Annotated in this window: 51 protein-coding genes and 1 pseudogene (1 of these 52 running past the window's edge); 33 read left to right on the top strand and 19 right to left on the bottom strand. The window is 63.2% G+C overall.

What is annotated here, in order from left to right; all coding sequences use genetic code 11:
• Positions 1 to 513: the final stretch of a LysR family transcriptional regulator gene (locus ASD00_RS31815; protein WP_025427807.1), read on the top strand. 684 nt of this gene lie to the left of the window's left edge; 513 of the gene's 1,197 nt are visible here — the last part of the coding sequence; its start codon lies beyond the left edge, outside the window; the stop codon is at positions 511 to 513.
• 232 nt (positions 514 to 745) lie between these two features.
• On the opposite strand, the gene ASD00_RS31810 is transcribed toward ASD00_RS31815, so the two are convergent.
• Positions 746 to 1,783, bottom strand: coding sequence for a GlxA family transcriptional regulator (locus ASD00_RS31810; protein WP_025427808.1), 1,038 nt, complete (start codon positions 1,781 to 1,783; stop codon positions 746 to 748).
• Positions 1,784 to 1,891: 108 nt separating this feature from the next.
• Here ASD00_RS31810 and ASD00_RS31805 point away from each other — a divergent pair, with 108 nt between their 5' ends.
• The 9 genes from ASD00_RS31805 to ASD00_RS31765 all read left to right on the top strand — a co-directional run bounded on the left by ASD00_RS31805 (position 1,892) and on the right by ASD00_RS31765 (position 14,332).
• Positions 1,892 to 2,794, top strand: a complete 903-nt coding sequence (locus tag ASD00_RS31805; RefSeq protein ID WP_025427809.1) for a 3-keto-5-aminohexanoate cleavage protein — start codon at positions 1,892 to 1,894, stop codon at positions 2,792 to 2,794.
• Between the two features lie 11 nt (positions 2,795 to 2,805).
• Positions 2,806 to 4,296, top strand: coding sequence for a carnitine 3-dehydrogenase (locus ASD00_RS31800; RefSeq protein WP_025427810.1), 1,491 nt, complete (start codon positions 2,806 to 2,808; stop codon positions 4,294 to 4,296).
• Positions 4,297 to 4,573: 277 nt separating this feature from the next.
• Positions 4,574 to 5,734 carry an acyl-CoA dehydrogenase family protein gene (locus ASD00_RS31795; RefSeq protein ID WP_025427811.1) on the top strand — a complete coding sequence of 387 codons (1,161 nt, stop codon included), beginning with the start codon at positions 4,574 to 4,576 and terminating at the stop codon, positions 5,732 to 5,734.
• 230 nt (positions 5,735 to 5,964) lie between these two features.
• Complete coding sequence (locus ASD00_RS31790; protein ID WP_025427812.1) at positions 5,965 to 8,031, top strand: acetate--CoA ligase family protein; 2,067 nt, start codon at positions 5,965 to 5,967, stop codon at positions 8,029 to 8,031.
• Between the two features lie 4 nt (positions 8,032 to 8,035).
• Positions 8,036 to 8,818 carry a carnitinyl-CoA dehydratase gene (locus ASD00_RS31785; protein ID WP_025427813.1) on the top strand — a complete coding sequence of 261 codons (783 nt, stop codon included), beginning with the start codon at positions 8,036 to 8,038 and terminating at the stop codon, positions 8,816 to 8,818.
• Positions 8,819 to 9,158: 340 nt separating this feature from the next.
• The gene (locus tag ASD00_RS31780; protein WP_057211097.1) at positions 9,159 to 10,748 is read left to right on the top strand and encodes an ABC transporter substrate-binding protein; all 1,590 of its coding nucleotides are present in this window, start codon (positions 9,159 to 9,161) and stop codon (positions 10,746 to 10,748) included.
• Positions 10,748 to 11,863 (top strand): ABC transporter permease, encoded by a 1,116-nt coding sequence (locus tag ASD00_RS31775; protein WP_025427815.1) that lies wholly within the window; start codon positions 10,748 to 10,750, stop codon positions 11,861 to 11,863. Before ASD00_RS31780 ends, ASD00_RS31775 begins: the two co-directional genes overlap by 1 nt.
• Positions 11,860 to 12,687 (top strand): ABC transporter permease, encoded by an 828-nt coding sequence (locus ASD00_RS31770; protein ID WP_025427816.1) that lies wholly within the window; start codon positions 11,860 to 11,862, stop codon positions 12,685 to 12,687. The genes ASD00_RS31775 and ASD00_RS31770 overlap by 4 nt, the downstream gene beginning before the upstream one ends.
• A complete protein-coding gene (locus ASD00_RS31765) occupies positions 12,680 to 14,332 on the top strand; it encodes an ABC transporter ATP-binding protein (RefSeq protein ID WP_025427817.1) in 1,653 nt (550 codons plus the stop codon). Before ASD00_RS31770 ends, ASD00_RS31765 begins: the two co-directional genes overlap by 8 nt.
• Positions 14,333 to 14,413: 81 nt before the next feature.
• On the opposite strand, the gene ASD00_RS31760 is transcribed toward ASD00_RS31765, so the two are convergent.
• Positions 14,414 to 14,755 carry a PAAR domain-containing protein gene (locus ASD00_RS31760; protein WP_057211096.1) on the bottom strand — a complete coding sequence of 114 codons (342 nt, stop codon included), beginning with the start codon at positions 14,753 to 14,755 and terminating at the stop codon, positions 14,414 to 14,416.
• Between the two features lie 173 nt (positions 14,756 to 14,928).
• Complete coding sequence (locus ASD00_RS31755; protein WP_057211094.1) at positions 14,929 to 15,723, bottom strand: helix-turn-helix transcriptional regulator; 795 nt, start codon at positions 15,721 to 15,723, stop codon at positions 14,929 to 14,931.
• 128 nt (positions 15,724 to 15,851) lie between these two features.
• Between ASD00_RS31755 and ASD00_RS31750 the strand changes: the two genes are divergently transcribed.
• From ASD00_RS31750 to ASD00_RS31720, 7 genes and pseudogenes are all read left to right on the top strand, one after another.
• Complete coding sequence (locus ASD00_RS31750; RefSeq protein ID WP_025427820.1) at positions 15,852 to 17,441, top strand: ABC transporter substrate-binding protein; 1,590 nt, start codon at positions 15,852 to 15,854, stop codon at positions 17,439 to 17,441.
• Positions 17,442 to 17,563: 122 nt separating this feature from the next.
• Positions 17,564 to 19,558, top strand: coding sequence for a CocE/NonD family hydrolase (locus ASD00_RS31745; protein WP_057211091.1), 1,995 nt, complete (start codon positions 17,564 to 17,566; stop codon positions 19,556 to 19,558).
• Positions 19,559 to 19,624: 66 nt separating this feature from the next.
• On the top strand, positions 19,625 to 20,119 hold the full coding sequence (locus ASD00_RS31740) for an HPP family protein (protein WP_057211088.1): 495 nt from the start codon (positions 19,625 to 19,627) through the stop codon (positions 20,117 to 20,119).
• Positions 20,116 to 20,681 (top strand): annotated as a pseudogene (locus ASD00_RS31735) (TetR/AcrR family transcriptional regulator). The gene ASD00_RS31740 and the pseudogene ASD00_RS31735 overlap by 4 nt, the downstream one beginning before the upstream one ends.
• Positions 20,682 to 20,820: 139 nt before the next feature.
• Positions 20,821 to 21,282 (top strand): SRPBCC domain-containing protein, encoded by a 462-nt coding sequence (locus ASD00_RS31730; RefSeq protein ID WP_025427823.1) that lies wholly within the window; start codon positions 20,821 to 20,823, stop codon positions 21,280 to 21,282.
• Positions 21,275 to 22,870 (top strand): MFS transporter, encoded by a 1,596-nt coding sequence (locus ASD00_RS31725; RefSeq protein WP_234907748.1) that lies wholly within the window; start codon positions 21,275 to 21,277, stop codon positions 22,868 to 22,870. The genes ASD00_RS31730 and ASD00_RS31725 overlap by 8 nt, the downstream gene beginning before the upstream one ends.
• 124 nt (positions 22,871 to 22,994) lie before the next feature.
• The gene (locus ASD00_RS31720; protein WP_025427825.1) at positions 22,995 to 23,414 is read left to right on the top strand and encodes a GFA family protein; all 420 of its coding nucleotides are present in this window, start codon (positions 22,995 to 22,997) and stop codon (positions 23,412 to 23,414) included.
• A 12-nt stretch (positions 23,415 to 23,426) separates the two neighbouring features.
• Here the strand turns inward: ASD00_RS31720 and ASD00_RS31715 are convergent, their stop codons facing one another.
• Positions 23,427 to 23,828 carry an ACT domain-containing protein gene (locus ASD00_RS31715; protein ID WP_025427826.1) on the bottom strand — a complete coding sequence of 134 codons (402 nt, stop codon included), beginning with the start codon at positions 23,826 to 23,828 and terminating at the stop codon, positions 23,427 to 23,429.
• Between the two features lie 232 nt (positions 23,829 to 24,060).
• Here ASD00_RS31715 and msrA point away from each other — a divergent pair, with 232 nt between their 5' ends.
• Positions 24,061 to 24,738: a peptide-methionine (S)-S-oxide reductase MsrA gene (gene msrA, locus ASD00_RS31710; RefSeq protein ID WP_038577286.1), complete on the top strand. Its 678-nt coding sequence runs from the start codon at positions 24,061 to 24,063 to the stop codon at positions 24,736 to 24,738.
• Between the two features lie 43 nt (positions 24,739 to 24,781).
• Here msrA and ASD00_RS31705 read toward each other — a convergent pair whose 3' ends face one another.
• Positions 24,782 to 25,705 (bottom strand): alpha/beta hydrolase, encoded by a 924-nt coding sequence (locus ASD00_RS31705; RefSeq protein WP_082523796.1) that lies wholly within the window; start codon positions 25,703 to 25,705, stop codon positions 24,782 to 24,784.
• A 160-nt stretch (positions 25,706 to 25,865) separates the two neighbouring features.
• Between ASD00_RS31705 and ASD00_RS31700 the strand changes: the two genes are divergently transcribed.
• The 10 genes from ASD00_RS31700 (at position 25,866) to ASD00_RS31655 (ending at position 35,965) form a co-directional block, all read left to right on the top strand.
• Entirely contained in the window at positions 25,866 to 26,774 is a 909-nt protein-coding gene (locus ASD00_RS31700) for a LysR family transcriptional regulator (RefSeq protein ID WP_025427829.1), read from the top strand.
• Between the two features lie 205 nt (positions 26,775 to 26,979).
• Positions 26,980 to 28,140, top strand: coding sequence for an ABC transporter substrate-binding protein (locus tag ASD00_RS31695; protein ID WP_025427830.1), 1,161 nt, complete (start codon positions 26,980 to 26,982; stop codon positions 28,138 to 28,140).
• Between the two features lie 190 nt (positions 28,141 to 28,330).
• Entirely contained in the window at positions 28,331 to 29,329 is a 999-nt protein-coding gene (locus ASD00_RS31690) for an ABC transporter ATP-binding protein (protein WP_025427831.1), read from the top strand.
• A complete protein-coding gene (locus ASD00_RS31685; RefSeq protein WP_025427832.1) occupies positions 29,326 to 30,276 on the top strand; it encodes an ABC transporter permease in 951 nt (316 codons plus the stop codon). Before ASD00_RS31690 ends, ASD00_RS31685 begins: the two co-directional genes overlap by 4 nt.
• Complete coding sequence (locus ASD00_RS31680; protein ID WP_025427833.1) at positions 30,266 to 31,081, top strand: ABC transporter permease; 816 nt, start codon at positions 30,266 to 30,268, stop codon at positions 31,079 to 31,081. Before ASD00_RS31685 ends, ASD00_RS31680 begins: the two co-directional genes overlap by 11 nt.
• A gap of 25 nt (positions 31,082 to 31,106) precedes the next feature.
• On the top strand, positions 31,107 to 32,534 hold the full coding sequence (locus ASD00_RS31675) for a gamma-aminobutyraldehyde dehydrogenase (protein ID WP_025427834.1): 1,428 nt from the start codon (positions 31,107 to 31,109) through the stop codon (positions 32,532 to 32,534).
• A 67-nt stretch (positions 32,535 to 32,601) separates the two neighbouring features.
• Positions 32,602 to 33,093, top strand: coding sequence for an ester cyclase (locus tag ASD00_RS31670; protein ID WP_025427835.1), 492 nt, complete (start codon positions 32,602 to 32,604; stop codon positions 33,091 to 33,093).
• Between the two features lie 289 nt (positions 33,094 to 33,382).
• On the top strand, positions 33,383 to 34,135 hold the full coding sequence (gene fhuF / locus ASD00_RS31665) for a siderophore-iron reductase FhuF (protein ID WP_025427836.1): 753 nt from the start codon (positions 33,383 to 33,385) through the stop codon (positions 34,133 to 34,135).
• Positions 34,136 to 34,137: 2 nt separating this feature from the next.
• Complete coding sequence (locus tag ASD00_RS31660; RefSeq protein WP_025427837.1) at positions 34,138 to 35,283, top strand: ABC transporter substrate-binding protein; 1,146 nt, start codon at positions 34,138 to 34,140, stop codon at positions 35,281 to 35,283.
• Between the two features lie 160 nt (positions 35,284 to 35,443).
• Complete coding sequence (locus ASD00_RS31655) at positions 35,444 to 35,965, top strand: hypothetical protein (RefSeq protein WP_025427838.1); 522 nt, start codon at positions 35,444 to 35,446, stop codon at positions 35,963 to 35,965.
• 24 nt (positions 35,966 to 35,989) lie between these two features.
• Here the strand turns inward: ASD00_RS31655 and ASD00_RS31650 are convergent, their stop codons facing one another.
• A complete protein-coding gene (locus ASD00_RS31650; protein WP_025427839.1) occupies positions 35,990 to 36,574 on the bottom strand; it encodes a cysteine hydrolase family protein in 585 nt (194 codons plus the stop codon).
• Positions 36,575 to 36,688: 114 nt separating this feature from the next.
• Here ASD00_RS31650 and ASD00_RS31645 point away from each other — a divergent pair, with 114 nt between their 5' ends.
• A complete protein-coding gene (locus tag ASD00_RS31645; RefSeq protein WP_225906328.1) occupies positions 36,689 to 37,132 on the top strand; it encodes an Lrp/AsnC family transcriptional regulator in 444 nt (147 codons plus the stop codon).
• Positions 37,133 to 37,296: 164 nt separating this feature from the next.
• Here ASD00_RS31645 and ASD00_RS31640 read toward each other — a convergent pair whose 3' ends face one another.
• The 3 genes from ASD00_RS31640 to ASD00_RS31630 form a co-directional block, all read right to left on the bottom strand.
• Entirely contained in the window at positions 37,297 to 38,583 is a 1,287-nt protein-coding gene (locus tag ASD00_RS31640) for an aromatic ring-hydroxylating dioxygenase subunit alpha (protein ID WP_025427841.1), read from the bottom strand.
• A gap of 250 nt (positions 38,584 to 38,833) precedes the next feature.
• Positions 38,834 to 41,281, bottom strand: coding sequence for an FAD-dependent oxidoreductase (locus ASD00_RS31635; protein WP_057211084.1), 2,448 nt, complete (start codon positions 41,279 to 41,281; stop codon positions 38,834 to 38,836).
• Positions 41,278 to 43,725 (bottom strand): FAD-dependent oxidoreductase, encoded by a 2,448-nt coding sequence (locus ASD00_RS31630; protein ID WP_057211082.1) that lies wholly within the window; start codon positions 43,723 to 43,725, stop codon positions 41,278 to 41,280. Before ASD00_RS31630 ends, ASD00_RS31635 begins: the two co-directional genes overlap by 4 nt.
• Positions 43,726 to 43,853: 128 nt before the next feature.
• Between ASD00_RS31630 and ASD00_RS31625 the strand changes: the two genes are divergently transcribed.
• Entirely contained in the window at positions 43,854 to 44,720 is an 867-nt protein-coding gene (locus ASD00_RS31625) for a LysR family transcriptional regulator (RefSeq protein WP_025427844.1), read from the top strand.
• A 6-nt stretch (positions 44,721 to 44,726) separates the two neighbouring features.
• On the opposite strand, the gene ASD00_RS31620 is transcribed toward ASD00_RS31625, so the two are convergent.
• From ASD00_RS31620 to ASD00_RS31605, 4 genes are all read right to left on the bottom strand, one after another.
• Entirely contained in the window at positions 44,727 to 45,398 is a 672-nt protein-coding gene (locus tag ASD00_RS31620; protein ID WP_025427845.1) for an amino acid ABC transporter permease, read from the bottom strand.
• Between the two features lie 22 nt (positions 45,399 to 45,420).
• Positions 45,421 to 46,236 carry a transporter substrate-binding domain-containing protein gene (locus tag ASD00_RS31615; protein ID WP_025427846.1) on the bottom strand — a complete coding sequence of 272 codons (816 nt, stop codon included), beginning with the start codon at positions 46,234 to 46,236 and terminating at the stop codon, positions 45,421 to 45,423.
• 11 nt (positions 46,237 to 46,247) lie between these two features.
• Complete coding sequence (locus ASD00_RS31610) at positions 46,248 to 46,550, bottom strand: GYD domain-containing protein (protein ID WP_038576291.1); 303 nt, start codon at positions 46,548 to 46,550, stop codon at positions 46,248 to 46,250.
• 61 nt (positions 46,551 to 46,611) lie between these two features.
• Positions 46,612 to 47,277, bottom strand: coding sequence for an isochorismatase family cysteine hydrolase (locus ASD00_RS31605; protein ID WP_025427847.1), 666 nt, complete (start codon positions 47,275 to 47,277; stop codon positions 46,612 to 46,614).
• 147 nt (positions 47,278 to 47,424) lie between these two features.
• On the opposite strand from ASD00_RS31605, the gene ASD00_RS31600 reads away from it, so the two are divergent.
• On the top strand, positions 47,425 to 48,315 hold the full coding sequence (locus ASD00_RS31600; protein ID WP_025427848.1) for a LysR substrate-binding domain-containing protein: 891 nt from the start codon (positions 47,425 to 47,427) through the stop codon (positions 48,313 to 48,315).
• A 15-nt stretch (positions 48,316 to 48,330) separates the two neighbouring features.
• Here the strand turns inward: ASD00_RS31600 and ASD00_RS31595 are convergent, their stop codons facing one another.
• The 4 genes from ASD00_RS31595 to ASD00_RS31580 all read right to left on the bottom strand — a co-directional run bounded on the left by ASD00_RS31595 (position 48,331) and on the right by ASD00_RS31580 (position 53,154).
• Positions 48,331 to 50,022 carry an alpha/beta-hydrolase family protein gene (locus ASD00_RS31595; protein ID WP_025427849.1) on the bottom strand — a complete coding sequence of 564 codons (1,692 nt, stop codon included), beginning with the start codon at positions 50,020 to 50,022 and terminating at the stop codon, positions 48,331 to 48,333.
• A gap of 179 nt (positions 50,023 to 50,201) precedes the next feature.
• A complete protein-coding gene (locus tag ASD00_RS31590; RefSeq protein ID WP_025427850.1) occupies positions 50,202 to 50,834 on the bottom strand; it encodes a LysE family translocator in 633 nt (210 codons plus the stop codon).
• A gap of 313 nt (positions 50,835 to 51,147) precedes the next feature.
• Positions 51,148 to 52,437 (bottom strand): mechanosensitive ion channel domain-containing protein, encoded by a 1,290-nt coding sequence (locus tag ASD00_RS31585; protein WP_057211081.1) that lies wholly within the window; start codon positions 52,435 to 52,437, stop codon positions 51,148 to 51,150.
• Between the two features lie 258 nt (positions 52,438 to 52,695).
• Complete coding sequence (locus tag ASD00_RS31580) at positions 52,696 to 53,154, bottom strand: Lrp/AsnC family transcriptional regulator (RefSeq protein WP_025427852.1); 459 nt, start codon at positions 53,152 to 53,154, stop codon at positions 52,696 to 52,698.
• A gap of 124 nt (positions 53,155 to 53,278) precedes the next feature.
• On the opposite strand from ASD00_RS31580, the gene ASD00_RS31575 reads away from it, so the two are divergent.
• The gene (locus ASD00_RS31575) at positions 53,279 to 54,562 is read left to right on the top strand and encodes a cystathionine gamma-synthase family protein (RefSeq protein WP_025427853.1); all 1,284 of its coding nucleotides are present in this window, start codon (positions 53,279 to 53,281) and stop codon (positions 54,560 to 54,562) included.
• Between the two features lie 55 nt (positions 54,563 to 54,617).
• Here the strand turns inward: ASD00_RS31575 and ASD00_RS31570 are convergent, their stop codons facing one another.
• Both ASD00_RS31570 and ASD00_RS31565 read right to left on the bottom strand, forming a co-directional pair.
• Complete coding sequence (locus ASD00_RS31570) at positions 54,618 to 54,968, bottom strand: VOC family protein (RefSeq protein ID WP_025428215.1); 351 nt, start codon at positions 54,966 to 54,968, stop codon at positions 54,618 to 54,620.
• Positions 54,969 to 55,036: 68 nt separating this feature from the next.
• Complete coding sequence (locus ASD00_RS31565; protein WP_051509174.1) at positions 55,037 to 55,969, bottom strand: LysR family transcriptional regulator; 933 nt, start codon at positions 55,967 to 55,969, stop codon at positions 55,037 to 55,039.
• A 396-nt stretch (positions 55,970 to 56,365) separates the two neighbouring features.
• Between ASD00_RS31565 and ASD00_RS31560 the strand changes: the two genes are divergently transcribed.
• Positions 56,366 to 57,433, top strand: a complete 1,068-nt coding sequence (locus ASD00_RS31560) for an IS110 family transposase (protein WP_057211167.1) — start codon at positions 56,366 to 56,368, stop codon at positions 57,431 to 57,433.
• Positions 57,434 to 57,671 lie beyond the last annotated feature (238 nt).

The raw sequence follows: 57,671 nt of genomic DNA, 5'->3' as shown, positions 1-57,671 counted from the left end.
CTTCTCGCCGGTCTCAAGAGCCGGCGCTTCGACGCCGCCCTGCTCGATATCGCCGGCATTCCACCAGATTTCGACGGCCGTCTCGTGTCCGAAACCGCACTGGTGCTCGCCGGTCCGGCACCGGCCCTTTCGGAAATGGGCGGCGATCTCCCCCGGCTGCTCGCCACCTGCCCGATCGCCGTTCCGAGCGTGCGAAGCGGCCTGCGCCGGGAGGTCACCCGCTTTCTCGATGACACGCTCACGGAGCATGAGCACCGCCGCGTGACACTGGTCGAGGTCGATTCCATCCCCGTCATCATCAACCTGGTCAGCCACCATGGCTATCTCTCGGTGCTGCCGGAAACCTCGCTGTCGCGGGTCCAGCGCCCACCCGCCATGATCCGGCTAGGGCCGCTCTACCGCCAGTCGCTGACGCTCATCTGGCCGCGCGGCGCCTTTTCCAGCGAGGTCGGCGACCTGATGATCGGCATGATGAAGACGGGTCCGCAGGCAGCGACAGCCTCGCCAGCGTAATCGGGATCGCCGGAATCAGTTCTTCACGATCTGCCGTCAAACAGCTGAAACGACTCAGGAATACCGCACCGTTGAATCAGCTCATGAGGTGCATCGTCGCCTCAAAGCCGGTGTCTCCACCTGAGCAGCTAAAGCGCGTCGCGATCTTTCGGATTCGCTTGCTGCGCTTTAAGCTCTTGTTTTTTCGCATGTCGTCATCGCAAAACCGCTGAACACTTTTGCGCGACGTGCCTTAGGGATGTCCAGTCGCCTTGGCCTTGCCGATCGCACCCTCCGGCGAACGGCCGCGATCCTCGGCTCCATGGCCAAGCTTCAGCCGACGACGCGTCTCGCTCGGGCTCTCGCGGTAATGGGCGCGGTAGCTGCGCGAGAAGGATGATGACGAATTGAAGCCGGTGATCGCGGCGATGTCGGCAAATTCCATGCGCGTCTCGATCACCTTACGCCGCGCCGCATTAAGGCGCAGCGCCAGGTAATGTTCGTGCGGCCCCACCCCCATCGTGTCGCGAAACAGGTCCCGCAGGTGCCGGGCACCGACGCCGATGCGGCGGGCGAGCCGCGCGAGCGTCAAAGGCGCCTCAACCGTTTCCTCCATCAGCTTGACCGCGGCGCCGACACGGGGGTCGAGGATGCGCATGTTGCCGATCGCCGGCATCTGCAGGAGGTCGCCGCGGGTGCGCTCCTGTTCGTAGATGAACAGGCGCGACACTTCGAGCGCCAGCGAATAGCCGTGCGCCCGGCGGATCAGCTCCAGCATCAGGTCGAGCGTCGGCAGGGAGCCGCCGGTGGTGATGCGCTTGCCGTCGATGACGAACCGTTCGCGCACCATCGTCACCTGCGGATAGGTGGCGGTAAAATCCTCGAAATCCTCCCAGTGGGTGGTGGCTTTGGAATTGTCGAGCAAGCTGGTTTCGGCAAGCAGCCAGGAGCCGGATTCGATGCCCGCCATCAGCTCGCGATGGCGCGCCGTCTGCGACAGCATCATCTTCAGCTGCGAGGTGGCGCTCCGCTGCCAATTGTAGCTCGACAGGATGAAGAGCGGCGCCGTTTCGCGCTGTGGTCGGAAAGCGCCTGCAACCGGAATGGGGATGCCGCTCTTGGTTTCGATCGGCTCGCCGTCAGGGCTGTAGAGCGTCCAGCTGTAGAGCGGCCGGCCGGCGATGCGGTTGGCAGCGCGCATCGGCTCGATCACCGAGGCAACGAGGATCAGGTTGGTCTCCGGCAACACCAGGATGTCGGCGTGCTGCACCTGCGAAACGCTCTGATCCATTCGCAAACTTCTCCTTATCGTTGCCGATAATGTACAAGATAGAACCGATTATGAAAAGCAGAGCCGCCGTTCTTGGCTCGTAATGGCTTTAATAAAAGGGAGACTGCAATGCCGCTCAGCATGAACCGCGAGGTATTCATCACCTGTGCCGTCACCGGCGCCGGAGACACCGTTTCAAAGTCCAGCCACGTTCCGATCACGCCAAAGCAGATTGCCGATGCGGCGATTGAAGCCGCCAAGGCGGGTGCTGCCGTGGCCCACTGCCACGTCCGCGATCCGGACACCGGCGCCCCTGCCCGCAGGCTCGATCTCTACCGCGAAGTCACCGACCGCATCCGCTCCGCCGATGTCGATGTCGTGCTCAACCTGACAGCCGGCATGGGCGGGGACCTGGTTTTCGGCAATGTCGAAAGCCCGTTCCCGGTCAACGAAAAAGGCACCGACATGGCCGGCGCCACCGAGCGCGTTGCCCATGTCGCCGACTGCCTGCCGGAAATCTGCACGCTCGACTGCGGCACCATGAACTTCTCGCTCGGCGACTATGTCATGACCAACACGCCGTCGATGCTGCGCGAAATGGCGCGGCAGATGACGGCGCTCGGTGTCCGCCCCGAGATCGAGGCCTTCGACACCGGCCACCTCTGGTTCGCCAAGCAGCTCGCCGAGGAAGGGCTGATCGAGGATCCGGTGCTGATCCAGCTCTGCATGGGCATTCCGTGGGGGGCGCCTGATGACCTCAACACCTTCATGGCCATGGTCAACAACGTGCCGGATAACTGGACCTTCTCTGCCTTCTCAATCGGCCGGAACGCGCTTGCCTACCCGGCAGCAGCAGTCCTTGCCGGCGGCAACGTCCGCGTCGGCCTCGAAGACAATCTCTATATCGGCAAGGGCCAGCTCGCGACCAACGGTCAGCTCGTCGAAAAGGCAGTCGGCCTCATCGAGGGCATGGGTGCCAAGATCATCGGGCCGGATGAGGTCCGCAAGAAACTGAAGCTGACGAAGCGCTGAGCGGGGATATCATGAGCCTTATAACGAAAGCAGCCTGCGTCGGTGGCGGCGTCATCGGCGGCGCCTGGGTAGCGCGGTTTGCGCTTGCCGGCATCGATGTGAAGATCTTCGACCCGCATCCGGAGGCAGAACGCATCATCGGCGAAGTCATGGCCAATGCCGAGCGCGCCTATGCGATGCTGACCATGGCGCCGCTGCCGCCGAAGGGAAAACTCACCTTCTGCAAAAGCATCGAGGAAACGGTCAAGGACGCTGATTGGATTCAGGAAAGCGTGCCCGAGCGGCTGGAGCTGAAGCGCGGCGTCATCACTCAGATCGATGCCGCCGCAAGACCTGACGCGCTGATCGGCTCCTCCACTTCGGGGCTGCTACCATCCGACCTGCAGGCCGAGATGAAGCACCCCGAGCGCATGTTCGTGGCGCACCCGTATAACCCCGTCTACCTGCTGCCGCTCGTCGAACTCGTCGGCGGCAAGAAGACGTCGAAGGCGACGATCGAGCGCGCCATGCAGGGCGTCGAACAGATCGGCATGAAGGGCGTCGTCATTGCCAAGGAGATCGAGGCCTTCGTCGGCGACCGTCTGCTGGAAGCGCTCTGGCGCGAGGCGCTGTGGCTGATCCAGGATGACATCTGCGATACCGAGACGCTCGACAATGTCATGCGTTACTCCTTCGGCATGCGCTGGGCGCAGATGGGTCTGTTCGAGACCTACCGCATCGCCGGCGGCGAAGCCGGCATGCGCCACTTCCTTGCCCAGTTCGGCCCCTGCCTGAAATGGCCCTGGACCAAGTTCACCGATGTCGTCGATCTCGACGATGCGCTGGTGGAGAAGATCGGTGCACAGTCGGACGCGCAGGCCGCCGGCCGCTCGATCCGCGAGCTCGAGCGCATCCGCGACGAAAACCTCGTCGGCATCATGCATGCGCTGAAATCGGGCAATGGCGGCGAAGGCTGGGGCGCCGGCAAGCTGCTTGCCGACTTCGAGGCGAAGCTCTGGGCCAACGCCAAGAAGCCTGAAGCCGATCTCGGCGACGTCAAGCCGCTGCACATTCTCGACACCAAGGTCAGCGCCGCCTGGGTCGACTATAACGGCCACATGACCGAGCACCGCTATCTCCAGGTGTTCGGCGATACCTCCGACGGCCTGCTGCGCCTGATCGGCGTCGACCTCGACTATGTCCGCGACGGCCACAGCTACTACACGGTCGAGACCCATATCCGGAACCTCGGCGAGGCCAAGCTCGGCGATGCGCTCTATTCGACCTGCCAGCTTCTGTCGTCGGACGAGAAGCGCCTGCATCTCTTCTCGACGATCTACAATGCCGAAACGAAGGAAGCCATCGCAACCGCCGAGCAGATGATGCTGCACGTCGACAGCAAGGCCGGCAAATCGGTCGCTGCCCCAGCCAAGGTCCTGGACAAGCTGAAGGCGATCACCGAGGCCCACGCCGGCCTGCCGACGCCCGAAGGTGCCGGACGGTTCGTCGGCCAGAAGCGCTAACGGACGGCTCCTTCGACGTGGAAGGGGCAGTCTTTGCGGGAAAAGTCGGGCGACGGCCGCCCCTCATCCCGCTGCCGCGACCTTGTCCCCGTCAACGGGCGAAGGAACATGCTGCAGCCGCTCGCCCCTGTCTTCGGCAGTAGGAGCGCAGCCGCAAAGAGTCCCCTCTCCCCGCCTGCGGGGAGAGGGTTAGGGTGAGGGGCAGGCAACCGCGCATGCCAGCGGCCGATGGGGAGATCGGCCAGAGGGCAGGCAGATAAATTGCGAGGGAGAACACATGAATTTCGCACTGACCGATGAACAGCAGATGATCGTCGACACGGTCCGCAGCTTCGTCGAGACCGAAATCTATCCGTATGAGGACGAGGTCGAGCGCACGGGTATCGTGCCGCCCGAACTGGGCCAGGATATTGCCCGCAAGTGCAAGGAAATCGGCTTCTTCGGCTGCAATTTCCCCGAAGAGGTGGGCGGCGCCGGTCTCGACCATACGTCCTTCACGCTGGTCGAACGCGAGCTCGGCCGCGGCTCGATGGGCCTCACCGTCTTCTTCGGCCGCCCTTCGGGCATCCTGATGGCCTGCAACGACGAGCAGCGCGAAAGATACCTGCTGCCGGCGGTCAAGGGCGACAAGTTCGACGCGCTCGCCATGACCGAGCCGGATGCCGGCTCCGACGTGCGCGGCATGAAGTGCTTTGCCCGCAAGGACGGCGACGACTGGATCGTCAACGGCACCAAGCATTTCATCAGCCATGCGGACATCGCCGATTTCGTCATCGTCTTCATCGCAACGGGTGAAGAGGACACACCGCGCGGGCCAAAAAAGAAGATCACCTGCTTCCTCGTCGACCGCGGCACGCCCGGCTTCGAGATCCGCAAGGGTTACAGCTCCGTCTCCCACCGCGGTTACAACAACTGCATCCTGACCTTCGACGACTGCCGCCTGCCCTCCGCCCAGATCCTCGGCGAAGTACACAAAGGCTTCGACGTCGCCAACGACTGGCTGTTCGCCACACGGCTGACGGTGGCTGCGACCTCGGTCGGCCGCGCGCGTCGCGCCTTCGATTACGCGCTGAACTACGCCGCCGAGCGCAAGCAGTTCGGCAAGCCGATCGGCGCCAACCAGGGCGTCTCCTTCAAGCTCGCCGACATGATCACCGAGATCGACGCCGCCGATCTGCTGACGCTTTCGGCCGCCTGGCGCCTCGACCAGGGCCTGCCCTCCAACCGCGAGATCGCCTCTGCCAAGGTCTACGCCACCGAAATGCTTGCCCGCGTCACCGACGAGGCGATCCAGATCTTCGGCGGCATGGGGCTGATGGACGACCTGCCGCTCGCCCGCTTCTGGCGCGACGCCCGCGTCGAGCGCATCTGGGACGGCACCTCCGAGATCCAGCGCCACATCATCAGCCGCGACCTGCTGCGGCCGCTCGGAGCGTAACGAATGATCGAGCGGCGCTCCTCCCCACCCCTCATTCCTGTGCCCGTCACAGGAATCCAGCAGCGGCACGTCCGTGCCGCGATTGACCCTTTGACGAACACCAGACCCGACACCGCCTCCAAGGCAGAAACACTCTTCACCGGCTTGCCGATGCAAGACGGCTGGATTCCTGTGACGAGCACAGGAATGAGGGCGTCGCGAAACACAGGAACGTGGGAGTGTCTGATTAGATGACCCAAACACCCCGTTCCCTCGACAGGCTGATCCGACCAAAATCCATCGCCGTCTTCGGCGGCAAGGAGGCGCGGCGGGTCATCGAACAATGCGACAAGATGGGCTTCGCCGGCGATATCTGGCCGGTGCATCCGAGGGAGGACCAGATCCTCGGACGCAGGTGCTACCGCTCGGTCGCCGACCTTCCCGGAGCACCGGACGCGTCCTTCGTCGGCGTCAATCGGCAGCTCACCATCGACATCATCGCGGCGCTTTCGGCGCGCGGTGCCGGCGGCGCCGTCTGCTATGCCTCGGGTTTTCGCGAGGCGGCAAGCGAACTCGATGACGGCAACGACATGCAGGAAGCGCTCGTTGCCGCTGCCGGCGACATGCCAATCGTCGGCCCGAATTGTTACGGCTTCATCAACATGCTCGACGGCGCCCTGCTCTGGCCCGACCAGCACGGTATGCAGCGCGTCGAAAGAGGCGTTGCCGTCCTGACGCAATCCTCCAACATCGCTTGCAACATCTCGATGCAGACGCGCGGCCTGCCGCTCGCCTATCTCATGACCGCCGGCAACCAGGCGCAGACCGGCCTGTCCGACATCGCCTGCGCCGTGCTGGAAGATCCGCGCGTCACTGCCGTCGGCCTGCATATCGAGGGTTTCGACAGCATTGCAGCGCTCGAGCGGCTGGCAACGCGCGCCCGTGAACTCGGCAAGCCGGTCGTGACTTTGAAGGTCGGCAAGTCGGAGGCAGCCCAGCTTGCCACGGTCTCGCACACGGCCTCGCTTGCCGGCAACGACCGGGTCTCCTCCGCACTTCTCGCCCGCCTCGGCATCGGCCGCGTCGACACGCTGCCGGCGCTGCTGGAAACGTTGAAGCTGCTGCATGTCGCCGGCCCGCTCGAAAGCAGCGAGATTTCCTCGATGAGCTGTTCGGGCGGCGAGGCCTCGCTGATGGCGGATGCCGGCGTGCGCTATCGCGTCAACTTCCGGGCACTGAAGGAAGAACAGCGACGCCCCCTGAAGGAAAGCCTCGGCGAGATGGTGACGATCGCCAACCCGCTCGACTACCACACCTTCGTCTGGGGCAACCGCGAGAAACAGACGACCGCCTTCAGCGCGATGATGAAGGGCGGCTATGCGCTCAACCTGATCGTGCTGGACTTCCCCCGCCAGGACCGCTGCGACGCGGCCGACTGGGTGACGACCTGCGACGCGGTGATCGATGCGGCAAACGCGACCAGCGCCCGCGCCGGTATCGTCGCCAGCCTCGGCGAAAACATGCCGGAACAGACGGCACTCTCTCTGATGGCTGCCGGTGTCATCCCCTTCTTTGGGATCGACGAGGCGTTGGCAGCCGTCGAGACCGCTGCCGGCATCGGCGCGGCCTGGGCCAGACCCGCACCGCCGAAGCTCCTGAACGGCGGCGTTTCAGGCGGTGGCAATGCCATCACCCTTAGCGAACATGAAGCCAAGACCGAGCTTGCGGCTTCGGGCCTTAAGGTTCCGCCGGGCACGACCGCATCGACGCCGCAAGAGGCCGCCACGGCAGCCGAAAGCCTCGGTTTCCCCGTCGTGCTCAAGGGGCTGGGCGTCGCCCACAAGACCGAGGCCGGGGCCGTCAAGCTGAACCTTGCAAGCAGTGCCGAGGTGCTTAGCGCCGCGGAAGGCATGGCTGCCGTGGCATCGGGTTATCTCATCGAGAAGATGGTGGCAAAACCCGTGGCCGAACTCATCATCGGCGCGATGCGCGATCCCGTCGCGGGCCCGGTGCTGACCATCGGCGCCGGCGGCATCCTCGTGGAACTGCTGGATGATTCCGCAATCCTGACGCTGCCGACGACGCCGGAGCTGATCCGCGAGGCGATCGACGGACTGAAGATCAGGAAGTTGCTCGACGGCTACCGCGGCGGACCGAAGGGCGATTTCGCGGCCCTTGCCGACGCTGTCGCCGCTGCGGCATCCTATGTCGTTTCAAACGCTTCAAACCTCGAAGAACTCGATATCAATCCTTTAATGGTGTTACCGGAAGGCCATGGAGCCATCGCCGCCGACGCCCTGATCCGCCGGAGGAACTGACGCCATGACCGGACCGATCCTTACCCGCCGCGAAGGCGGCATTCTCGAAGTCACGATCGACCGGCCGAAGGCGAACGCCATCGACCTGAAGACCAGCCGGGTGATGGGCGAGATCTTCCGCGACTTTCGCGACGACGACACGCTGCGCGTCGCCATCATCACCGGGGCCGGCGAAAAATTCTTCTGTCCGGGATGGGACCTGAAGGCGGCGGCGGCCGGCGATGCTGTCGATGGCGACTACGGCATCGGCGGCTTCGGCGGCATGCAGGAACTGCGCGATCTCAACAAGCCTGTGATATCAGCCGTCAACGGCATCTGCTGCGGTGGCGGCCTCGAAATCGCGCTTTCCACCGATCTGATCCTCGCAGCCGAGCACGCCACCTTCGCGCTGCCGGAAATCCGCTCCGGCACCGTCGCCGACGCCGCCTCGATCAAGCTGCCGAAGCGCATCCCCTATCACATCGCCATGGACATGCTCCTGACCGGCCGCTGGCTCGATGTCGTCGAAGCCAACCGCTGGGGCTTCGTCAACGAGATCCTGCCCGCCGACAAGCTGATGGCGCGCGCCTGGGAGCTCGCCCGCCTGCTCGAGAGCGGCCCGCCGCTCGTCTATGCCGCCATCAAGGAAGTGGTGCGCGCAGCCGAGGGCGAGACCTTCCAGGCGACGATGAACAAGATCACCCGCCGGCAGTTCAAGACTGTCGACATTCTTTATTCGAGCGAGGACCAGCTGGAGGGCGCAAAGGCGTTTGCCGAGAAGCGCGACCCGGTCTGGAAGGGGCGCTGACAGACGCTGCCACGGGCGGCGCAGGACTGACGACGGGCCGGTGAACCGGCAAAGCGACGTCACGGAACGTGTGGGGTCTCCCGCGCGCCGCCGAAGGCCTATCCATAAATGTAGCTTATGGAAATGAATTATAATTTAGGACGTTACAAGGTGCAATCGAGCGATTAGGCTTATCGATCTGAAGCCAAGAGCGTCCGCCCGAGAAAGGAGAAACGAGGCAAGCGAAGACAAAAAATGGGCCCAAACGGCCGATCCGAAAGCCATCCGCAAGGTGGCGGTACGCAGCAATCTCTACCAACCACAACGAACGGCGAATGCCGACACAGAAGGGAACAGGGGAATGAGCGATTACAAGGATTACCTCACACGACAGGTCATGCTCGGCAGGATGAACCGGCGTGAATTTCTCGGACGCGCGGCTGCAGCCGGCATCCTCGCATCGACGGCAGGAACACTGTTTGCCACCAGCGCCGCGGCCCAGGAGCCGAAGCGCGGCGGCCATCTGAAACTCGGCCTCGAAGGCGCTGCCGCGACCGACTCGAAAGATCCGGCCAAGGCACTCTCGCAGTTCATGTTCGTCGTCGGCCGCAACTGGGGCGACATGCTGGTCGAAAGCCATCCGACCACCGGCGCACCCGTGCCGGCGCTCGCCGAATCCTGGGAGCCATCTGCCGATGCCTCGACCTGGACCTTCGCCATCCGCAAGGGCGTGAAGTTCCACGACGGCAAGGAACTGACCGTCGACGACGTCATCAAGACGCTGCAGCGCCACACCGACGAGAAGTCGGAGTCCGGCGCGCTCGGCGTGATGAAATCGATCGAGGAGATCAAGGCCGACGGCGACAAGCTGGTGCTGAAGCTGACGGAGGGCAATGCCGATCTGCCGCTGCTTCTGTCCGACTATCACCTGATCATCCAGCCGAATGGTGGCATCGACGCTCCCGACGCCATGATCGGCACCGGACCCTTCAAGGTGGCGAGCTTCGAGGCCGGCGTTCGCGCCACCTTCGAGCGAAACACCGACGACTGGCGGACGGATCGCGGCTTTGTCGATTCGGTCGAGCTGATTGCAATCAACGATGCCACCGCTCGCATCGCGGCCCTTTCCTCCGGTCAGGTCCACTTCATCAACCGCGTCGATCCGAAGACCGTCAATCTCCTGAAGAAGGCGCCGACCGTCGAGATCCTGAACACGTCCGGCCGCGGCCACTACGTCTTCATCATGCACTGCAACACTGCGCCGTTCGACAATATCGACCTGCGCATGGCGCTGAAATATGCGATGGACCGCGAGACCATGGTCGAGCGCATCCTCGGCGGTTACGGCAAGGTCGGCAACGACTTCCCGATCAACGACACCTACGCCCTCTTCCCCGAAGGCATCGAGCAGCGCGCCTATGACCCCGACAAGGCGGCCTTCCATTACAAGAAGTCCGGCCACAGTGGCTCGGTGCTGCTGCGCACCTCCGACGTCGCCTTCCCAGGCGCCGTCGATGCGGCCGTGCTCTACCAGGAAAGCGCGAAGAAGGCAGGCATCGAGATCGAGGTCAAGCGCGAACCGGGCGACGGCTACTGGACGAACGTCTGGAACGTCCAGCCGTTCTCCACATCCTACTGGGGCGGGCGCCCGACCCAGGACCAGATGTATTCGACAGCCTATCTGTCCACCGCCGACTGGAACGACACGCGCTTCCTGCGCCCCGACTTCGACAAGATCCTGCTCGAGGCACGCTCCGAACTGGACGAGACCAAGCGCAAGGACATGTATCGCACCATGGCGATGATGGTGCGCGACGAAGGCGGCCTGATCCTGCCGATGTTCAACGACTTCGTGAACGCCTCCACCAAGCAGGTGAAAGGCTACGTCCACGATATCGGCAACGACATGTCGAATGGCTACGTCGCGACCCGCGTCTGGCTCGACGCCTGATGATGGAAAGCGGACCGATGACTGGTCCGGTTCCGACGGATGGGACCGCGGATGGAGCACATCCGCGGTCTGCCGATCTTTCCGGTGTACCAGCAAAACCCAACCCCGCCGACGCCCAGGGCGAACTCGGTGGCACCTTCAGGCGGCGCTTTATCTTTCGCCGTCCTCTCGCGGCGCTGATCCTTCAGCGCCTCGGCCTGAGCGTCGGCCTGCTCTTTGCCGTGTCGCTGATGATCTTCGGCGGCATCGAGGCGCTTCCCGGCGACTTCGCCACCACCTATCTCGGCCAGTCGGCAACGCCGCAGGCGGTGGAAAACATCCGCAAGGACCTCGGCCTCGACAAGCCCTGGAGCGAGCGTTACCTCTCCTGGCTCGGCGGCGCCGTGCAAGGCGACTTCGGCACCTCCTGGGCCAGCAAGAACTCGGTCGGGGAACAGATCGGCAAGCGTCTCGGCAATTCGCTGTTCCTCGCTTTCTTCGCCGCGCTCGTCTCCGTGCCGCTTGCCGTCGGCTTGGGCATGCTGGCGGTGCAGTTCCGCAACCGGCTGCCGGACAAGATCATCAACGTCGTCTCACTGGCGGCCATCTCGCTGCCCGAGTTCTTCGTCGGCTATCTCCTGATCATGTTCTTCGCCGTCAAATTCGGCGTCGCCACCTTCCCGGCGACGGTCTATGACAGCATGACCTTCAGCGAGCGGCTTTCGGCGATCGCGCTTCCGGTCGCAACCCTCGTGCTCGTCGTTCTCGCCCACATGATGCGCATGACCCGAGCGGCGATCCTCAACGTCATGTCGTCGGCCTATGTCGAGACGGCCGAACTCAAAGGGCTTGGCATGTTCCGCATCATCGCCCGCCACGCCGCTCCCAATGCCGTGGCACCTGTTATCAACGTCATCGCGCTCAACCTTGCCTATCTCGTCGTCGGCGTCGTCGTGGTCGAGGTGGTGTTCGTCTATCCCGGCATGGGGCAATACATGGTGGATGCCGTGACCGTGCGCGACATGCCGGTCGTGCAGGCCTGCGGCCTGATCTTCGCGGCTTTCTACATCTTCCTCAACATGGCGGCCGACATTATCGCCATTCTCGCCAACCCGAGACTGAGGCATCCGCGATGAACCTGAGATCCATCCCCCTTAGCGCCTGGATCGGCATCGCCGGCATCGCCATTGCGATCTTCTGCGCCCTGTTCGCCCCTGTCATCGCCCCCTTCGGCGAACGCGAGGTCGTCGGCGACGTCTGGCTTCCTTCCGGTGGCGACTTCCTGCTCGGCACCGACAATCTCGGGCGCGACCTGCTGTCGCGCCTGATCTACGGCGCCCGCACCACCATCTTCGTGGCGCTGGCGGCAACCGTGCTGTCCTTCTCGCTCGGCATGATCCTCTCCTTCACCGCCGCGGTCATGGGCGGGTTCGTCGACCAGTTCTTCTCCCGCTTCAACGATCTGATGATGGCGATCCCGACGCTGATCTTCGCCCTCGTCGTGCTGGCGGTGCTGCCGCAGCATCTGTGGATCCTGATCCTGGTCATGGCCGTGCTCGATTCCACCCGCGTGTTCCGCATCGGCCGCGCGGTCGCGCTCGATGTCGCGGTCATGGAGTTCGTCGAGGCGGCCAGACTAAGAGGCGAAGGCAGCGTCTGGATCATCTTCCGCGAGATCCTGCCCAACACGTTGTCGCCGCTGCTTGCCGAGTTCGGCCTGCGCTTTGCCTTTTCCATCCTGTTTCTTTCCACCCTCTCCTTCCTCGGCCTCGGCATCCAGCCGCCGGCCGCCGACTGGGGCGGCATGGTCAAGGACAACAAGGATGGCATCATCTTCGGCATATCAGCTGCCCTGATCCCGGGTGCTGCGATCGCGACACTGGCGATCTGCGTCAACCTCGTGGTCGACTGGCTGATGAAGAGAACCTCCAGCCTGAAAGGAGGGCGTGGCGATGCCTGAGGCTTCACCTGACAAGAACACGCTTCTTTCCGTCAAGAACCTGAAGATCGAAGCGACCAGCTATCCCCCGGGCGAGCCACCGAAAACCGTGACCCTGGTCGAAGGCGTTTCCTTCGACCTCCAGAAGGGCAAGGTGCTTGGCCTGATCGGCGAATCCGGGGCCGGCAAGTCGACCATTGGCCTGTCGGCGCTCGCCTATGGCCGCGGTGGCGTGCGCATCACCGGGGGCCAGGTGCTGCTCGACGGCAAGGATATCCTGCCGCTCGACAAGAACGGCATCCGCTCGATCCGCGGCGCCCGCGTCTGCTACGTCGCACAGTCGGCGGCCGCCGCCTTCAACCCGGCGCACCGGCTCGGTGATCAGGTGATCGAGGCATCGCTTCGCCACGGCATCATGAACCGCGAGGAAGCAAAAAAGCGTGCGCTCTACCTGTTCCAGGTGCTCGGCTTGCCGAATCCGGAAAGCTTCGGCGAGCGTTATCCTCACCAGGTTTCCGGCGGTCAGTTGCAGCGGGCGATGACCGCTATGGCGCTCTGCCCCAACCCGGAGCTGATCGTCTTCGACGAGCCGACGACGGCGCTCGACGTGACGACCCAGATCGACGTGCTCGCCGCGATCAAGCACGCGATCGAGGAAACGCACACCGCAGCCCTCTACATCACCCATGACCTTGCCGTTGTCGCCCAGATCTCCGACGACATCATGGTGCTGCGCCACGGCAAGACGGTGGAGTACGGCACCACCAAACAGGTGATCGAGGCTCCGGCCGAAGACTATACCCGGGCACTGGTCAGCGTACGCCAGACCAAGCGCGAAGAAGCGCCGGACCAGACCGGCACGCAATTGAAGATCGAGCATATCAGCGCTGGCTATGCCAACGGCTTCAAGGTGCTGCACGACGTTTCCATGCATCTGCCCAAGGGCCAGACGTTGGCGATCGTTGGCGAAAGCGGTTCCGGCAAGTCGACGCTGGCGCGCGTCATCACCGGCCTCTTGCCGCCGACCGAAGGGCGCATCACCTTCGAAGGCAAGGAACTGCCGCGCGCCTTGAAGGGCCGCAGCAACGACGAACTGCGCCGCATCCAGATGATCTACCAGATGGCCGATACGGCGATGAACCCGCGCCAAACGGTGCGCGACATCGTCGGCCGACCGCTGTCCTTCTACTTCGGCATGCATGGCGCCAAGAAGACGGCGCGGGTCAAGGAACTGCTCGACCAGATCGAGATGGGAACGAAGTTCCTCGATCGCTATCCGGCCGAGCTTTCCGGCGGCCAGAAGCAGCGCGTCGCCATTGCCCGGGCGCTCGCCGCGGAGCCGGAACTCATCCTCTGCGACGAGCCAACCTCGGCCCTCGACCCGCTGGTGGCCGAAGGCATCCTGAATCTGCTTTTGAAGCTTCAGGAGGAAACCGCTGTTTCCTATGTCTTTATCACCCACGACATCGCCATCGTCCGGGCGATTGCCGACAGCGTCGCGGTGATGCATCGCGGCCGGCTGGTGCGTTTCGGCCCGAAGTCCAAGGTGCTGGCACCGCCCTTCGACGACTATACCGACCTGTTGCTAAAGTCCGTTCCCGAGATGGAAATCGGCTGGCTGGAGCGGGTGCTGACGACCCGCCGCATGGAAAGTGCGGGCAACTGAGGGCCAGCGCCGAAAGTGCCTACGTAGTCCCCTCTCCCCGCCTGCGGGGAGAGGGCTAGGTTGGTCAAGACGATCCAGCCGTCACTTCACCTTGCAATCGACATCGCCCAATCGTTGCGCCGCTTCGCCCTCAAAGGTCACCGACGGCTCCGCCTTGGCGGTGCAGTCGCCGGTGGCGCCACTGCCTGACCGGAAATGCACGACCGGCTGCCCTTCGATCATGATGCTCGGCACCACCTCGTAAAGCTCCGGCGGACAGTTGGCGACGTCGGAGAGCCGAAGCGCCGGCTGGCCGCCGATCATGACGCTGGTGGAGCCGGAAAGCGCGCAAGCCGGGATGGGCGGGCGCGCATCTTCGGCGGCAGACGGCATGGCCGAGACCGCGAGCAGAAGTCCAGACATGGCGATATCTGCAGATTTCATCAGCTTCTCCTTCGACGGTGCAGACGCGGAATGCAACGCAATCTAGAGCATGTCGCGCAAAAGTGCGCAGCGGTTTTGCGATAACGACATGCGTAGAAACAAGAACTTAAAGCGCAGCGAGCAAACCTGGAGATCGCGATGCGCTTTAAGTCGGCAACGCCGCGCACGCTATCTCAATAATCGGTCGGCACCGTCAGCACGTCGGCATCAGGCGTTTCGAGAAAGGCCCTGACCGTCGAGGGCATCTGCCGCGAGCCTGTGGCCAGCACGCCGCAGCGCGACAGCATCTGCCGGATATCCGGCTCCTGGCCGAGGGTGCGCCAGATCATCCGCGAGGCATAGGGCAGGTTTTCCTTGCGCCAGGAAACGCCCATGGTCGTGCCGCGCAGATAGACGCGCTGATGCACTTCGAACGGCATCAGGATCGTCTGCGACAGCATCGGCTGGCGCCCGACGCTGCGCTCGGCGATGAAGATGCGATTGCGCCAGAAGGTGACGAGGCCGACATATTTCGAAAACTGCTGGATTTCGTTGGCGGCATCGCGGATGCGCTCAATCGACTTCACCCGGATCGATCCGCTCTCCTCGTGAATGCGGGCGCAGGAACAGACGACGCGGCCGGGCCACGACGGCGAGAGATGGTAGGTCTGGTAATAGCCGATATGGCGGCGAAGCCCGGCCAGATCACCGGGAAATCCTTCAAGCAGCAGCCCGGCTTGCGAGCGGTCGCGATCGGGCCTGACCATGCGGGCTTCGAACAGTTTCGACGACAGGGAAAAGTCCTGCGCCTGCAGCCCGAAGAAGCTGGCGATGCGCGCGACATTATGCGCCGACGGCCGCGCCTCGCCACTGATGTAGCGGTTGAACTGCTGACGGTTGATGCCGATCTCGCGACAGATCTGCGAGATCGAGCGCCGCGTCGCGCAGGCGAAACGAAGATTGGCGGCAAAGTTGTCGGCGTCGTGCACGAGCGGCTCCCAGCGATCCGGAACAGATAGCGTAAAGTCGCGTAAATCAGCGTCAAGTCGCGAAATTGTGCAACCCGCCGCAGCCGTTAGGTTTTCCCTTGAAACAACACTTCAGAGGGAACCTGCATATGAGCGAATTCACCAAGCGTCCCGACGGCCTCATCGTGCCGACAGGCATCAACCGCCGCGGCTTCCTGGCGGGCACCGCGGCCCTCGGTCTGGCGGCAGGCTTGGGCGGCACGATGGTTGCGGGCGATGCACGCGCCGAGGAGCCCAAGCGCGGCGGTCACCTGAAACTGGGCCTGAAGGGCGGCGCCACCACCGATACGCTCGATCCCGCCGGCTATAGCGGCTCGGTGTCCTTCGTCATCGGCCACCTCTGGGGCGACACCCTGGTCGAATCCGATCCGAAGACCGGCGCGCCGCTGCCGGCACTGGCCGAATCCTGGGAGCCCTCGGCGGATGCGTCGCAATGGACCTTCAAGATCCGCAGCGACGTCAGCTTCCACGACGGCAGCAAGATGACCATCGCCGATGTCATCGCCACGCTGAAGCGGCATTCGGACGAAGGCTCGAAATCAGGTGCGCTCGGCTTGATGCGCTCGATCAAGAACATCGAGGAAAAGGCCGGCGCGCTGGTGCTGACACTGACCGAAGGCAATGCCGACCTGCCGCTGCTTCTGACCGACTATCACCTGATCATCCAGCCACGCGGCGGCGTCGACAATCCCGCCTCGCCCATCGGCACCGGCCCCTACAAGCTTGCAAGCTATGAAGCCGGCCTGCGCTCGACCTTCGAGAAGAACGCCAATGACTGGCGCCAGGACCGCGGCTTCGTCGACAGCGTCGAAATCATCGTGATGAACGACACGACCGCGCGCATCGCCGCGCTTTCCTCCGGCCAGGTGCATTTCATCAACAACATCGACCCGAAGACGGTGCCGCTCCTGAAGCGTGCGCCGCGCGTCGAGATTCTCCGGACCGCCGGCAAGGGCTTCTACAGCTTCCTGATGCATTGCGACACGGCGCCCTTCGACAACAACGACCTGAGGCTCGCACTCAAATATGCGGTCGACCGACAGGCGATTCTCGACCGCGTTGTCGGTGGTTTCGGCACGCTCGGCAACGACTATCCGGTCAACGAGAACTATGCGCTGGCGCCCGAGGGCATCGAGCAGCGCGCCTATGACCCCGACAAGGCCGCCTTCCACTTCAAGAAATCGGGCCACGACCGGCCGATCCTTCTGCGCACCTCGGATGCCGCCTTCCCCGGCGCCATCGACGCCGCGGTTCTGTTCCAGGAAAGCGCCAAGAAGGCCGGTATCGAGCTCGAAGTGCGCCGCGAGCCGGAGGATGGCTACTGGACCAATGTCTGGAACGTCCAGCCGTTCTGCGCCTCCTACTGGGGCGGCCGGCCGACGCAGGATTCACGCTACTCCACCTCCTATCTCTCCAGCGCCGAGTGGAACGACACGCGCTTCAAGCGCGAGGACTTCGACAAGCTCCTGCTTCAGGCCCGCTCGGAGCTCGACGATGCCAAGCGCAAGGAGATGTACCGTACGATGGCGATGACGGTGCGCGACGAGGGCGGCCTGATCCTGCCGGTGTTCAACGACTACGTGAACGCCGCTTCCGCATCGCTGAAGGGTTTCGTCCACGACATCGGCAACGACCTTTCGAACGGCTATGTTGCCAGCCGCGTCTGGTTCGACAGCTAAGAACACGGTTTCGCGTACGGAAGTGCGTAAAAACAATGCGTTAGAGCATTTCCAGCAGAAGTGTTTAGCGGTTTTGCGTCTGGAAACGCGTAAGAACAATGAGAGTGAGCGGAACAACCGATATGTCAGAGCGTGAATTCACCCTGATCGAGAACGAGTGGATCCGATTGAAGGACGGCACGCGGCTTGCCGCCCGCATCTGGATGCCGGATGGCGCCGACGCTGAGCCGGTGCCGGCCGTGCTCGAATACCTGCCCTACCGCAAGCGCGGCGGCACGAGTCTCCGCGATGAATCGACCTATCCGGTCTTTGCCGCCGCCGGCATTGCCGGCGTGCGCGTCGACATTCGCGGCTCGGGCGAATCCGATGGCGTCATCGATGGCGAATATACGCCGCGCGAGCTTTCCGACGGCTGCGAGATCATCGAATGGATCGCCGCCCAGCCGTGGTCGAATGGCAAGGTCGGGATGATGGGCATCTCCTGGGGCGGCTTCAACTGCCTGCAGGTGGCAGCCCTCAAGCCGCCGGCGCTGAAGGCGGTGATCTCGATCGCCTCGACCGTCGACCGCTACAACGACGACATCCATTACAAGAATGGGTGCCATCTCTCCGCCCAGCTTTCCTGGGCGGCGACCATGCTTGCCTATCAATCGCGCGCGCCCGACCCTGCGATCGTCGGCGACCGCTGGAAGGAGATGTGGCTGGAGCGCCTGGAGAACGAACCCTACTTCATGGAGGAATGGCTCGAGCATCAGCGCCGCGACGCCTTCTGGCAGCACGGCTCGATCTCGGAGGATTTCGGCGGCTTCGACACTCCCGCGCTCGTCATCGCCGGTTGGGCCGACGGTTATCGCAACACGCCGCTGAAAGCCGTCGAGGGCCTCGGCGCAAAGGCCAAGGCGCTGATCGGCCCCTGGGTGCACAAATATCCGCATTTCGCCTGGCCAAAGCCCCGCGCCGATTTTCACGGCGAGGCGATCCGCTGGTGGAACCGTTGGCTGCGCGACGAAAAGAACGGCGCCGAAGGCGGACCGCAGGTGCGCGCCTATATCCTCGACGGCCCGCGCCCGGCCGTCCGGCGCGACAACGACCCTGGCCGCTGGGTCGCCAAGGACGTCTGGCAAAAGCCGGAGATGCAGGTTCTCGGCATCACGCTCGACGGCAGGCTTTCCACCGACGCCAAAGATATGGGCACCGGCGAGGTCTATCTGAAATCACCGCTCGATACCGGCACGGCTTCCGGCGAATATTTCACCCTGAAACCCGATGCCGAAATGGCCGGTGACCAGCGCATCGACGATGCCGGAGCGCTGACCTTCGAAACGCGGCCGCTGCTGGAGGCTGAAGACTATCTCGGCCAGCCAAGCCTCTCGGTCGATGTCACCTGCCCGGCCGACACGGCCAACCTTGTCGCCCGCATCGTCGACGTGCACCCGGATGGTACCGCCACCCGCATCGCCTTCGGCGTGCTCAATCTGGCGCATCGCGACGGCAATGCCGAACCGCGGGCAATGGAAAAGGGTCGCCGCACGCGGATCACACTGGTGCTCGACGCCTGCGGCTATCGCGTGCGCGCCGGCCACCGCATCCGGCTGTCGCTGTCGACGTCCTACTGGCCGATGATTTTGCCGCCGCCTGATGATCCCGGCCTCACCATCGACACAGCGAGCCTGACGCTTGCCCTTCCGCTGCTCGGCCAGCACAACGAGGTCGTCGTGCCGGAGCCGGAAAATCCGGATCCGCTGCCGAAATACATCGAGCGGACGGCCGGCAGCACCAGCCGCACCGTCGAACGCGACATGACCAACGGCGTCACCCACTATCGCATCTACGAGGATGGGGGCTTGAGCGAGCATCCGGATACCGGGCTCGCGACGCAGGACATCCGCGACGAGACCTGGTCCATCGCTCCCGACAATCCGCATTCGATGATCGGCACCTCGACCTGGACCTGCATTTCCAAACGCGAGGGCTGGTCGGTGCGCACGGTCTCGACCTCGGTTCTCACCTGCGATGCCGACGACTGGATCACCGAAGCCAAGATCGTCGCCTATGAAAACGACGCGCCCATCTTCGAGAAGAGCTTTGCCAAGCGGGTCGCACGCGACCTGATGTAACACCGTCTTGGCTCCAAAAGCGTATGACTGCACCAATCGGTAAACATTTTACTGATAGTTACAGTCGTGCGCCATTTCTTCAATTGCCACCAACCTGCCGTCCATATCGGCCGCGGCCTCGTTGCCGGCATGGGTGGCCTCGTGGCCATCGCCGCCGTCGGCGCGCTCACCAATATCGTCGGCGAACCGCTTCTGATGGCGCCGTTTGGCGCCAGCTGCGTGCTGATCTTCTCGGTCGCCGGCAGCCCGCTCTCCCAGCCCGCCAATGTCGTCGGTGGACATTTCATCGCGACGCTGGTCGGCCTCGTCATGCGCGCAGTCTTCCCCAATGAGTGGTGGGCGGTCGGCCTTGCGGTCGGTGCTGCGATCGCGCTGATGGCAGCGCTGCGCATCACCCATCCGCCGGCGGGCGCCACTCCGCTCGTGGTCTTTGCCAGCGACCCCGGCCTCGACTTCCTGCTTTTCCCCGTTCTGACCGGCTCATTGGTGCTGGTTGCGGTTGGAACGCTGTTTCATCGTTTTGGCAAGGTCGAGTATCCGCTGCCGAGGAAACCCGCATGAGCCGCGTCGTCGCCGAGCGCCAGGACGTCATCGCCACGCTCGCGGAGGTCTTTCGCGAACACGGCTATGATGGCGCGAGCCTCAACCTGATCACCGAGAAGACCGGGCTCGGCGGGCAGCCTCTATCACTTCTTCCCTGGTGGGAAGGAGGAGATGGCCGAGGCGGTGCTTGGCGACATCGCCCTATGGTTCCAGACCAACATATTCGACCTGCTGCGCAACAGCGAAAGGCCGGCGGCTGCGATCGACGACATGTTTGCCTCCGTCGACAGCTACTTTCGCCGGGGACGCCGCCTCTGCCTGATGGGCGTCATTGCCCGCCAGCGGCGCCCATGATCGCTTCTCCGTCGAGCTCACCCGATACTTTGCCGATTGGCGGACTGCCCTCGCCGAGGCGCTCGGCCGCCAGGGTATCGCCGAGAACGAGCGGCAGGCGCTGGCCGAAGAAGTGATCGGCGGCATCCAGGGGGCACTCATTCTTGCCCGCAGCCTTGGTGACGCCGAAGCTTTCGGCCGCGTGCCCCTCCGCCTTAAGGGCCGATGCACCCTGTCGCATAACTGACAAAAATCAGATCTCAGGCCTCGGCCGCCTTGACAATTCCCCGCGCGCCCAGTTATTAACCATCAAGTTAAATAACTTTCAGGTTAAAGAACGGCCGCGCCAAGCGACAGCGCTGGCTGCGGGAGGAATTGTTATGGCAATGACCAGTGAAAACGCATCGCGCGAACACAGACTGAGCCTCGAAATCACCAGGATCTTCGATGCGCCGCGCAGCCTGGTGTTTAGGGTATGGTCAACGCCCGAGCATGCCTTGCGCTGGTGGGGACCGCGCGATTTCAGCCCGCACTCGCTGACGATGGATTTCCGCCCCGGCGGCGCCTGGCGCGCCTGCATCCGTTCGCCGGAAGGGCGCGACTATTGGATGGGCGGCGTCTATCGCGAGGTGATCGAGCCGGAGAAACTCATCTTCACCTTCGCCTGGGACGAAGAAGGCAAGCCGGGTGCCGACACGCTGATCACCGTTTCATTCGTCGATGTCGGCGGCAAGACCCGTCTGACCTTCCACCAGACCCCCTTCGACAGCGTCGACGAGCGCGACTCGCACCAGGAAGGCTGGGGCGAGTGCCTCGAAAGACTGGAGGAGTATCTTTCCGATGTCTGAGACAATGACCACCGCGGACAACACACCGGGCCCGAAGGCCACGCGGCGGGAGTGGATCGGCCTTGCCGTCCTCGCCTTGCCCTGCATGCTCTATTCGATGGACCTGACGGTCCTGAATCTCGCGGTGCCGCAACTGACCGAGCAGCTGAAGCCATCGGCCTCGCAGCTCCTGTGGATCGTCGATATCTACGGTTTCATGGTGGCGGGCTCTCTGATCACCATGGGCACGCTTGGCGACCGCATCGGCCGGCGCCGGCTCTTGATGATCGGCTCCATCGCCTTCGGCATCGCCTCGGTGCTGGCCGCCTTCGCCTGGAGCGCCGAAACGCTGATCCTCGCACGTGCTGTCCTCGGCGTCGCAGCAGCAACCTTGGCGCCCTCGACGCTGTCGCTGATCCGCAACATGTTCCTCGATGACAAGCAGCGCACGCTGGCGATCGGCATCTGGATCGCCAGCTTCTCCGCCGGCGGCGCCATCGGCCCTGTCGTCGGCGGGCTGATGCTGTCTCAGTTCTGGTGGGGTTCGGTGTTCCTGCTCGCGGTGCCTGTGATGATCCTGCTTCTGATCCTCGGTCCCATGCTGCTGCCGGAGTTCCGCGATCCGAATGCCGGCCGGCTCGATTTCATCAGTGCCGGACAGTCGCTGGTTGCCGTGCTGTCGGTAATCTATGGCATGAAGCGCATCGCCGAGGACGGTCTCGACGTCACCGCCGTGTTCTTCATCCTGCTCGGGCTGACCGTCGCCATCCTGTTTGCCCGGCGCCAGAGCCGGCTTGCCGATCCGTTGATCGACCTCGCCTTGTTCAGGACCCCGGCTTTCAGCGCCGCCCTCGGCGTTAATATTCTCGGCCTGTTCGTCGGCTTTGGCGCCTTCCTGTTCGTGGCGCAGTATCTGCAGCTCGTGCTCGGCCTGTCGCCCTTCGTCGCCGGTCTCTGGTCGGTGCCGACAGGGGTCGCCATGGTGCTCGGTTCGATCCTGGTTCCGTCGCTTGCCGCCCGCTATGCCGCCTCGAACCTGATTGCTGCCGGCTTCGTGCTGACCGCCATCGGCTTTGCGATCTGCACCCAGGTCGAAACGACGAGCAGTCCGCTGCTCGTCACGACGGGCCTCGTCGTTCTCTGCCTCGGCTTTGCGCCAGTGGGCACGCTGACGACGGACCTGATCGTCGGCTCCGCCCCGCCGGAGCGCGCCGGCGCTGCATCGGCGATCTCGGAGACGAGCTTCGAGTTCGGCGGTGCGCTCGGGATCGCCGTGCTCGGCAGCATGCTGACATCAGCCTATCGCACCCGCATGGACGCCGTGATCGTCACCGGCCTTCCGACTGAGACCGTGGAGGCCGCACGCCAGACGCTTGGCGGCGCCGTCGCCATCGCCGAGCAACTTCCGGGCGAGCAATCCGAACGGCTGCTCAATGCCGCCCGCGACGTGTTCACCAATTCGTTTGCCTTCACCGCATCGATCTGCGTGGCCCTGTCGCTGCTGACGGCACTGCTCGCCTTCCTGCTCTTGCGCAAGGCAACCGGTGACGGCGCCGACAGCGATCCGGCAATTGCCGACGAGGCGGAGGCCTCGGTCAAAGCCGGATAATAACCGGCGTCCGCACAACGGACGCCAACACATAAATCGCATCAACGTTCAACTCGCCAGCGTCGTTTCCCCGGTCGAAAGACCAGGGACAGCCGACGACTGTCCAAAGACAGGAGCCCGTCCGATGAAAAAGCGCTATCGCGGCAGCTGCCACTGCGGCACCGTTGAGTTCGAATGCCAGCTCGACCTTGCCGAAGGCATCCGCCGCTGCAATTGCAGTTTCTGCGCCAAGACGCGCATGCAGAAATCCTTCGCGCTGCGCGACGAGTTTGCCATCACCAGGGGCAAGGAGGCGTTGACGAGCTATCGGGCGGAGCCTTCGAACTGGCGGGAGGGCGACGTCGATCACTACTTCTGCAGCCGCTGCGGCATCCGGCCGTTTTCGCGCGGCTATCTCGAGGATTTCCTCGGCCATTTCTACGCCGTCAACGTCGCCTGCGTTGACGGCGTCAGCGACGAGGAACTCGGCACGGCACCGATCATCTACGAGAACGGTCGTCACGACGACTACGAAAACCCGCCGCGCGACATCCGCTTCATGTGATCGCCGAGGCGATCAGGCCGGGCTCAATGCCAGCAGCGCCTCGAGCGCACGCTCGGCATCGGCCTCCGGCACGAAGATGTGGTCATGATAATAGGCGGCCACGACGTTGGCACTGATGCCCTCCCGCGTCAGCGCCGTCGCCACCGCCGCCGTCAGCCCGACCGCCTCAAGCGCCGAATGCACATTGAGCGTGATGCGGCGAAGCAGCGGACCATAGGAAAGGCCGGCCGCATCGGCAGCATGACGCTCCAGGATCAGCGTCAGCCCCTCGTCCTCGCGATAGGTGGCAAGCGGCTCCACCGGCATGTAACGCTGCGCCTCGTCATGGGGCACGGTGCAATAGACATAGGTCTGCGGAAACAGAACCGGCGCCATCGTCGCCAGCAGCTTCGTCAAATCCGTTTCGCCAGCCATCACCCCTCCTCTAACCTTCCACAGTCCCCGCTATGCGGGATCAAGTCGCCAATGCAGTGGTAGCGGATCGTCACATTGCCGTGAAGCACGCTCTTGCGATTTGCATTCGGCCGGGTCCGCGAAAAACATGGGTTCACACGGCCGCCGCCCGAACGCGGCAGAGGAAGCAACCATGTCTTCGACACGCAACATTCTGCCGTTCGCTCCGGCTATCAACCACCATCTCTGGCTGATGGCTCCGGCACTTGCCATCTGCGCCGCCCTTTCGATTGCGCCCTCAGCCCGCGCCGCCGAACCGGCCGTATCCATTCCCCCGCCGTCGCTGGATGAGAAAGCGGCCAGCGGTCCGGAAACGGCGGTATTTGCCGGCGGTTGTTTCTGGGGCGTCCAGGGCGTCTTCCAGCATGTGAAGGGCGTGACCAACGCTGTCTCGGGCTATGCCGGCGGCAGCCGCGACACGGCGTCCTATGAGGCGGTCAGCAATGGCGACACCGGCCACGCGGAATCGGTGGAAGTGACCTACGATCCGAGCCAGGTCAGCTACGGCAAGCTGTTGCAGATCTTCTTCTCCGTCGGCCACAACCCGACGCAGCTGAACTATCAGGGGCCGGATCACGGCACGCAGTATCGTTCGGCTCTGTTCGTTGCCACGCCGGAGCAGAAGAAGATCGCCGAGGCCTACGTCGCCGAGCTCGGAAAATCAGGCGTCTTTCCGACCGAGATCGTCACCGAGATCGCGCCGCTGAAGGGCTTCTATGTCGCGGAGGGCTACCATCAGGATTTCCTGACGCGCAACCCGACCTATCCCTACATCGTCTACAACGACATGCCGAAGATCGAGAGCCTGCGCAAACTGTTCCCGCAGAGCTTCCGCCCCAATCCGGTGCTGGTGTTCAAGGCGAAGAGCTAGCGCGTTTCCGCCCGCAATTGCGCTCCGGTGAAAACTGGAGCGTTCAGCCGGTTCCGACAAGCACCGCAATACCTTCGGCCAAGCGCCGAAAGCCTTCGCGCGCACCCTCACTCATGTGCCGTGCCCGCAGCCAGGCGTGGATCATCTGCGGCTCTTCGCGAAAGGTGACGTTGACGCCGGCCGTCGCAAGCCGCGCGGCATAGAGGCGCGCGTCATCGCGCAAGGGGTCGAAATAGGCACCAGCGATATAGGTCGGCGGTAAGCCGGAAAGATCCTTCTCCGCCAGCGGCACCGCAAACGGGTCGTCGGCCGGCGCCTGCAAAATCTTTCGGTAGTAGCTGGTATCGGCAGTCGTCAGTCCCGGCGCATCGGACATTTCGAGATAGGAACCGGAAGCCAGGTCACCGCCGAGGCCAGGATAGATCAGCGCCTGCCCGACGATACCAGACACCCCGTCCGCCCGGGCCTTCAACACGATGCCTGCGGTCAGGTTCCCGCCGGCACTGTCGCCGACGACCACCACCGGTCGGCCATCGGCCACCAGGAAATTCAAGACCGCGTAGCAATCCTCGAAGGCGGCTGGCCAGACGTGGTCGGGCGCCAGCCGATAATCAACCGACACCAGTTCTGCCCTTGCGAAATCGGCAAGCTCGGCGCAGATGGCGTCATGGCTGTCGAGCGAGCCGACGACCCAACCGCCGCCGTGAATGTAGTAGATTCGGATGTCGGTCGAAACGCTCGCCGGCCGATAGCGCCGGATCGGGATCCGGCCGTCGACAAGCTCGTCCTCGCGCGTCAGCCCCGCCGGCGACGGCGCGTCGAACTCTGCGCAGAGCGCATCGTACCATTTGCGCTGCTGTTCGATCGACGCATCGACCGCATCGGCGGGATAGAATTCTTCGCAGCGCCGGTGAAAGGCGAGGATGCCCTCCTCCGTCGGCATCGGTTTCGATACAGCCTGATCCAAAGTCCGCCTCCCTGATCTCTCCGGCGGAAGTCTAGCAGCAGGCCGCCGGTCTTCTATCCGGAAACCGACATAACCGGACAAATCCCGCCGCAGTTGCGTTGTCGGGGACGATCTCTTGGCAGCGCTTGCAAGCGCGCCTCCACAACGATTAACTGCACGGATGGCCTTCACCTTCAGACAGTTGCAGTATTTCGTCGCCGTCGCCGAGCAAGGCTCGATCACGCGGGCGGCGCAGAACCTCTCGATCTCGCAATCCTCGATCACCGAGGCGATCAAGGAGCTTGAAGGGGACCTCGGCGTCGAGCTGTTCGACCGGCATCCGCGCGGTCTTTCGATCACCCACAACGGCCATCAGTTCCTGCGGCATGCGACCAAGATCCTCTCCGATGTCTCCGACGCCCGGCGCAGTTTTTCCGACAGCCGCGAGGAAACCGGCGGCAAGCTCAATCTCGGCGTCACCTCGCTGGTTGCCGGTTACGTCCTCTCCGACCTGCTCGCTCGCTATCGCCGCGCCTGTCCCGGCGTCGATGTCAGTGCCATCGAGGACAACGGCTCATATCTCGAACACCTGCTGATCGGCGGCGAACTCGACGTTGCCGTCATGGTCATTTCCAACCTGCGCGACCGCATGGCGCTGCAGGCTGAGATTCTCGAAACCTCGCCCTATCGCCTCTGGCTGCCGATCGGCCATCCGCTTGTCAGCGCCGACATCATCTCGATCAGCGATATCGCCAAGGAGCCGCTGATCATGCTGACGGTGGATGAAATCGAGGAGAACACCGGCAAGCTGCTGTCGGCGCTCGGCGCCCGCCCGCATGTCGCCTTCCGCACCCGCTCGGTCGAAGCGGTGCGCAGCCTGGTGGCGACTGGCGCCGGCATCGCGCTCCTGCCCGATCTCGTCTACCGCCCCTGGTCGCTTGAAGGCGACCGCATCGAGAGCCGCGACGTCTCCGGCGCCCTGCCCGTCGTCCAGGTCGGCATGGTCTGGCGCAAGGGCTCCAGCCTGCCGCAATCGGCCCGCGATTTCGTCGGCATAGCCGAAGCGCTTCGCAGCGCCCGGCCGCGCTAAAAATCCCGGTGCGATCCAGAACCACGAGTAAAATCATGTAGCTACTCGGCATTTGCCGGGCACGTTGGAGCCTTGACACGGCCCTGATATCGGTAAAACCGATAGCGGCATTCTGATTAATGAATTTGCGAATGCGGAGAAATCAAGGCACGTTTCAATCTGGGAACGAAGCCGTAAAATGCGGCTCAAAATTGGGAGAATTCAGATGAAGCAGATCCTGAAATCCTGCACCGCGCTGACGTTGTCGCTCGGCCTCGTGGCGCCCGCCTTGGCGCAGGAGCCGCTGAAGGAACTGGGCAAGGGCGAAGGCGAACTGTCGATCGTCGCCTGGGCTGGCTACATCGAGCGCGGCGAGACCGACAAGAACTACGACTGGGTCACCGATTTCGAAAAGCAGACCGGCTGCAAGGTCAGCGTCAAGACGGCCGCGACCTCCGACGAAATGGTGGCGCTGATGAACGAAGGCGGCTTCGACCTCGTCACCGCCTCGGGCGACGCCTCGATGCGGCTCGTCGCCGGCAAGCGCGTCCAGCCGATCAACACCGATCTCATCCCCAGCTGGAAGACGATCGACGAGCGCATGCAGAACGCGCCCTGGCACACGGTCAACGGCGTTCACTACGGCACTCCCTATGTCTGGGGTCCGAACGTGCTGATGTACAACAAGGATGCCTTCAAGGGCGAAGCGCCGAAGAGCTGGAACGTCGTCTTCGAGGAAATGAACCTGCCCGACGGCAAGTCCAACAAGGGCCGTGTCCAGGCCTATGACGGCCCGATCCATGTCGCCGACGCCGCCAACTACCTGATCAAGCACAAGCCCGAGCTCGGCATCAAGGATCCCTACGAACTCAACGAAGACCAGTACAAGGCAGCGCTCGATCTGCTGCGCACCCAGCGCACGCTCGTCGGCCGCTACTGGCACGATGCGATGATCCAGATCGACGACTTCAAGAACGAAGGCGTCGTCGCCTCCGGCTCCTGGCCGTTCCAGGTCAACCTGATGGAAGCCGAAAAGCTGCCGATCGCCTCAACCATCCCGGAAGAAGGGGTCACCGGATGGGCTGACACCACCATGCTGCACGCCGAAAGCGCCCATCCGAACTGCGCCTATATGTGGATGGAGCATTCGCTGTCGCCAAAGGTCCAGGGCGACGTCTCTGCCTGGTTCGGCGCCAACCCGTCCGTCGGCGCAGCCTGCAAGGGCAATGACCTTCTGACCGACGCCGGCTGCAAGACCAACGGCTACGAGGACTTCGACAAGGTCAAGTTCTGGAAGACGCCGGTGACGAAATGCGCAAGCCAGGGCGAATGTGTGCCTTACCACCGCTGGGTCTCCGACTACATCGGCGTTATCGGCGGTCGCTGAGCCGCCACGACCATATCGCAAGCATCGCCCCTCACCCTGACCCTCTCCCCGCACGCGGGGAGAGGGAACGCCCCCGGCAAACCCGCCGGGTGAGCTTTGGGCGAGACGCCAACCGCACGTTCCCTTCTCCCCCCGAGCGGGGAGAAGGTTGCGGCAGCGGGATGAGGGGCTGGAATCCTGGAGCAATTTGATGTCCACCGCCGTTCTTTTCGACAATGTTTCCCGCCACTTCGGCGCCGTACGCGCGGTCGATGGTGTGGACCTCGAAGTCGCCGAGGGCGAGTTCTTCGCCATGCTCGGCCCCTCGGGCTCGGGCAAGACCACCTGCCTGAGGCTGATGGCCGGCTTTGAACAGCCGACAGGCGGTCATATCGAAATCTTCGGCGAAACCGCGGAGGGCGTGCCGCCCTATCGCCGCAGCGTCAACACCGTGTTCCAGGACTATGCGCTGTTCCCGCATCTCTCGATCCTCGACAACGTTGCCTACGGGCTGATGGTCAAGGGCGTCGGCCGCGAGGAGCGCCGCAAGGCGGCGGCAGATGCGCTCGCCATGGTCAAGCTGCCGGACTATGGCAGCCGCCGCCCCGGCCAGCTCTCGGGTGGCCAGCGTCAGCGCGTGGCGCTCGCCCGCGCGCTGGTGAACAAGCCCAAGGTGCTTTTGCTCGACGAGCCGCTCGGCGCGCTCGACCTGAAGCTGCGCGAGCAGATGCAGGAGGAACTGAAGACCCTGCAAAAATCGCTCGGCATCACCTTCGTCTTCGTCACCCACGATCAGGGCGAAGCGCTGTCGATGGCCGACCGCATCGCCGTCTTCAACGACGGCCGCATCCAGCAGCTCGGCAGCCCAGAAGAAGTCTACAAGCAGCCGAAGACACGCTTCGTCGCCGATTTCGTCGGCTCGTCAAACGTCTTGCCGGCAAAGCTGTGCCAGAGGCTGGGCGTCAGATCCTCCTATGCCAGCCTTCGCCCCGAGGCGATCGCGCTGTCGGCCCCGCGCGAAGGCGCGCTCAGCCTCAACGGCACCGTGTCGGCCCATAGTTTCCTCGGCGCGGTCAACCGCGTCGTCGTCGACGTCGAAGGCGCGCGCATCGCGGTTGCAAGCCCCGCCTCGCTCGCCGTCCCGCAAATCGGCAGCCCCGTCACTATCAGCTTTGCCGCCGACGAACTGCACCCGATGGAGGACGCATGACCGCCGTCGCTGAAAATCTCGCAGTCCCGGATCGCCGCGGCCCGACCGGCCGGCTCTCGGACTTCTTCTGGAAGCACCCGCATGTGCTGCTTGTCGTCATGCTGGCGCCGCCGCTCTTATGGCTCGGCGTCGTCTATGTCGGCTCGCTCTTTGCTCTCCTGCTGCAGAGCTTCTTCTCGATCGACGACTTCTCCGGCCTGATCAATTACGAGTTCACCTTCGCCACCTACCGCCAGCTGCTGAGCGAAACCAATCTCGACATCATCCTGCGCACCGTATCAATGGCGGCAATCGTGACGCTCGCCTCGGCGCTCATCGCCTTCCCGATCGCCTATTACGCGGCGCGCTACGCGCAGGGAAAATGGAAGGTGCTGTTCTATCTCGGCGTCATGCTGCCGCTCTGGTCGAGCTACCTGGTCAAGATCTATGCCTGGAAGCTGATCCTGGCCAAGGAAGGCATCGTCACCTGGTTCCTCGCGAAGCTGCATCTTCTGTGGGTGCTCGATGCCTGGCTCTCGCTTCCCGTCGTCGGGGGCAACTCGCTCTCGGTCAGCTACACCGGCACCTTCATCGTCTTCGTCTATGTCTGGATGCCGTTCATGATCCTGCCGATCCAGGCAGCGCTGGAGCGCGTGCCGACCAACCTGATCGAGGCCTCCTCCGATCTCGGCGGCACGCCGGCCCAGACCTTTCGCCACGTGCTCTTCCCGCTGGCGCTGCCGGGCATCGTCGCCGGCTCGATCTTCACCTTCTCGCTGACGCTCGGCGATTACATCATTCCGCAGATCATCGGCTCCTCCCGGCTGTTCATCGGTCAGGCGGTCTATGCCCAGCAGGGCACTGCCGGCAACATTCCGCTTGCCGCCGCCTTTACCGTGGTGCCGATCGTCATCATGGGCGCCTATCTCTGGATGGCCAAACGCATGGGGGCCTTCGATGCGCTCTGACCGCCTCAACCGCTCGCCCCTCGGACTGAAGATCGCAGCTGCCGCCGGCCTCGCCTTCATGCATGTGCCAATCCTGCTGATCTTCCTCTATGCCTTCACCACGGAGGAAAAGAGCTACCAGTTCCCGCCGCCGGGGCTGACGACACAATGGTTTGCGGTTGCCTGGAACCGGCCGGATGTCTGGGCGGCGCTGACGCTCTCGGTCAAGGTCGCCTCGATCGCGACCGCGGTCGCCCTGGTGCTCGGCACGCTCTGTGCCGCCGCCGTCAGCCAGACCCGCTTCTTCGGCCGCGAGACGATCTCGCTGCTGGTCATCCTGCCGATCGCGCTGCCCGGCATCATCACCGGCATCGCGCTGCGCTCGGCCTTTTCCATGGCGGAGATGCCATTCTCCTTCTGGACGATCGTGCTCGGTCACGCGACCTTCTGCATCGTCGTCGTCTACAACAATGCGGTGGCCCGTTTCCGCCGCATATCGGGCTCGCTGATCGAAGCCTCGATGGACCTGGGTGCCGACGGCTTCCAGACCTTCCGCCACATCATCCTGCCGAACATCGGCACCGCACTTCTTGCCGGCGGCATGCTCGCCTTCGCGCTGTCCTTCGACGAGGTGATCGTCACCACCTTCACCGCCGGCCAGCAGTCGACGCTGCCGATCTGGATGCTCGAAGAACTCATCCGCCCGCGCCAGCGACCGGTGACCAACGTGGTCGCCATGATCGTGGTGCTGGTCACTTTCCTGCCGATCCTCGGCGCCTACTACCTGACCCGCGACGGCGACCAGATCGCCGGTGCCGGCAAGTGAACTCGACTTTCAAGGGAGAACAGACATGGACACCCAGCTTTTGATCGGATCGCGCTTCGAAGCCGGAACCGAGGCCGAAGAGCATATCCTGAACCCGCGCACCGGCGGAAAGATCATCGACCTCGCCGAAGCCTCGCACATTCAGGTCGAGGCGGCGGTGAGCGCGGCAGAACGCGCCTTCGTCTCCTGGTCGATGACGACACCCGGCGAACGCTCCGGTTACCTGCTCAGGATCGCCGACGCGATCGAAAAGCACGCCGACGATTTCGCAGCCCTTGAAGCGCTCAACTGCGGCAAGCCGATCAATGCGGTGAAGAACGACGAACTGCCGGCGATCGTCGATTGCTGGCGCTTCTTTGCCGGCGCCATCCGCAATCTGCACGCGCCGACATCGGGCGAGTATCTGCCGGGGCATACCTCCATGGTTCGTCGCGATCCGGTTGGCATCGTCGGCTCGATCGCGCCCTGGAACTACCCGCTGATGATGATGGCGTGGAAACTGGCACCGGCGATTGCCGGCGGCAACACCGTCGTTTTCAAGCCGTCCGAACAGACGCCTTTGACGGCGCTGAAGCTCGCCCGTCTGCTCGCCGACATCCTGCCGGAAGGCGTGGTCAACGTTGTCACGGGCCGCGGCGAAACCGTCGGCAACGCGCTGATCAACCACCCGAAGATCGCGATGGTCTCGATCACCGGCGACATCGCCACCGGCAAGAAGGTGCTGACGGCCGCCGCCAAGACGGTGAAGCGCACGCATCTGGAGCTCGGCGGCAAGGCCCCTGTCATCGTCTATGACGACGCCGACCTCGAAGCCGTCGTCAACGGCATCCGCACCTTCGGCTATTACAATGCCGGCCAGGACTGCACCGCCGCCTGCCGCATCTATGCCGAAGCCGGCATCTACGAAAAGCTCGTCGCCGACCTGAGTTCGGCCGTCTCCACCATCCGTTACAATCTCGCCGACGACACCGAAAACGAGATCGGCCCGCTGATCTCGCGGCGCCAACGTGATCGCGTCGCAAGCTTCGTCGAACGTGCGGCCGACCAGAAGCATATCGAGATCACCACCGGCGGTGCTCCTGGCAGCGCCGACGGTTTCTTCTTCCAGCCGACGGTGATTGCCGGCGCGACGCAGGAAGACGAGATCGTCCGTCGCGAGGTGTTCGGCCCTGTCGTCTCGGTCACCCGCTTCACCGGCAAGGACGATGCCGTCGGCTGGGCCAACGACAGCGATTATGGCCTCGCCTCTTCGGTCTGGACGAAGGACATCTCCAAGGCGATGAAGGCCGCCTCGCGCCTGCAATATGGCTGCACCTGGATCAACACCCACTTCATGCTGACCAACGAGATGCCGCATGGCGGCGTCAAGCAGTCGGGCTATGGCAAGGACATGTCGGTCTATGCGCTCGAGGACTACACTGCTGTCCGTCACATCATGATCAACCACGGCTGACGCCGGCAGGACGTTGGCCGCGGTGCGGACAAAGCATGCAAACGAAGATAAACGGGAGGAAAATGCCATGTATCGCCGTCAACTGCTTGCTGCTGCAGGTGCATTGGGTCTGAGCACACTTCTTCTGGCGCCCGCCGGCCTCGCCGCCGACGCGGCGCCTGATGTCGTCGGTGCCTATGTCGCAGCGTGGAATGCCCATGACTCGAGCAAGGCCGCATCCTATTTCGCCGACGACGTCACCTATTACGACGCGTCCGTCGGCAAGCCTGTCACCGGCAAGGATGCCGCCAAGACCGGTGTCATCGACAATTTCCTGAATGCGGTTCCCGACGCCGTCTGGACCATGAAAGGCGACCCCATCGCCGCCGGCGACAAGGTCTCCTTCGAATGGGAATTCTCCGGCACCAACTCAGGCGCCTGGGCCGATGGCACGGCCGCGACCGGCAAGAGCTTCAAGTTCACCGGCGCCTCGGTCTTCACGGTCAAGGACGGCAAGATCGCCACTCAAAGCGACTATTACGACGCGCTCGGCTTCTACAAGCAGCTCGGCCTGATGTAGGCGGCCGTCGAGCCCGCGGCACCGGCCCTTCAGTAGCCGCAAGCCCGAGCTTGCGGCTGTCTCGCGCCTCGCCCGCGCATTAAAACATGCGGACAAAACTCATAAAATAACTTGCACAACGAATAAACATGAGTAACACGATCATCTTATGAATGTCTGACCCGTTCAGAAGGTGTCGCATGGTTGCAAGATGGCGTCTGTCCGCCCCCGCATTTGTGTTCGCGACGGCTCCGCGCGGCAGGCCTCGCAACGGCAGTGGGCCGGCCACGGGCCACACGCGGGTGCCCCAATGACTGCCGTATCCGAAGCGATCATGGAGACAGGCGCCCCCAAGGTTCTGTCTGCTGCCTTTTCCGGCCCGCACGCCTGGTGCAACGAAAAGATGGTGCTGTCGGACGATCTTTCCGACGGCATGGTCCTGCCCGAGTTCTTCGCCTCCGGCGCCTTCGACCGCGCCCTCGACACCTACGCTGAAAGGTCCGGCGGCACCGACCGCCGCGCGATCGCCTCCATGTGGTCGCTCTACTACTTCTCGGCGCTCACCATCCCCTATCTCGTTGCTCGCGTGCTCGACCATCAGGTGTTGCCGGTCGCCTTCAACCGCATGAAGGTGGCGCTGGCAGAAGATGGCCTGCCCCGCGCCTTTGGCGTCGCCGATGCCGGTAACTGGCAGGCGGGCGATGACGACGACGTGTTTGCCACCCTGGCGCCGCTGATGGGCGAGCACCTGCGCGAAGTGGTCGGCTACCTCAAGTCGAGTGGCGGCATCGCGCCGAAACTCGCCTGGAACAACGCGCTGGTTTACATCGACTATGCCCTGCGCGCCGCCGGCGTCGAGCCGCTTCATGCCCAGGCCGAAGCCCTCATCGGCAGCAGATCCCTGCCCGACGGCTCGCCCAACCCCTTCTTCGATTGCCTGCGTCACGAGGAAGAGGACGGTGCGCGGGTGTGCCGGCGCAAGATCTGCTGCCTGCGCTATCTGCTGCCGGGGGTCCGCAGCTGCGGCAGCCTCTGCGCCCTTCCCACCCAACGGAAACAGTAGTTTTGCTTCTCCTATCGCGATCCACGGTCCGGGCCTTGCTGGCCATCTTCGTCACCACCACGCTTTTCGCCACTGGCGCCCGGGCCGAAAACCGATGGCCGCTGACGGTGAAGGACGCGGCCGGGCGCGAGGTGACGTTAGCGGAAAGGCCAAAAGCCATCCTGCTTGGCAGCGGCTTCAACCTGGTCGCGCTTTCGCTCATTCATCCGGACCCCGTCAGCCTGCTGGCCGGCTGGTCCGGAGACATGAAGGGCGACAACCCTGAGATCTACGAGAGCTTTCGCAAAAAATTTCCTGCAATCGCCGACGTGCCGCTGATCGACGACGGCGGCACCGGCGCCGCACTGTCTTTCGAAACGCTGCTGACGCTGAAGGCCGACCTCGCGATCCTCGCCAACTGGCAGGCCGACACCGAGCCGGGCCAGCGCGCCATCGACTATCTCACCAGCACCGGCGTGCCGGTCATCGTCGTCGACTTCAACAGCGATCCCCTGAAGAGCACGCCGGATATGATGCGGCTCCTTGGGCGTATCTTCGAACGCGACGAGCAGGCCGAAGCCTTCGCACGCTACTACGAAGACAAGCTGGCGCTGATCCGCTCCCGTGTCGCCGCCAAGCCCGAACCGCGCCCAACCGTGCTGATGGATGCGTTTCCCAAGCCTGACCGTTGCTGCTGGGCCTATGGCGTCGGTGGGCTCGGCGAATTCCTGACGATCGCCGGCGGCCGCAACATCGCCGAAGGCGCGCTGCCGCGCGTCGGCGGCACCGTCAATGCAGAAGCGGTGATGGCGGCAAACCCCGACGTCTACATCGCCACCTCTTCGCCCGGCGGCACCTATAGCGGCTTCTCCATCGGTCCCGGCGTTGCCAGGCAAGAGGCGCAGCAGACCTTGGCTGCGGCCGTCGCAACGCCGGCGCTATCGAGCGTTGCGGCGGTCGAGAACGGCCGCGTCCATGGCGTCTGGAACTTCTTCAACGCCATCCCGCTCAATATTGTCGCTGCCGAAGCCTTCGCCCACTGGCTGCGGCCCGACATCTTCGCCGATCTCGACCCGGAAAAGAGCCTCGCCGACATCAACGAACGCTTCGCAGCCGTTCCTTTCGAGGGCACCTATACCGTCAGCCTTGGGGCCGTTACGCCCCGGTAGAAGCGCCCAAAAGCCCGCAACATTTGCAATCGCCGCAAGGGGTTGACGAAATCGCTCGCCGTTCAATCCACCAAATGTCGCAAGCGTGACCTTCGACCAGAGCCACGCGATGTTGCCACCCGCTCCTCACACTATATAAGGGTCGACGAGGAGGAGCTTCATGCTTTGGTTGGTAGCGTTGGTTGGCGTGGCGATCGTGTATCTGGCGGCGCGTTTCAGCCGCTTTCGCCGGTGGGCCGAGCCCATCCTCTCGGTCGCAGTGGCGATCGCCCTGCTCTCTGCCTTCGTCGTCTGGATCAGCGACCGCGGCGAGCGCAAGGCTGCAGCACCTGAGCCGGTGGCGACGGCCCCGGCGGCTCCGGCCGCCCAGAACATCAGCCTCGACGGCATGACGTTCGAACAAAGCCAGCCGGAGCGCAGCTTCCGCCTGCGCGGCACCGTCAGCAACAATGGCGCAACACCGCTCGAATATTTCCGGCTTTCCGTGACGCTCGAAGACTGCCCGCAGGACGCATGCGCGAAGATCGGCGACGACTCAGCCCTGGTTCTCGCCCGCGTGCCCGTCGGCCAGGCAAGGCCTTTCGAGACTTTCCTCACTTTCCCGAGCCGAGAGGGCGAAAGCCTGACGACGCCGAAATGGACCTACCAGGTGCTGGAAGTCCGCGGCGCCGCCAGCCGATAAGCCACTGCACGCGTTGCGGCGTCCTTACGCTGCCGACGCCGGCCGCATGGCCGAAATGATTGCCGCCGTGGTCGTCACCTCCGCGAATTCCGCCCGCAGCGTTGCGACATGGGCACGGTGGATGTCCCGCGCCGGGATCATGTCGCCGTCGCCATCCGGCTGGTCGAAGCAGTCGCAGGCATCTTCCACCAGGACCACCCGGTAACCGAGATTGGCGCCGACCCGCACCGAGGTCGAAACACACATATCAGTCGAGATGCCGAAGAGGACGATCGTATCAACGCCGAGCCGGCGCAGGCGAAGATCGAGATCGGTGCCGATGAAGGCGGCGTTGACGCTCTTGTTGACGAGCGGTTCGTCGCCAACGGGCTCGAAGCCCGGGCGCGGCGCGTTGCCAGACGCACCCGGCCTCAAGGTCGAGCCCGGCGCGACGCTGTCGTGCCGCACATGGATGATCGGCCGGCCGGCCGCGCGCCAGGCGGCAAGCAAGGCGCGGCCGTTGTTGTCAACGTCCCCGTTCCAGCGTGGCGGCCAGGGAGCGGCATCAAATGCCTGCTGCATGTCGATCGGGATGAGGACGGCATTGTCGGGAAGTCTCGGAATGGTCATGGCTAACGCTCCTTGATTGCCTCGGGAAGCTAGCCGTCCTATCGTCCGGTTTCACTGGACATGATGGCGGAAGACCGGACGATTGTCCGGCAAAATGACCAAGGGGACGACACATTGACCGAACTTGATGAAAAGGACCGGCTGCTGGTGGCCGCCCTGCGGCAGGATTCGCGCCAGAGCCTGGTGGCGCTTGCCCGCCATGCCGGCTTGTCACGCAGCGCCGCCCATGAACGTCTGCGCCGGCTCGAAACCAAGGGCGTCATCGCCGGCTATACGATCCGCATCGGCATCGAGGACAAGGCGCCGGTCGTGCGCGCGCTGATCGCGATATCCTTCCAGCCCGGTAAGAACTGCGACCACATCGTACCGCATCTCGCCGGCATGCCGCCGGTCGTCAGCTGCTGGTCGCTCGCCGGAGAGACCGACCTGATGCTGCTGGTCGAATGCGCTTCGAACGGCGATCTTGACACCATCCGTCGGCAGATCTCGTTGATATCGGGCGTCGCCACCGTGCAGACCCATGTGGCGCTGCGCACCCATTTCGATAGGCGTGACTGATCGCGCTGCGCCGATAGACGATGCCTGGCGTTGTTTCGGCCTCCATGCCGCAACTGAGACCACGGATACCTACCTCATTCCTGTGCTCGTCACAGGAATCTAGCGACGGCGCGTCCGCGCCGTCAGTGACATTCTTCGTCACATCAGGCGTTTTCAGAATTCTTTCACACCGCCGACGCGGCGCTGCTGGATCCCTGTGACAAGAACAGGGATGATGGTTGCGAAGGCCGGCTGATCTCGTCGAGATACCAGTTGATGTAGCGCAGCTCGTTCTGCTCCATCGGCGCGATCGGGCCCGGCACGAAATAATGCGAGCGCACGCCGCGCGAGGTGTGCTCGATGATCGCCTTGTCCTCATCGGTCGTGACCTTCCACAGCCAGGTGAGCTTTTCGAGGTCGTAGTCCTGCCCCTCCTCGGCCTTGCCGTCGACAAGCCAGATCAGCTCCATTTCGCAGGTGCCCGCCGTCTTCGGAATGAAGCGGTAGATCATGCCGTGATCGGGATAGCAGACGAGGAAGGTCGTGCCGCCGAGGTGGATGGAGGTGACGCCGCCGTCGAAATCGCTGAACCGGCCCATCAGGGTGCTAAGCGGCTGGCCGTCCTTGCTGCCGGTCTTGACGCCGTCATAGAGCGCATAGCGGAAGGCATGCACCGTCTCCTTGCCGCCGGCGGAACTCTGCCAGTGATCGCCGGAACCGACCTCGATGCCGAGAGCGCAGGTGCGCGCCTCCATCTTGGCGTTCAGCTCCTCGATCATGTGCAACGGCTGTTCGAGCGCGTGCGTCTCGGAATACTCAGGATGCGCCGGGCCGCAATGGTAGCACTCGACATAGTTCTCGACCGCGAGCTTCCAGTTGGCGTCGACAGGATAGGACTGCCGGTGCGCGACCTTGGCCTCGGCCCAGCCATATTGGCCGCAGGTGGCATGCAGCAGGTTCTCGACCTCGGTGAAATCGAGCGGCTGTTCGGCAAAGGAGATGAAGATCAGCCCCTCGACGACGCGCACATGAAGCTTCTTCAGCCCATGGTCCTCACGCTTGAAATCCTTCGGCATCAGCCGCGCCGCCTTCAGCGCACCGTCATTGCCGTAGGTCCAGGCGTGGTAGGGACAGACGAAGGCGCGGGCGTTGCCCTTTTCCTTGGTGCAGACCTCGGCGCCGCGATGGCGACAGACGTTCAGCATCGCATGGATCGCGCCCGTGGCCGTGCGGGTGACGATCACCTGCTCGGCGGCCATGCGAAAGACTTCGAAGTCATTGGGGTTGGGGATCACGCTTTCATGCGCGACGCAGTGCCAATGGCGGCGAAACACCCGGTCGAGATCACGCTCGTAGATATCCTCGTCGTGGTAGAAGGCCCGCACCAGCCCATGGCCCGGCCGATGCGCAGCGACCAGCTGATCGATGCGGTCGCCCGCGACAGTCGTATTGGAAAGGTCCGATGCGAACATGGCCCTGAACTCCTGAAAGAAGAACCGGAAGAACCGCGTCCCGGCGCGCGCATGCTAAATTTGCCTTGATGTACGAGGCTGCCCCTCACCCCCACCCTCTCCCCGCACGCGGGGGAGAGGGAGAGCGCTCCACCCGCACCTCAACCGCGCCCTTACTCAGGCACGGCGGTCGCCACACGTCTCCTTCTCCCCGTCAAACGGGGAGAAGGTGGCCGGCAGGCCGGATGAGGGGCAGCCTCAAACGCCGTCGTTACATCCTCACCCGCTCGGAACGCGGATCGTACATCGCCTTCAGCGACGCCTCCGCCTTCACCCGCGTGCCGGCGATCTCGATCTCGAAGCTGGAGCCGAGCACGTCGGCGTCGCTTTCGCCTTCCGACGGCACATAACCAAGGCCGATGGCACCGCCGAGATGGTGGCCGTAGTTGCCCGAGGTGATGGTGCCGACGATCTGGCCGTCGCGCACGATCGCTTCGTTGTGGAAGAGCAAAGGCTCGGGATCGGCCAGCCGGAATTGCACCAGCCGGCGCGAAAGCCCGCGATTGTGCTTGGCCAGCACCGCCTCGCGACCGATGAAATCGCCCTTGTCGGGTTTCACCGCAAAACCGAGCCCGGCTTCGAGCACATGGTCCTCGTCGGTGATATCGTGGCCGAAATGGCGGAAGGCCTTTTCGATACGGCAGCTGTCGAGCGTGTGGATGCCGCAGAGTTTCAGCCCGACATCCTGCCCCGCCTCCTCCAGCGCCTCGAACACATGCGCCGTCTGGTCGGTCGAGACGTAGAGCTCCCAGCCGAGTTCGCCGACATAGGTGACGCGGTGGGCGCGGGCGAGCCCCATGCCGATCTCGATTTCGCGCGCCGTGCCGAAGGGATGCGCCGCATTCGAGAAATCGTTCGGGCTCACCTTCTGCATCAGTTCGCGCGCCTTCGGCCCCATGACGCAGAGCACGCTTTCGCCGGCACCGACATCGGTGATGACGACGAACTCGTCGCGCACATGCTTGCGCAGCCAAGCAAGATCACGTTGAAGCGTGGCGCCCGGAACGACGAGCAGGAACGCGGTTTCAGAAAGGCGCGTGACCGTGAGGTCGCTTTCGATGCCACCACGGCCGTTGAGCATCTGGGTGTAGACGATACGGCCGGCCTCGACATTCATCTCGTTGGCGCAAAGCCGCTGCAGGAAGGAAAGCGCATCGCGCCCCTCCACCCGGATCTTGCCGAAGGAGGTCATGTCGAACAGGCCGACGCCGTTGCGAACCGCCAGATGTTCGGACTTCTGGTTCTCGAACCAGTTCTGCCGTTTCCAGGAGTAGCGGTATTCGCGCTCCTGGCCGTCATTCGCAAACCAGTTGGCTCGCTCCCAGCCGGCCACTTCGCCGAAGACCGCGCCACGCGCCTTCAGATGCTCGTGCAGCGGCGAGCGGCGCACGCCACGCGCCGTCGCCATCTGGCGATAGGGGAAATGGTCGGCATAGAGCAGCCCCAGCGTCTCAGAGACCCGATCCTTGAGGTAAGCGCGGTTCTTCTGGAAGGGCTGTGCCCGGCGGATATCGACCTCCCAGAGATCGAAGGGCGGCTCGCCGTCGTTCATCCATTGGGCGAGCGCCATGCCGGCGCCGCCTGACGATACGATGCCGATCGAGTTGTAGCCGGCCGCGACCCAATAGCCTTTCACTTCCGGCGCCTCGCCGAGATAGTAGCGGTCGTCCGGCGTAAAGCTTTCCGGCCCATTGAAGAAGGTATGGATGCCCGCCGTCTCCAGCATCGGCATGCGGTTGACGGCCATTTCGAGGATCGGCGAGAAATGGTCGAAATCGTCTGGCAACTGGTCGAAGCAAAAATCCTCACGGATACCGTCCATGCCCCAGGGTTTGGCCTTCAGCTCGAAGGCGCCGACCAGCATCTTGCCGGCATCCTCCTTGTAGTAAGTGCATTCATCCGGCACGCGCAGCACCGGCAGGCGCTTGAGGCCGGGGATCGCCTCGGTGACGATGTAGAAGTGCTCGCAGGCATGCAGCGGCACGGTGACGCCGGATTGTCGCGCGAACTCCCTGCCCCACATGCCGGCGCAGTTGACGACGTTGTCGGTTTCGATCGTATAGCTTTCGCCGTTCTGCTCGCAGGTCACGCCCGTTACCCGGCCGTCCTTCTTCAGAACCGCGGTCACCTTGACGCCCTCGATGATCGTCGCGCCGTTCTGCCGCGCACCCTTGGCGAGCGCCATGGCGATGTTGGCCGGGTCGCACTGGCCGTCGAGCGGCAGATGCACCGCCGCCTTCACATCCGAGGTGTTGAGATGCGGATACATCGCCTTGACTTCGTCAGGCGTGATTTCACGCACATCGACGTTGAAGGCGCGCGCCAGCGAAGCCTGGCGGTAGATCTCCTCCTTGCGTTCTTCCGTCAGCGCCACGGTGATCGAACCGTTCTGGCGCATGCCGGTGGAGATGCCGGTTTCGGCCTCCAGCTTGACGTAGAGGTCGGCGGAATATTTTGCCAGCCGCGTCATGTTCTGCGAGGCGCGTAGCTGGCCGATCAGGCCGGCCGCATGCCAGGTCGTGCCCGACGTCAGCTGCTTGCGTTCGAGCAGCACCACGTCGGTCCAGCCGAGCTTGGCGAGGTGATAGGCGACCGAACAGCCGGAGACGCCGCCACCGATGATGACTGCCCGGGCTTTCGAGGGAATCGGCTTGGTCATGCGCGCAGTCTTTCATTGGAGGGATCCCAGAGCGGCTGGTCGGCCTCGACGGTCGCCTTGAAGCGGTCGCCGAAGATCTCGACCTCGATCTCGTTGCCGGGCACGGCGAGATCGGCGCGCAGCATGCCGAGCGCAATCGACTTGCCGACGCGGTAGCCCCAGTTGCCCGAGGTCGTTTCGCCCACCACCTGGCCGTCCGACCAGAGCGTCGACATATACGGCGCGTCGCAGCCGTCGGCGGCGACTGTCAAAGTGACGAAACGTTTGCTGACACCCTGCTGCTTTTCGCGCTCCAGCGCCGCCTTGCCTTTGAAGCCGGGCTTTGCCCAGTCGACGAAGCGCTCCAGCCCGCCCTGCAGGATGGTGTAATCGGTGGAAAGGTCGCCCTTCCAGGCGCGGTAGCCCTTCTCGATGCGCAGGCTGTCGAGCGCCTCCATGCCGAAGGGTTTCAGGCCATGTTTCTCTCCGGCAGCCCAGACGGCATCGAAGATCGCGGCGGTATCGTCCACCTTGGTGTGGATCTCCCAGCCGAGTTCACCGGCAAAGGATACCCGCACCAACTGGCAGTAGCGCCCGGCAATCTGCGCTGTCTGGTGCGTGAGCCAGCCCTTGGCGAGATCCGCATCGCTGACATCGGCAAGGATGTCGCGCGATTTCGGCCCGGTGAGGATCTGGCAGCTAAACTGCGTGGTGACATCGTCTAGCGTGAACGCGGCATCGGCGGGCCGATGTTTCTGCAGCCATTCGAGATCGTGCCACTGCGCCGTTGCCGCCGTGATCAGGAAGAAGAAATCCTCGTCCAGCATCATCACCGACATTTCGGTGACGATGCGGCCCTTGTCGTCGGAGAAATAGGCAAGGCCGATGCGGCCCGGCTTCGGCACCCGGCCGGTGATCAGGCCCGAGAGCCATTCGGTCGCGCCCTTGCCCTTGATCCGGAAGCGCGAGAACCCCGGCAGGTCGAGGATGCCGGCGGCATCGCGCACGGCGAGACACTCTTCCTCGATGCGCTTGGCCCACGGCCCCGCCCGCCCCCAGGTCTGCGTTGACTCTTCGGAGGTGTCGTCACCTGATTTGGCGTACCACATCGCCCGTTCCCAGCCGTTATAGGGCTTGAATTGCGCGCCGAGTGCCTGGATCCGGTCGTGGATCGGCGACAGCTTCTTGCCGCGACCCGCCGCCCAATAGTGCTTCGGAAAATGCATCGCGTACTCGTGGCCGTAGATCTCCATGCCCTTGGCGATGCAATAGTCCTGGTCGGTATAGTCGGTGTACCGGCGTGGATCGCAGGACCACATGTCCCATTCCGTCTGGCCCTCGGTGATCCACTCAGCCAGCACCTTGCCGGCGCCGCCGGCCTGGCAGATGCCGAAGGTGAAGACGCAGGCCTCAAACGCGTTCGGCACGCCGGGCATCGGCCCGATCAGCGGATTGCCGTCGGGCGCATAGGGGATCGGGCCGTTGATGATCCGCGACAGCCCCGCGGTCCCAAGGATCGGCACGCGCTCGACAGCGTCGTTCAGATACCATTCCAGCCGATCGAGATCGTCAGGGAAGAGCTGGAACGAAAAGTCCTCGGGCATCGGATCGTCTGATGTCGTCCAGTGTGCTCGGCAGTTACGCTCATAGGGCCCGAGGTTCATGCCGTTCTTCTCCTGGCGGAGATAATAGGAGCTGTCGACATCGCGCAAGAGCGGCAGCTTGTGTCCGACCTCCTTCGACCAGGCGGCCAGTTCCGGGATCTCGTCGAACAGCACGTACTGATGGCTCATCACCATCATCGGCACGTCGCGGCCGAACATCTTGCCGACCTCGCGGGCATAGTAGCCGGCGGCGTTGACGACGTATTCGCAGCGGATTTCGCCCTGCGGCGTCGAGATCACCCATTCGTCGTTTTCGCGGCGCGCCGCCGTAACGGGACAGAAGCGGATGATCTTTGCGCCCATGTCGCGCGCGCCCTTGGCCAGCGCCTGCGTCAGCTGCGCCGGGTCGATGTCGCCGTCATAGGGGTCGTAGAGCGCACCGGTCAGCTCGTGCGTTTCGAGGAACGGATAACGGCTGCGCATCTCGTCGGGCGTCAGGATGTCGAGGTCCATGCCCTGGTAGCGACCCATGCCGACGACACGCTTGAACTCCTGCAGCCGCTCCTTCGAGTGGCCGAGCCTTATCGAGCCGGTGACGTGGTAGTTCATCGGATAATCGACGAGCGCACCGAGATCGCGGTAGAGCGAGGCGGAATAGCGCTGCATGTTCATGATCGACCAGGACGACGAGAAGGTCGGCACGTTGCCGGCCGCATGCCAGGTCGATCCGGCCGTCAGCTCGTTCTTTTCCAGAAGCACGCAGTCGGTCCAGCCGGCCTTGGCAAGATGGTAGAGCGAGGAAGCGCCGATCGCTCCCCCACCGATGATCACGACACGCGCGTGAGACGGCAAATTCGACATGCACTGTTCCCTCGTTTTGCCGGAATTCTTGCCGTCGAAACGAGGCGCCATCAAGCGATGGAAACAGGCTTTATTGATCGAAGAATTCGATTAGATTGAGTGGAACTTCGAAACCGGATGGGATGCCGATGCAAGTGGATCTGATCGAGACGTTTCTGGACCTGATGGAAACCCGTTCCTTCAACCGCACGGCCGAGCGGCTGAACATCACCCAGTCCACCGTTTCCCACCGCGTCAAGGCGCTGGAGGCACAGTTCAATCGCAAGCTCTTTACCCGCAACAAGGGTGGAACCGTGCCGACAGCCGCCGGACTCAGGTTTCTAGACTACGCAATAGCCTTGCAAAACCAGTGGCATGAGGCAACGCGCGCGGTCACCAATGCCGGCGCGCTGGAGCGCTCCATGCGGCTCGGCATCCAGCACGATCTGGCCGAAGCCTTTGCCGGCGAATGGCTATTCACGATCAGGCGTGAGCTGCCGACAACCGAAATCTACATGGAAGCGGATTATTCCAACCAGATGAACCGGGATCTCGGCGCCGGCAACCTCGACCTCGCCATGCTCTATACCCCGCACTATCTGCCCGATCTTCATTACGAAAGGATCGGCGATCTGCATTACATGATGGTGAGCACGGAAGCGGCTGCGCTATCGGATATCAGGGTCGAGACCTATATCCAGGCGATCTATTCGCCGGCCTTCGATCGCGCTCACCGGCTGGCTCTGCCGCATCTCTCCGCAGCGCCTGTTGCGACCGGCCAGAACATGGCGATCACCATGCTCCTGCATTCGCTCGGCGGAGCCGCCTATGTCACCACCGCAACGGCCAGACGGCTGACGCAATCCGGCCACGTCGCCCTTGTTGCCGATGCGCCGGTGATCCCGCAGACGGTCTACGCCGCCACCAGTCTGCGCACCCGTCATGCCCATCAGCACCGCAAGATCATCGGTGCGATGGAGGTGCTGCTTTCCGCAGGAAATGAGGAGGAAGCCTAATGTACGTTACGCCATTCGGCGCTGGATCAGCCGCTGTAAAAACATCAGGATCGAGACGATCGCAAGATAGTAGACGAGTGCTGCCGAATACCATTCGACGAAGCGGAAACTCGACGCGATCGCGTCGTTGACGACGGCCATGATCTCCCGCATCGAAATCACATAGGCAAGCGAGGTCAGCTTGATCAGGTTGATGAACTCGTTGACGAGCACCGGCATGACGATGCGCAAGGCCTGCGGCAGGACGACGAGGCCGAAGGTCTGCAGGCGGTTGAGCCCGAGCGCGCGTGCCGCATCTGTCTGCCCCTGGCCGATCGCCGCGAGCGCCCCGCGCATCGCTTCGGCCATATAGGCGGTCGTCACCAGCGTGAAGGCGATGAAGGCGGCGGCAAAGGGCGTGTACCAGGGCGCGCGCGTCAGGCCGGGAAAGAGCTGCGGCGCACCGTTCCAGACGATCAGCAGCACCAGGATGAGCGGCGACGAGCGAAACAGCCAGACATAGAGCTGGGCCGCCGTGCGCCGCACCGCCGCCATCGAGTTCAGGGCGACGGCGAGCGGCAGGCAGAGCAGAAACGAGGCGACCTGAACCAGGATGGACAGCAGGATCGCGATGGCCGCCCCCTGCAACATGACCGGCATGGTCAGGGCATCCAGAAACAGTTTCGTGTCGAAGTTCATGCCCTGTCCACCTTTTCAAGCCTCAACGATCGTAATCGACGTCGAACAGCGCCGGGTCCAGCCCGTATTTCTTGGCGATGCCGGCAAAAAAACCCTGCTCCTTCAGGGCCTTCAGCCCAGCCTTGACCGCGGCCGCATCGCTGCCTTCCTGGCGGCTGTAGATGCCGTAGGTGAAATCCGATGCCCACGTGTAGGGAAGCTGCAGCGTCCCGTCGGAACGCGAGGCGCGGTAGGCGCCTTCGGCCTCTTCGGTCATCGTCGCATCGACGCGGCCGACGAGGACCTGCTGGTAGGCCGCCTGCTGGGTCGGATATTCCTGGACCTCGACCGGCGGCTGACCCTTGGCGATCAGTTCCTTGTTCAGGGGCTCGATCCGCTCCTGCTTGTAGTAGGCGCCGGCTTCGAGCGCGATCACCTTGCCGCTCAGATCCTCCGGCGCCTTGATTGTGTCGCTACCGGCCTTGGTCACCATCGCGGTGGCCGATTTCATGTAGGACACGCCGTCATAAGTCTCGCGGCGCTTGGCGTTGATGTAGATGCCGCTGACGATCAAGTCGCAGCGCCCGGCCCCGAGCGTCGGCAACAGCCCGGCAAACTCCGTGACGGTATAGTTGACCTTGGCATTCCAGAGACCGGCGAGCGCTTCGACGATCTCGATATCGATGCCGGTCGGGGTTAGATCGGCCGGACTTTCCTTGAAGGTCAGCGGCGGAAAGGCCGCGGTGGTGCACACACCGATATCGCCATCGGCGGCAAAAGCCGGCGGCTCCGCCTGGGCAAGCCCCGCCGACAGCAGGATGGTTCCGAGAAGGGTTGCATGCGATGCCAGTCTGATCATCTCTATTCCCCTCATTGTGTTGGTGAAACGCGCCCGACGATGTCGCCATAGGTCTGGCTGTCGAAGGCGGGAAGGATAAGCGGGTCGACGAACCCGTCGCGTCGTGCCGTCAGCACGTATTGCATCATCGACGCATTATCAGGCATCTCGAAAACCTGGACGAAATCATAGGTTCCGAGCGTGGCGTAGAAGGCGACCGAGCGGCCGCCGAGCGAAGAAACGCGGTCTTCGCTCACCTTGCGCCGCGCGCCGCTGTCGGCGAGTTCGGCCAATCCCTTGGCCGTCAGTTTCATTAGCGAGATATATCGTTGCATGGGGCATCATTCCGTTGAAACGGTTGGCATCAGAACCGGTGATGTGGTGTTGGCGTCAGTGTTAGCGGCTAGCTTTTGCCAGGCCGGCGATGACCGCGTCGCTGGTCGAGACCGTGCCGAAGATGCCGTTCTCGATCGAGATCATGTTGATCGCCGCCTCATGCGCCCATTGCTCGCCGCTGGCGCAGCAATCCGAGATCGTCAGGCACTGGAAATTGCGGTCGCAGGCCTCGCGCAACGTCGTATGCACGCAGACGTCGGTGGTGCAGCCGGTAAACAGCATATGGGTGATGCCCTGCGCTCTGAGCACATGCTCGAGATCCGTATAGGTGAACGAGCTGTTGCAGGTCTTGTCGATGATGACGTCGCTGTCTGCGACATCGAGCTCGGGTAGCAGCTGAAAGCCGGGGCTCGAGCGCAGCAGGACCTCGGTGTTTTCCAGCCCCGAGCGCTTGCGGCGCCATTTTTCGTAAGGCGTCATGTCGGCGAGGTCGGCACGATAGCCCTGGCGCGTATGGATGATCAGGCATCCGGCTTGCCGCGCCGCGGCGATGACACGGTTGACGGCCGGCAGAATTGCCCTAAGCGGCGCCGGATCATAGCCCATCGAAGCGAAGTAGCCGTCGGGCGAGCAGAAGTCGATCTGCAGGTCGATCACCATCAGCGCGGTCTGCGACGGAACCAGCTTTCCGTCATAAGGAAAATCAAATGGTTGGGCCTCGATCATGCATGTCTCCCTCTCTCCGATCCAATTCATAGGAGCAAAAATCGATTGGGAATAGCGATTTTTTGTGCTTGATATTGTCTAGTTTTGCTAAACAATTGCCATTGCTTTGCACGCGACAGTCGATTGTCAATCAAGGCGGAAGTTCGAATGAAAGCTTTGCATTTCCTGCCTTATCTCAGGGCCTTCGAAGCCGTCGCCCGGATCGGCTCCGTGCGCCAGGCGGCCGACGAACTGGGCCTCAGCCCCGGCGCGGTATCGCTGCAGCTGCGCCGGCTTTCAGAGACGACGGGGCTGACACTTCTGGAGAAATCGGGACGCAATATCCGCCTGACGGCGGCCGGACGTGATTTCGCCCAGACCGTCTCCCATGCCATGGGCAATCTTGCCGTCGCGGTCGAGAATGGTGCCGAGCGGCAGCTCGAAAACCACCAGAAGAAGCTGACGGTCGCCCTGCCGCCGGCGCTGGCGATCGCCTGGATGGCCAGCCTCCTGGTGCAGTTCGCCGATGCGCGCGGCGTCAGCGATCTCGCCATGCGCAGCTGCATTCGCGCAAGCGACGTCCTCTGGGACGATGTCGACCTGGCGATCGTCTACGACAATCCGCCCTTCGACGGCCTGTGGTGGCAGGTGGTCAGCGACGTGAAGCTCAGGACCATATGTTCGCCGTTATTGTTCCCGCGGCTGGAAGGCTCGCACCGCGACAGGAAGCTGCGCGACGTCACATTGCTGCATGAGGATGACGGGCGGGAATGGACGCGCTGGTCGGCCGCCTCGCGCATCTCGCTCGAAGGCAGCCGCAGCGTTCGGGTGCCCTCGGTCGCCGTCGCCGTCGCATCCGCCCTGCAGGGACAGGGCATTGCGCTCGTCTCGGACGTTCTCACCCGCTCCTACCTGCAGGAAGGCCGGCTGATCCAGCCGTTCCCGACGGCGATACCGGCATCAGCAGGCTACTATCTTCTCTGTCCGACGGAGAAGGCCGAGGAACCGCTGATCCAGGCGCTTGCCCACCAGATCGCCGCCCACCTGCGTGGCGACTGACTGGCGCCGTACCCTTCAATAGCGCCCTTTGAGCAGCGCCTTCAGCCGCACCGCATCATCCGCGGTTACGCCCGGCGGATCGACAACCTGCATCCACGCATCGATATAGTGTTCCGGCGCATAGACGTGGCCGTAGCCGATCGGCGTCGTCGTGCCCATCGCCATGTCGGCCAGAAGCTGGAACATCGTCACGACAGGAAACCATCGAAGATCGGGCGAGACGTCATGCCCGCGCGGCGCTTTCATCCAGTCCGGCTCGCGGTAGAAGGAATACGGATCGAAGAAGGTGATCGGGTCGCTGGCATATTGCAGGTAGACGATGCGGACATTGCCCCATTCAGGGCCCGGAATATCAAGCGTATTCGCCTGGTTGGTGAAGCGGATCACCGATCCGTCGCGATAGAGCGGGCGCCATTGCGGAGACCCTGGATTGCGATTGCGGGTGATCGATAGCCAGGTCTTCGTCGGAAACGGCGAGCCGACCCAGAGCGCGCCCTGGAACGGATCGCTGATGATGTCGAACGGGTCGACCGAACCCTGCGAATTCATCGAGCCGAGGCTGAGGCCGTAGAGATAGAGCCGCGGCCGCTTGTCCTTGGGCAGCGTCGTCCAGTAGCCGTAAACCGCGTCGAACAGGGCGTTGGCTGTCTCGGCGCCATATTCCGGCTCGACCAGCAGAGAGAGCCAGCTCGTCAGGTAGGAGTATTGCACCGCGACACTGGCGACGTCGCCTTTCAACAGATATTCGAGCGAATCGAGCCCCGGCGGATCGATCCAGCCCGTTCCGGTCGGCACAACGATCATAAGGTTGGAGCGCTCGAACCCGCCGACGCGCTTCAGTTCTTCGAGCGCGAGCTTCGCTCGCTCCTTTGCCGTCTCGGCCGAATTGAGCCCGGCATAGACCCGCAGCGGCTCCTTCGCCCCGCCATTGAAGAAGGCGCCGATGTCCTTGGCGCTCGGCCCTGACGCGATGAACTGGCGTCCCTGCCGCCCGAGTTCATCCCAGGTCATCAGCGACGCGCCACTGCCCGTCTTCATCGGGTCAGTCGGCGGCGCCACATCAGGATCGATCAGCGCGTCGAGCCGTTGGAACGAGCTGTCGGCCGCATGCAGAGCGTAGCGGAAGATCACCCCGTCGGTGGCCGACCAGAACAGTGCAATTGCCGCCGCTACTGCGGCGAGCTTTGCCAGTGGCCGCGTCAACACATACTCGAAGCGCCTGGCGAGAACGCGGAACGTCAACCGAAACAGCCGTGCCAGCAGGACGATGAAGATGAAGACGAGCACGGCAATCAGGCCAAGCTTCAGCGGCTCCGCGCTCTCGACCGGGTCGAGGCCCATGAGGTTCCGCACGGTATTCTGCCACGCCGCCGCCCGCCAGAGGAAGGCGAGTGCAACGGCGGTGCAGCCGAGGGCAGCCACCAGCTTGAGGATCAGCCCGGTCCGTGGCCGCACATCGGGCAGCTCGAGAAACGACCACAGCCAACGAAGGAACACGCCGATGGCATAGCCGGCAGACAGCGAAAGACCTGAGATGACCGCTTGGATGACATAGGGGCGCGGGATCAGGCTTGGCGTCAGCGATGCAGCGAAAAACAGCACCCCGACGATGAGGCCCGTCGTCGAAAACGACGCCCTATGCCCGGACACGAACTGTGGAATGGGCCACTTTGCCACGCGCAGACCTGTCTCTTGAAGGTGATCCACCGGCAGGCTCCTTGTTCACGGTCGTTCATCGAGCGCGCCATTCCGATCGACGCGTTACCCGATTGATAACCGCCAGTCACCGCGCCGACAACCTCGTATCGGCCCTGCAACCGCTACGGGCGCGACAACCCTTGCCAAAGCGGCGAATGCGGCATCCCCTTACACGCGGTGGGTGCGGATCAGCTCTTCTGGAAGGCCAGGTGAACGCCGAGCCCGACGAGCACACCACCGCCGACGCGTTGCATGGCGCGCTGCGCCATGCTCGAACGCTTGAGCCGGGTGATCAGCACGCCCGCGAGGATGACGCAGGCAATATCAGCCGACGAAAACATCAGGTTGACGATCGTGCCGAGGATGACGAACTGCAGCCAGACCGGAAACGCCGCGGATGCATCGATGAACTGCGGCAGGAAGGCGACGAAGAAGATCGCCGTCTTCGGGTTCAGCACTTCGACGGTGATGCTCTCGAAGAAGGCGCGCCGGCCGGATTTCGCCTGGATGCCGGGCAAGGCGCGCTCCCCTTGCGTCTTGGCGCGAAACAGCGAGATGCCGAGCCAGACGAGATAGGCCGCACCGGCAAACTTGACGACCATGTAAAGCACCGGCACCGCATGAAACAGCACCGACAGGCCGGCAGCCGCCGCGAAAACATGCACATAACCGCCGAGGTGAATGCCAAGCGTCGCCATCAATCCGGACCAGCGGCCGCGCGCCATCGTCTGCGCCGCCGCATAGAGCATCGCAGGACCGGGGATATAGGCGAAGATCGCCGTGGTGGCGAGGAAAGCCAACAGCAGTTCCATTGAAGGCATCGATGTGCTCCCGATAGGCTGGACGGTGCGGATAAGCTGGCAATAGACAATGCCTGCGCTTGCTTGGCAAGGCGAATGGGCCAATGCGCGCACGCAGACATTGCGGGCCGGCCCGACCTTGCCACGCCCACCTGCCTGCCGTTTTGGAATCTACAAGCCGGAATGCGGCGCGCATCTCCCAGCCGAGGGCGACCGACGCGCAGGCCGCAACGTCGCCTCCCATAGTTGTCCAGTCCGGTGTTGCGAGCCCAAGACGTGTGCAGCGTCGGGCGTTTCATCGTCCTCCACACCACCCGCGTAGCGGCGTTCCGCTTCACGCGCGGGTCACCTCGACAGGTGTCTTCATGATGATTTCACGATGCGGGAACGGGATGGAAATGCCGGCCGCCTTGAACGCATCCCATAGCGCCATCAGCACTTGACCGCGAATATTCGTCAGCCCGTTGCTCGGATCGGAAATCCAGAACCTCAATTTGAAATCGAGCGATGATGCACCGAAACCGGTCATCCAGCAGACCGGCCGGGCATAGGTGCTGGCGACCCGCGGAATCGATGCGGCGGTCTCGATGGCGATGCGCGCGACCTCGTGCGGATCGCTGTCATAGGATGTTCCGAAGTCGATCTCGATGCGAACATAGTCGCTGGAAAACGACCAGTTCACGACTTGCTGCGAAATGAAGTCTTCGTTTGGAATGAGGTATTCCTTGCCGTCTCTCGTGATCACCGAGACGAACCGGGATCGCAGGTCGCGGACCGAGCCGAAGGTATCGCCGAGTGTGATCGTGTCGCCCGGTTTGATGGATTTATCGAGCAGGATAATGATCCCCGAGATGAAGTTGGAGACCACCTTCTGCAGGCCAAAGCCGATGCCGACACCGACGGCACCGGAAAAGATCGTCAATGCGGTCAAGTCGATACCGGTGGCGTTCAGGGCGATTAAGCCGGCGAAGCAGATCAATGCGATCTTGACCAATTTGCTGATGAGGACCTTGAAGGAGGGGGTGAGATCCGCAGACCTATGTATCCAATGCGCCGAGACGTTACCGAACAGGACGGCGAGCCAGATCAGCGCAAAGGAAAGGACGATAGCCTTCAAGACAAGCAACAGCGAAAGGCGAACCGCGCCGAGATTGAACGCCACGCCATCGAGCGTCGTCAGGATCACGCGATCGAGGCCAATCGCGTAGAGCGCAAAGTAGATCCAGCCAGTGACGGCAACAACACGCGCCAGCGTCTGATTTCTGATGATGCGCGTGAGGACCGAGATAACAAACCACGCCGCCGTAAGCGTAAGCGCGGTGCCGACCAGCCATCGGTATGACGGCCATCCAAAGCGCAACAGCATCGCATCGGCGATCCACAGCCATATAATCAGAAATAGCCACCGTAGCCGCCGCATGAAAGCGATGATGACGCGCAGCAAGTCCGGATTGCCCTTGATGGTGCGTGCGCGAGCTTCGACTGCCGGCTCTATCCGCTTTGCCAGGAGGCCACAAACCAGGTAGCCGGCGACAATCAGGGCGAGTTGATAGAACGTCCACTCGTTGAGAAGGACCGTCCGCATCCAGGAACCAACGGCGTTGAACGCTTCTACGAAATCCATCGCCTTTCTCCGCGAGCGCCATGCGTCCATCTGAGCGCACGAGAGCGGGGTGAGGAAAAGTGGGCGCGGTTTCCGCCCGCATCCCGCCCTAGCCAGAATCGATCACGTTCATGATCGTGGGTCGATCGACCGAAAATCATCGTGATCCAGGGACGCTCTCTTTTGAATCTAGCGCACCCTTTGCACTTTCAAAGCCGCCGCCCGAAAACCTGGTGCGGTCGCGTCGGGAAAATGCGACCCGCATACAGCGCAGTCCTCTCAGATCCGCCGCTCCTTGATCGTGTTCATGACGAAGCTTGTCTCGATCGAGGCCACGCATTTGAGCCGCGCGATCTTCTCCTTGATGAAGCGCTCGTATTGTTCGAGCCCGGCGCTCATCACCTTCAGCACATAATCGCGCGAGCCGGTGACGAGGTGGCATTCGAGCACTTCGTCCCAGCCGCGGATCGCCTGCTCGAACATGACGATCTCGTCCTCGTGCTGACGACTGAGCCTGACGGTCGCGATCGCCGTCATCGTCCAGCCCTCGACCGCCGGGTCGATCAAGGCGGTATAGCCGCGGATCACGCCGGTCTCCTCCAGCCGCCGCAGCCGGCGCAAACAAGGCGACGCCGATAGCCCGACGCGCTCGGCGAGCTCGTTGTTGGTGATGCGCGCGTCGGCCAGCAATTCCTTCAGAATTCGGCGGTCGGTTTCATCGGCAATTTTCTGCGTCATATTCCTTCAGTCCTGGCAATAGTTTGCGCAACTCAAGGGTATGTGATCGCAAATAGCAAGGATCGGTCCAGGCGTCTGATATAATTTGCCTGTCAGTCGCCCCGTTTCGCTTCAGGAGAAAGCCATGACCGCGCCGCACCCCTACAAGACTCATATCGGAAACCACAAGCTGCATCCCGAAACACTGATGCTGAACTATGGCTACGATCCTGAACTGTCGGAGGGGGCCGTCAAGCCGCCGGTGTTCCTGACGTCCACCTTCGTCTTCCGTTCGGCCGAGGAAGGCCGCGACTTCTTCGATTTCGTCTCCGGCCGCCGCGAGCCGCCGGCGGGTGTCGGCGCTGGTCTTGTCTATTCGCGCTTCAACCACCCGAACAGCGAAATCGTCGAAGATCGCCTTGCCGTCTATGAGCGCACGGAAAGCTGCGCGCTGTTTTCCTCCGGCATGTCGGCGATTGCCACGACACTGCTCGCCTTCGTCAAGCCCGGCGACGCGGTGCTGCACAGCCAGCCGCTCTATGGCGGTTCGGAAACGCTGCTGGCGAAAACCTTCCTCAATCTCGGCGTTTCGGCCGTCGGCTTTGCCGATGGCGTCAACGAGGCGGCGGTGACCGCGGCCGCCGAAGAGGCGATGGCCAAGGGCCGCGTCTCGGTCATTCTCATCGAAACGCCTGCCAATCCGACCAACAGCCTGGTGGACGTCGCCATGATCCGCCGCGTCGCCGACGCGATCGGCGCCAAGCAGGGTCACACGCCGGTGATCGCCTGCGACAACACCCTGCTCGGACCGGTCTTCCAGCGGCCGATCGAACACGGCGCCGATATCTCGCTCTATTCGCTGACCAAATATGTCGGCGGCCACTCCGACCTCATCGCCGGCGCAGCCCTCGGCTCGAAGGCGGTGATGAAGCAGGTGAAGGCGTTGCGCGGCGCCATCGGCACGCAGCTCGATCCGCATTCCTGCTGGATGCTCGGCCGCTCGCTCGAAACCCTGTCGGTGCGCATGCACAAGGCCAACGATAACGCCCGCGTCGTCGCCGAGTTCCTGCGCGACCATCCGAAGGTCGAGCGTATCCACTACCTGCCCTTCCACGACGAAGCCTCACCGCTCGGCAAGGCCTATGCGGCGCAATGCACTGGCGCCGGCTCGACCTTCTCCTTCGATATATCAGGCGGCCAGGAAGCGGCCTTCCGCTTCCTCAACGCACTGCAGATCTTCAAGCTTGCCGTCAGCCTCGGCGGCACGGAATCGCTGGCGAGCCACCCGGCGGCGATGACCCATTCCGGCGTGCCGATCGACGTGCGCCGCCGGATCGGCGTTCTCGACACGACGATCCGGCTTTCGATCGGCATCGAACATCCCGACGATCTGGTCGCCGACCTCGCCAACGCGCTGACGCTCGCCTGATTTCGAGAACCTGACATCAGCAGACCGGCCGCCGACGCCTTCGCGACCGGTCTGCTCAATGGGACAGGATGTTGATCACGTTGCCGAACGGGTCGCGGAGATAGAAGCGCCTGACACCCCAGGGCTCATCGGTAATGTCATAGACGATCGCCACGCCCTTTTCCCGGGCTTGGGCATAGACCGCATCGACATCGTCAACCTCGATCGAAAGCACCGGCACCGGCGTGCCGTTCCCGCCCTCACTCGCCACGCTCACCTGCGGCAATGCCGTCTGCCCTTTGGCCGCGAATGTCAGAATCCAGCCGTGATCCATCACCAGCTCGAGCCCGAGCAGATCTGCGTAAAAGGCGTGCGCGGCCTGCGGATCTGACGCGTAAAGATTGGACACGATACGTTTGACTGCCATGTCGTCCTCCCGGTTTTGCCACTCGGCAATCTGTATCGCCACGACAAGTTTGCCAAGAGCAGTGGTGCCTACTCCGATCGCGGCAGCACGGTCCGGATCGCGGTTTCGACCACAGCCTTGAAGCGCGCGATCTCCGGCCGCCGCTGCTGCTGGCGCGAGGTCTCCAGAAAGACCGTTCCCTCGGTGCCGTCGATTGCGAGCGGGCGGATGACGAGCGCCGGATGCAGGCCCGCCAGATGCCGGGCGAGTGACGACGGAACGGTGGCGACCAGCCGGCTCGCGGTCAGTGCATCGCCGATCCCCAGATGCGATGGCATGATGAGCATGATACGGCGCGAGCGCCCGTCCCGCGCCAGCAGCCGATCAAAATGGTTGTCCGAGACCGGCCACGGCAACGAATAGAGATGCGAGGCTGACAAATAGCCTTCGACCGTGACCTCATCCGTCGGAGCCAACGGGCAGAGCGGACCGAACAGGCAGACGAGGCGGTCGATCGCAACCGGGGTCCGGTCAACGAGGCTGCGGTCGTCACGATCGCCGCCGACCGAGATGACCGCATCGACTTCGCCCTGCGACAGTTCGGTGGCGTAGGAGCGGCGCTCGAAGGAGCGGATCTCCAGGCTATGGCACGCATGGTCCTGTTGCACGCCCTGGATCAGCACCGGCAGCAACTGCTGGCGCAGGCCGTCGGGCACCACCAGGGTAAACCGGCGCGCCTGGGGCAACGCTTCCAAAGCGCCGGATGAAACCGCGAGCGTAATGCTGGCAATCATCTCGCTGAGCGGCACCGCGATCTCTTCCATCCGCGGCGACGGCGCCATGCCGGTTGGCGTGCGCGCGAACAGTTCGTCGGAAAAATCCTCCCGCATGCGCCGCAGCCTGTGGCTGATCGACGACGCCGTCACCCCGAGCCGCACCGCCGCCCGCCCGACATGGCGTTCCAGCATCAGTGCATGCAGCACTTTCAGATTGTTGAGGTCGATGCGACGCCAGTCGAGCATGCTGAATTCCGTTCAATGCGAGATGAGGAGCGATCATTTTCCAGCGATCGTTGGCCTTGCTACAGCGGCTCCTTAACACAGGAGGTGGCATGAAAGCAGCCGCGTCCCAGGAGAGAACGGACCATTGAGATGCAGGTGATGATCGAGGGACAGTCACGCTTCCGGCCTTTCGGCTTACCTTATTGGGGGTTCGAAGATCTCAACAAGGGAGTTGGAAGCATGACTGCCTCTTATGATTACCATATCGGCGTCGACAAGGAGGTGGCATGAAAGCAGCCGCGTCCCAGGAGAGAACGGACCATTGAGATGCAGGTGATGATCGAGGGACAGTCACGCTTCCGGCCTTTCGGCTTACCTTATTGGGGTTTCGAAGATCTCAACAAGGGAGTTGGAAGCATGACTGCCTCTTATGATTACCATATCGGCGTCGACTACCACAAATCCTATAGTCATCTGGTGGTGCAGGACAGCAGCGGCAAGACGCTCAGATCGGGCCGGGTGAAGAACGATCGCCAGTCGCTCGGTGGGTTTCTSGAACGCTACCGCGAGAACTCGCATGCYGTGGTCGAGGCGACGCGCAACTGGATGGTGATGTACGACTGGCTCGACGACATTTGCGATGATGTCGTTCTCGCCCATCCYTTGAAGGTCAAGGCGATTGCCGACGCCAAGATCAAGACCGACAAGATCGATGCGACGGTGCTCGCGCATCTGCTCAGGGCCGACCTGGTGCCGRAGGCCTGGGCGCCCAGCGAACGAGCAAGAGACCTGCGCGTCGCCCTGCGCGAGCGGATGTTTTACGTGCGGCTGCGCACGRTGACGAAGAACCGCATTGTCACGGTGTTTGATCGCTATCCGGAGCAGACGGCACAGCTGAAGAAGCTCGGGGATCTGTTTGGCAAGGCCGGCCGCGTCCAGCTGGCGCAAGTCAACGTCTCGGAGATCGACCGCATCCAGATCGACCGTGGCCTCGCCTTCATCGGCGACATTGACGTGCGGATCAAGCAGTCGGAAGCAACGATCCGGGCGATGACCAAGGCCAATGCCAACGTCAAGCTGTTGAAGACGATCCCCGGCATCGGCGAGTTCTTCGCCCGGCTGATCGACGCGGAGATTGACGATGTATCCCGCTTTCGCAATCCGAAGAAGCTCGCCGCCTATGCCGGACTGGTGCCCTCGACCTATTCCTCCGGCGGCAAGACCTTTCACGGCAAGATCATCAAGCAGGGCAACAAGTGGCTGCGCTGGGCTTTCGTCGAAGCCGTCACCCCCGCCATCGCCAGCGATGCGCAACTTCATGACCAGTACGAGCATCTGAAGATCAGAGGAACCAACAAGGCGCGTGTGGCGATCGCGCGCAAGCTTTTGACGATCGCCTTCCAGATCCTGCGTGACCAGCGCGCTTACGAGCCGCGCGGCACCAGCACCACGGAAGGCGCGTCGACGATATCCCGGCTGTCCTGATTGTCGTCTAGCGAGCCCGGCAGGACTGGGCTGCGCTCCTCAAGGAGAATGGGAAGCCGGGAGCCGAACGCCACTCTGTGACCGAAGCCAGCACGGCATCAGGGTCACGCATTGGAGACTGGTTCAAGAACCGAACGGCAGATGCCTGTCGCGCGGAAGGAAGAGATTTAGCCGATCGGCGAAAATGCCGATCAATAACCAACCGAACCCAAGGAAAAGCCGCCAATCGAAGGCGTTT

Origin of the sequence: Ensifer sp. Root31, assembly GCF_001424825.1 — a bacterium.
GTDB lineage: Bacteria > Pseudomonadota > Alphaproteobacteria > Rhizobiales > Rhizobiaceae > Ensifer > Ensifer canadensis.
The sequence above is the reverse complement of the archived record's forward strand: the minus strand, read 5'-3'. Positions and strand labels throughout refer to the sequence as shown.

Coding starts and splice junctions, on each gene's coding strand:
- ASD00_RS31810 (WP_025427808.1), bottom strand. CDS start 1,783: ATGGATCAGAGCGTTTCGCAGGTGCAGCACGCCGACATCCTGGTGTTG.
- ASD00_RS31805 (WP_025427809.1), top strand. CDS start 1,892: ATGCCGCTCAGCATGAACCGCGAGGTATTCATCACCTGTGCCGTCACC.
- ASD00_RS31800 (WP_025427810.1), top strand. CDS start 2,806: ATGAGCCTTATAACGAAAGCAGCCTGCGTCGGTGGCGGCGTCATCGGC.
- ASD00_RS31795 (WP_025427811.1), top strand. CDS start 4,574: ATGAATTTCGCACTGACCGATGAACAGCAGATGATCGTCGACACGGTC.
- ASD00_RS31790 (WP_025427812.1), top strand. CDS start 5,965: ATGACCCAAACACCCCGTTCCCTCGACAGGCTGATCCGACCAAAATCC.
- ASD00_RS31785 (WP_025427813.1), top strand. CDS start 8,036: ATGACCGGACCGATCCTTACCCGCCGCGAAGGCGGCATTCTCGAAGTC.
- ASD00_RS31780 (WP_057211097.1), top strand. CDS start 9,159: ATGAGCGATTACAAGGATTACCTCACACGACAGGTCATGCTCGGCAGG.
- ASD00_RS31775 (WP_025427815.1), top strand. CDS start 10,748: ATGATGGAAAGCGGACCGATGACTGGTCCGGTTCCGACGGATGGGACC.
- ASD00_RS31770 (WP_025427816.1), top strand. CDS start 11,860: ATGAACCTGAGATCCATCCCCCTTAGCGCCTGGATCGGCATCGCCGGC.
- ASD00_RS31765 (WP_025427817.1), top strand. CDS start 12,680: ATGCCTGAGGCTTCACCTGACAAGAACACGCTTCTTTCCGTCAAGAAC.
- ASD00_RS31760 (WP_057211096.1), bottom strand. CDS start 14,755: ATGAAATCTGCAGATATCGCCATGTCTGGACTTCTGCTCGCGGTCTCG.
- ASD00_RS31750 (WP_025427820.1), top strand. CDS start 15,852: ATGAGCGAATTCACCAAGCGTCCCGACGGCCTCATCGTGCCGACAGGC.
- ASD00_RS31745 (WP_057211091.1), top strand. CDS start 17,564: ATGTCAGAGCGTGAATTCACCCTGATCGAGAACGAGTGGATCCGATTG.
- ASD00_RS31730 (WP_025427823.1), top strand. CDS start 20,821: ATGACCAGTGAAAACGCATCGCGCGAACACAGACTGAGCCTCGAAATC.
- ASD00_RS31725 (WP_234907748.1), top strand. CDS start 21,275: ATGTCTGAGACAATGACCACCGCGGACAACACACCGGGCCCGAAGGCC.
- ASD00_RS31720 (WP_025427825.1), top strand. CDS start 22,995: ATGAAAAAGCGCTATCGCGGCAGCTGCCACTGCGGCACCGTTGAGTTC.
- ASD00_RS31715 (WP_025427826.1), bottom strand. CDS start 23,828: ATGGCTGGCGAAACGGATTTGACGAAGCTGCTGGCGACGATGGCGCCG.
- msrA (WP_038577286.1), top strand. CDS start 24,061: ATGGCTCCGGCACTTGCCATCTGCGCCGCCCTTTCGATTGCGCCCTCA.
- ASD00_RS31700 (WP_025427829.1), top strand. CDS start 25,866: ATGGCCTTCACCTTCAGACAGTTGCAGTATTTCGTCGCCGTCGCCGAG.
- ASD00_RS31695 (WP_025427830.1), top strand. CDS start 26,980: ATGAAGCAGATCCTGAAATCCTGCACCGCGCTGACGTTGTCGCTCGGC.
- ASD00_RS31690 (WP_025427831.1), top strand. CDS start 28,331: ATGTCCACCGCCGTTCTTTTCGACAATGTTTCCCGCCACTTCGGCGCC.
- ASD00_RS31685 (WP_025427832.1), top strand. CDS start 29,326: ATGACCGCCGTCGCTGAAAATCTCGCAGTCCCGGATCGCCGCGGCCCG.
- ASD00_RS31680 (WP_025427833.1), top strand. CDS start 30,266: ATGCGCTCTGACCGCCTCAACCGCTCGCCCCTCGGACTGAAGATCGCA.
- ASD00_RS31675 (WP_025427834.1), top strand. CDS start 31,107: ATGGACACCCAGCTTTTGATCGGATCGCGCTTCGAAGCCGGAACCGAG.
- ASD00_RS31670 (WP_025427835.1), top strand. CDS start 32,602: ATGTATCGCCGTCAACTGCTTGCTGCTGCAGGTGCATTGGGTCTGAGC.
- fhuF (WP_025427836.1), top strand. CDS start 33,383: ATGACTGCCGTATCCGAAGCGATCATGGAGACAGGCGCCCCCAAGGTT.
- ASD00_RS31655 (WP_025427838.1), top strand. CDS start 35,444: ATGCTTTGGTTGGTAGCGTTGGTTGGCGTGGCGATCGTGTATCTGGCG.
- ASD00_RS31650 (WP_025427839.1), bottom strand. CDS start 36,574: ATGACCATTCCGAGACTTCCCGACAATGCCGTCCTCATCCCGATCGAC.
- ASD00_RS31640 (WP_025427841.1), bottom strand. CDS start 38,583: ATGTTCGCATCGGACCTTTCCAATACGACTGTCGCGGGCGACCGCATC.
- ASD00_RS31635 (WP_057211084.1), bottom strand. CDS start 41,281: ATGACCAAGCCGATTCCCTCGAAAGCCCGGGCAGTCATCATCGGTGGC.
- ASD00_RS31630 (WP_057211082.1), bottom strand. CDS start 43,725: ATGTCGAATTTGCCGTCTCACGCGCGTGTCGTGATCATCGGTGGGGGA.
- ASD00_RS31625 (WP_025427844.1), top strand. CDS start 43,854: ATGCAAGTGGATCTGATCGAGACGTTTCTGGACCTGATGGAAACCCGT.
- ASD00_RS31620 (WP_025427845.1), bottom strand. CDS start 45,398: ATGAACTTCGACACGAAACTGTTTCTGGATGCCCTGACCATGCCGGTC.
- ASD00_RS31615 (WP_025427846.1), bottom strand. CDS start 46,236: ATGATCAGACTGGCATCGCATGCAACCCTTCTCGGAACCATCCTGCTG.
- ASD00_RS31610 (WP_038576291.1), bottom strand. CDS start 46,550: ATGCAACGATATATCTCGCTAATGAAACTGACGGCCAAGGGATTGGCC.
- ASD00_RS31605 (WP_025427847.1), bottom strand. CDS start 47,277: ATGATCGAGGCCCAACCATTTGATTTTCCTTATGACGGAAAGCTGGTT.
- ASD00_RS31600 (WP_025427848.1), top strand. CDS start 47,425: ATGAAAGCTTTGCATTTCCTGCCTTATCTCAGGGCCTTCGAAGCCGTC.
- ASD00_RS31590 (WP_025427850.1), bottom strand. CDS start 50,834: ATGCCTTCAATGGAACTGCTGTTGGCTTTCCTCGCCACCACGGCGATC.
- ASD00_RS31585 (WP_057211081.1), bottom strand. CDS start 52,437: ATGGATTTCGTAGAAGCGTTCAACGCCGTTGGTTCCTGGATGCGGACG.
- ASD00_RS31580 (WP_025427852.1), bottom strand. CDS start 53,154: ATGACGCAGAAAATTGCCGATGAAACCGACCGCCGAATTCTGAAGGAA.
- ASD00_RS31575 (WP_025427853.1), top strand. CDS start 53,279: ATGACCGCGCCGCACCCCTACAAGACTCATATCGGAAACCACAAGCTG.
- ASD00_RS31570 (WP_025428215.1), bottom strand. CDS start 54,968: ATGGCAGTCAAACGTATCGTGTCCAATCTTTACGCGTCAGATCCGCAG.
- ASD00_RS31565 (WP_051509174.1), bottom strand. CDS start 55,969: ATGCTCGACTGGCGTCGCATCGACCTCAACAATCTGAAAGTGCTGCAT.